The 52,964-nt window shown below is 65.5% G+C and carries 55 protein-coding genes (1 of these 55 running past the window's edge); 17 read left to right on the top strand and 38 right to left on the bottom strand.

What is annotated here, in order from left to right; all coding sequences use genetic code 11:
- Nucleotides 1-7 precede the first annotated feature (7 nt).
- The gene (locus tag CH302_RS24515; RefSeq protein WP_037195065.1) at nucleotides 8-1,114 is read right to left on the bottom strand and encodes a LacI family DNA-binding transcriptional regulator; all 1,107 of its coding nucleotides are present in this window, start codon (nucleotides 1,112-1,114) and stop codon (nucleotides 8-10) included.
- Between the two features lie 141 nt (nucleotides 1,115-1,255).
- Between CH302_RS24515 and CH302_RS24510 the strand changes: the two genes are divergently transcribed.
- Genes CH302_RS24510 through CH302_RS24485 form a run of 6 tightly spaced genes read left to right on the top strand, consistent with a single transcriptional unit; the run spans nucleotide 1,256 to nucleotide 6,251 of the window.
- Complete coding sequence (locus CH302_RS24510) at nucleotides 1,256-2,275, top strand: metal ABC transporter solute-binding protein, Zn/Mn family (protein ID WP_052048053.1); 1,020 nt, start codon at nucleotides 1,256-1,258, stop codon at nucleotides 2,273-2,275.
- Nucleotides 2,276-2,323: 48 nt separating this feature from the next.
- Nucleotides 2,324-3,157 carry a metal ABC transporter ATP-binding protein gene (locus tag CH302_RS24505; RefSeq protein ID WP_037195064.1) on the top strand — a complete coding sequence of 278 codons (834 nt, stop codon included), beginning with the start codon at nucleotides 2,324-2,326 and terminating at the stop codon, nucleotides 3,155-3,157.
- Nucleotides 3,154-4,032 carry a metal ABC transporter permease gene (locus CH302_RS24500; protein WP_037195063.1) on the top strand — a complete coding sequence of 293 codons (879 nt, stop codon included), beginning with the start codon at nucleotides 3,154-3,156 and terminating at the stop codon, nucleotides 4,030-4,032. Before CH302_RS24505 ends, CH302_RS24500 begins: the two co-directional genes overlap by 4 nt.
- 10 nt (nucleotides 4,033-4,042) lie before the next feature.
- Nucleotides 4,043-4,798 carry a LamB/YcsF family protein gene (locus CH302_RS24495; RefSeq protein ID WP_371828459.1) on the top strand — a complete coding sequence of 252 codons (756 nt, stop codon included), beginning with the start codon at nucleotides 4,043-4,045 and terminating at the stop codon, nucleotides 4,796-4,798.
- A complete protein-coding gene (pxpB, locus tag CH302_RS24490; protein ID WP_037195061.1) occupies nucleotides 4,798-5,400 on the top strand; it encodes a 5-oxoprolinase subunit PxpB in 603 nt (200 codons plus the stop codon). The genes CH302_RS24495 and pxpB overlap by 1 nt, the downstream gene beginning before the upstream one ends.
- Complete coding sequence (locus tag CH302_RS24485; protein WP_037195060.1) at nucleotides 5,397-6,251, top strand: biotin-dependent carboxyltransferase family protein; 855 nt, start codon at nucleotides 5,397-5,399, stop codon at nucleotides 6,249-6,251. The genes pxpB and CH302_RS24485 overlap by 4 nt, the downstream gene beginning before the upstream one ends.
- Here the strand turns inward: CH302_RS24485 and CH302_RS24480 are convergent.
- Both CH302_RS24480 and shiA read right to left on the bottom strand, forming a co-directional pair.
- The gene (locus CH302_RS24480; RefSeq protein WP_052048052.1) at nucleotides 6,241-7,077 is read right to left on the bottom strand and encodes a shikimate dehydrogenase family protein; all 837 of its coding nucleotides are present in this window, start codon (nucleotides 7,075-7,077) and stop codon (nucleotides 6,241-6,243) included. The genes CH302_RS24485 and CH302_RS24480 overlap by 11 nt on opposite strands.
- A complete protein-coding gene (gene shiA, locus CH302_RS24475; protein WP_037195059.1) occupies nucleotides 7,074-8,441 on the bottom strand; it encodes a shikimate transporter in 1,368 nt (455 codons plus the stop codon). Before shiA ends, CH302_RS24480 begins: the two co-directional genes overlap by 4 nt.
- Before the next feature lie 144 nt (nucleotides 8,442-8,585).
- Here shiA and CH302_RS24470 point away from each other — a divergent pair, with 144 nt between their 5' ends.
- On the top strand, nucleotides 8,586-9,359 hold the full coding sequence (locus tag CH302_RS24470) for an IclR family transcriptional regulator domain-containing protein (RefSeq protein WP_052048051.1): 774 nt from the start codon (nucleotides 8,586-8,588) through the stop codon (nucleotides 9,357-9,359).
- Between the two features lie 3 nt (nucleotides 9,360-9,362).
- Here the strand turns inward: CH302_RS24470 and rlmB are convergent, their stop codons facing one another.
- The 5 genes from rlmB to CH302_RS24445 are packed head-to-tail and all read right to left on the bottom strand — an operon-like array spanning nucleotide 9,363 to nucleotide 13,413.
- Nucleotides 9,363-10,346, bottom strand: coding sequence for a 23S rRNA (guanosine(2251)-2'-O)-methyltransferase RlmB (gene rlmB / locus CH302_RS24465; RefSeq protein ID WP_037195058.1), 984 nt, complete (start codon nucleotides 10,344-10,346; stop codon nucleotides 9,363-9,365).
- Nucleotides 10,346-11,761, bottom strand: coding sequence for a cysteine--tRNA ligase (gene cysS, locus CH302_RS24460; protein ID WP_037195057.1), 1,416 nt, complete (start codon nucleotides 11,759-11,761; stop codon nucleotides 10,346-10,348). The genes rlmB and cysS overlap by 1 nt, the downstream gene beginning before the upstream one ends.
- A gap of 23 nt (nucleotides 11,762-11,784) precedes the next feature.
- Nucleotides 11,785-12,249 (bottom strand): 2-C-methyl-D-erythritol 2,4-cyclodiphosphate synthase, encoded by a 465-nt coding sequence (gene ispF / locus CH302_RS24455; protein ID WP_037195056.1) that lies wholly within the window; start codon nucleotides 12,247-12,249, stop codon nucleotides 11,785-11,787.
- Complete coding sequence (gene ispD / locus CH302_RS24450; protein WP_052048050.1) at nucleotides 12,246-12,923, bottom strand: 2-C-methyl-D-erythritol 4-phosphate cytidylyltransferase; 678 nt, start codon at nucleotides 12,921-12,923, stop codon at nucleotides 12,246-12,248. Before ispD ends, ispF begins: the two co-directional genes overlap by 4 nt.
- A 1-nt stretch (nucleotide 12,924) precedes the next feature.
- On the bottom strand, nucleotides 12,925-13,413 hold the full coding sequence (locus tag CH302_RS24445) for a CarD family transcriptional regulator (RefSeq protein WP_027494344.1): 489 nt from the start codon (nucleotides 13,411-13,413) through the stop codon (nucleotides 12,925-12,927).
- A gap of 288 nt (nucleotides 13,414-13,701) precedes the next feature.
- Here CH302_RS24445 and CH302_RS24440 point away from each other — a divergent pair, with 288 nt between their 5' ends.
- From CH302_RS24440 to disA, 3 genes are all read left to right on the top strand, one after another.
- Entirely contained in the window at nucleotides 13,702-14,310 is a 609-nt protein-coding gene (locus CH302_RS24440; protein WP_037195054.1) for a hypothetical protein, read from the top strand.
- A gap of 43 nt (nucleotides 14,311-14,353) precedes the next feature.
- A complete protein-coding gene (gene radA / locus CH302_RS24435; protein WP_037195051.1) occupies nucleotides 14,354-15,751 on the top strand; it encodes a DNA repair protein RadA in 1,398 nt (465 codons plus the stop codon).
- A 124-nt stretch (nucleotides 15,752-15,875) separates the two neighbouring features.
- A complete protein-coding gene (gene disA / locus CH302_RS24430) occupies nucleotides 15,876-16,961 on the top strand; it encodes a DNA integrity scanning diadenylate cyclase DisA (RefSeq protein ID WP_037195049.1) in 1,086 nt (361 codons plus the stop codon).
- A 40-nt stretch (nucleotides 16,962-17,001) separates the two neighbouring features.
- On the opposite strand, the gene CH302_RS24425 is transcribed toward disA, so the two are convergent.
- The 4 genes from CH302_RS24425 to CH302_RS24410 all read right to left on the bottom strand — a co-directional run bounded on the left by CH302_RS24425 (nucleotide 17,002) and on the right by CH302_RS24410 (nucleotide 21,658).
- Complete coding sequence (locus CH302_RS24425; RefSeq protein ID WP_037195047.1) at nucleotides 17,002-18,513, bottom strand: sugar ABC transporter ATP-binding protein; 1,512 nt, start codon at nucleotides 18,511-18,513, stop codon at nucleotides 17,002-17,004.
- Nucleotides 18,510-19,502: an ABC transporter permease gene (locus CH302_RS24420; RefSeq protein ID WP_052048049.1), complete on the bottom strand. Its 993-nt coding sequence runs from the start codon at nucleotides 19,500-19,502 to the stop codon at nucleotides 18,510-18,512. The genes CH302_RS24425 and CH302_RS24420 overlap by 4 nt, the downstream gene beginning before the upstream one ends.
- 157 nt (nucleotides 19,503-19,659) lie before the next feature.
- Nucleotides 19,660-20,622 carry a sugar ABC transporter substrate-binding protein gene (locus CH302_RS24415; protein WP_176460771.1) on the bottom strand — a complete coding sequence of 321 codons (963 nt, stop codon included), beginning with the start codon at nucleotides 20,620-20,622 and terminating at the stop codon, nucleotides 19,660-19,662.
- A gap of 334 nt (nucleotides 20,623-20,956) precedes the next feature.
- Entirely contained in the window at nucleotides 20,957-21,658 is a 702-nt protein-coding gene (locus CH302_RS24410) for a GntR family transcriptional regulator (protein WP_230596473.1), read from the bottom strand.
- 144 nt (nucleotides 21,659-21,802) lie between these two features.
- On the opposite strand from CH302_RS24410, the gene CH302_RS24405 reads away from it, so the two are divergent.
- On the top strand, nucleotides 21,803-22,444 hold the full coding sequence (locus CH302_RS24405) for a TetR/AcrR family transcriptional regulator (RefSeq protein ID WP_052048048.1): 642 nt from the start codon (nucleotides 21,803-21,805) through the stop codon (nucleotides 22,442-22,444).
- Nucleotides 22,445-22,475: 31 nt separating this feature from the next.
- Here CH302_RS24405 and CH302_RS24400 read toward each other — a convergent pair whose 3' ends face one another.
- Nucleotides 22,476-22,967, bottom strand: coding sequence for a VOC family protein (locus CH302_RS24400; RefSeq protein ID WP_052048047.1), 492 nt, complete (start codon nucleotides 22,965-22,967; stop codon nucleotides 22,476-22,478).
- A 145-nt stretch (nucleotides 22,968-23,112) separates the two neighbouring features.
- Here CH302_RS24400 and CH302_RS24395 point away from each other — a divergent pair, with 145 nt between their 5' ends.
- Nucleotides 23,113-23,706 (top strand): nitroreductase family protein, encoded by a 594-nt coding sequence (locus CH302_RS24395; protein WP_037195043.1) that lies wholly within the window; start codon nucleotides 23,113-23,115, stop codon nucleotides 23,704-23,706.
- A 3-nt stretch (nucleotides 23,707-23,709) separates the two neighbouring features.
- Here the strand turns inward: CH302_RS24395 and CH302_RS24390 are convergent, their stop codons facing one another.
- From CH302_RS24390 to CH302_RS24380, 3 genes are all read right to left on the bottom strand, one after another.
- Nucleotides 23,710-24,594, bottom strand: a complete 885-nt coding sequence (locus CH302_RS24390) for an SCO6745 family protein (RefSeq protein WP_037195042.1) — start codon at nucleotides 24,592-24,594, stop codon at nucleotides 23,710-23,712.
- 15 nt (nucleotides 24,595-24,609) lie between these two features.
- Nucleotides 24,610-25,347, bottom strand: coding sequence for a hypothetical protein (locus tag CH302_RS24385; RefSeq protein WP_037195040.1), 738 nt, complete (start codon nucleotides 25,345-25,347; stop codon nucleotides 24,610-24,612).
- A 91-nt stretch (nucleotides 25,348-25,438) separates the two neighbouring features.
- Nucleotides 25,439-26,065, bottom strand: a complete 627-nt coding sequence (locus CH302_RS24380; RefSeq protein ID WP_037195038.1) for a carbonic anhydrase — start codon at nucleotides 26,063-26,065, stop codon at nucleotides 25,439-25,441.
- Between the two features lie 121 nt (nucleotides 26,066-26,186).
- Here CH302_RS24380 and CH302_RS24375 point away from each other — a divergent pair, with 121 nt between their 5' ends.
- Nucleotides 26,187-27,071: an A/G-specific adenine glycosylase gene (locus CH302_RS24375; RefSeq protein ID WP_037195578.1), complete on the top strand. Its 885-nt coding sequence runs from the start codon at nucleotides 26,187-26,189 to the stop codon at nucleotides 27,069-27,071.
- A 13-nt stretch (nucleotides 27,072-27,084) separates the two neighbouring features.
- On the opposite strand, the gene CH302_RS24370 is transcribed toward CH302_RS24375, so the two are convergent.
- Complete coding sequence (locus CH302_RS24370; protein ID WP_037195036.1) at nucleotides 27,085-27,645, bottom strand: RBBP9/YdeN family alpha/beta hydrolase; 561 nt, start codon at nucleotides 27,643-27,645, stop codon at nucleotides 27,085-27,087.
- Nucleotides 27,646-27,701: 56 nt separating this feature from the next.
- Between CH302_RS24370 and CH302_RS24365 the strand changes: the two genes are divergently transcribed.
- Complete coding sequence (locus CH302_RS24365; protein WP_037195034.1) at nucleotides 27,702-28,046, top strand: MerR family transcriptional regulator; 345 nt, start codon at nucleotides 27,702-27,704, stop codon at nucleotides 28,044-28,046.
- Between the two features lie 22 nt (nucleotides 28,047-28,068).
- On the opposite strand, the gene CH302_RS24360 is transcribed toward CH302_RS24365, so the two are convergent.
- A complete protein-coding gene (locus CH302_RS24360) occupies nucleotides 28,069-28,878 on the bottom strand; it encodes an alpha/beta fold hydrolase (protein ID WP_037195576.1) in 810 nt (269 codons plus the stop codon).
- A 5-nt stretch (nucleotides 28,879-28,883) separates the two neighbouring features.
- On the bottom strand, nucleotides 28,884-29,621 hold the full coding sequence (locus CH302_RS24355) for an alpha/beta fold hydrolase (RefSeq protein WP_037195032.1): 738 nt from the start codon (nucleotides 29,619-29,621) through the stop codon (nucleotides 28,884-28,886).
- Nucleotides 29,622-29,657: 36 nt separating this feature from the next.
- On the opposite strand from CH302_RS24355, the gene CH302_RS24350 reads away from it, so the two are divergent.
- Nucleotides 29,658-29,969 carry an antibiotic biosynthesis monooxygenase family protein gene (locus tag CH302_RS24350; protein WP_037195030.1) on the top strand — a complete coding sequence of 104 codons (312 nt, stop codon included), beginning with the start codon at nucleotides 29,658-29,660 and terminating at the stop codon, nucleotides 29,967-29,969.
- Nucleotides 29,970-29,985: 16 nt separating this feature from the next.
- Here CH302_RS24350 and CH302_RS24345 read toward each other — a convergent pair whose 3' ends face one another.
- Together CH302_RS24345 and CH302_RS24340 are read right to left on the bottom strand one after the other, a co-directional pair.
- Nucleotides 29,986-32,268, bottom strand: coding sequence for a putative bifunctional diguanylate cyclase/phosphodiesterase (locus CH302_RS24345; RefSeq protein WP_052048046.1), 2,283 nt, complete (start codon nucleotides 32,266-32,268; stop codon nucleotides 29,986-29,988).
- Nucleotides 32,269-32,443: 175 nt separating this feature from the next.
- Nucleotides 32,444-32,881 carry an OsmC family protein gene (locus CH302_RS24340; protein WP_037195028.1) on the bottom strand — a complete coding sequence of 146 codons (438 nt, stop codon included), beginning with the start codon at nucleotides 32,879-32,881 and terminating at the stop codon, nucleotides 32,444-32,446.
- A gap of 86 nt (nucleotides 32,882-32,967) precedes the next feature.
- Here CH302_RS24340 and CH302_RS24335 point away from each other — a divergent pair, with 86 nt between their 5' ends.
- Both CH302_RS24335 and CH302_RS24330 read left to right on the top strand, forming a co-directional pair.
- Nucleotides 32,968-34,203, top strand: a complete 1,236-nt coding sequence (locus CH302_RS24335) for a lipase family protein (protein ID WP_082323838.1) — start codon at nucleotides 32,968-32,970, stop codon at nucleotides 34,201-34,203.
- A 174-nt stretch (nucleotides 34,204-34,377) separates the two neighbouring features.
- On the top strand, nucleotides 34,378-35,703 hold the full coding sequence (locus CH302_RS24330) for a serine hydrolase domain-containing protein (RefSeq protein ID WP_052048045.1): 1,326 nt from the start codon (nucleotides 34,378-34,380) through the stop codon (nucleotides 35,701-35,703).
- Between the two features lie 164 nt (nucleotides 35,704-35,867).
- On the opposite strand, the gene CH302_RS24325 is transcribed toward CH302_RS24330, so the two are convergent.
- The 17 genes from CH302_RS24325 to tilS all read right to left on the bottom strand — a co-directional run.
- Nucleotides 35,868-38,408: an ATP-dependent Clp protease ATP-binding subunit gene (locus tag CH302_RS24325; protein WP_037195026.1), complete on the bottom strand. Its 2,541-nt coding sequence runs from the start codon at nucleotides 38,406-38,408 to the stop codon at nucleotides 35,868-35,870.
- A gap of 274 nt (nucleotides 38,409-38,682) precedes the next feature.
- Nucleotides 38,683-40,206: a lysine--tRNA ligase gene (gene lysS, locus CH302_RS24320; RefSeq protein ID WP_037195025.1), complete on the bottom strand. Its 1,524-nt coding sequence runs from the start codon at nucleotides 40,204-40,206 to the stop codon at nucleotides 38,683-38,685.
- A gap of 36 nt (nucleotides 40,207-40,242) precedes the next feature.
- Complete coding sequence (locus CH302_RS24315; RefSeq protein WP_037195570.1) at nucleotides 40,243-40,665, bottom strand: rhodanese-like domain-containing protein; 423 nt, start codon at nucleotides 40,663-40,665, stop codon at nucleotides 40,243-40,245.
- A gap of 11 nt (nucleotides 40,666-40,676) precedes the next feature.
- Nucleotides 40,677-41,246, bottom strand: coding sequence for a cysteine dioxygenase (locus tag CH302_RS24310; RefSeq protein WP_082323837.1), 570 nt, complete (start codon nucleotides 41,244-41,246; stop codon nucleotides 40,677-40,679).
- A 135-nt stretch (nucleotides 41,247-41,381) separates the two neighbouring features.
- The gene (locus CH302_RS24305; RefSeq protein WP_037195023.1) at nucleotides 41,382-42,182 is read right to left on the bottom strand and encodes a type III pantothenate kinase; all 801 of its coding nucleotides are present in this window, start codon (nucleotides 42,180-42,182) and stop codon (nucleotides 41,382-41,384) included.
- Nucleotides 42,183-42,186: 4 nt separating this feature from the next.
- Nucleotides 42,187-42,618, bottom strand: a complete 432-nt coding sequence (gene panD, locus CH302_RS24300) for an aspartate 1-decarboxylase (protein ID WP_032380718.1) — start codon at nucleotides 42,616-42,618, stop codon at nucleotides 42,187-42,189.
- 4 nt (nucleotides 42,619-42,622) lie between these two features.
- The gene (gene panC / locus CH302_RS24295) at nucleotides 42,623-43,531 is read right to left on the bottom strand and encodes a pantoate--beta-alanine ligase (RefSeq protein ID WP_037195017.1); all 909 of its coding nucleotides are present in this window, start codon (nucleotides 43,529-43,531) and stop codon (nucleotides 42,623-42,625) included.
- Nucleotides 43,528-44,439 carry a Rossmann-like and DUF2520 domain-containing protein gene (locus tag CH302_RS24290; protein ID WP_037195016.1) on the bottom strand — a complete coding sequence of 304 codons (912 nt, stop codon included), beginning with the start codon at nucleotides 44,437-44,439 and terminating at the stop codon, nucleotides 43,528-43,530. Before CH302_RS24290 ends, panC begins: the two co-directional genes overlap by 4 nt.
- Nucleotides 44,440-44,553: 114 nt before the next feature.
- Entirely contained in the window at nucleotides 44,554-45,909 is a 1,356-nt protein-coding gene (locus CH302_RS24285; RefSeq protein ID WP_176460770.1) for a DUF6779 domain-containing protein, read from the bottom strand.
- 90 nt (nucleotides 45,910-45,999) lie between these two features.
- Nucleotides 46,000-46,470 carry a DUF3180 domain-containing protein gene (locus tag CH302_RS24280; protein WP_037195566.1) on the bottom strand — a complete coding sequence of 157 codons (471 nt, stop codon included), beginning with the start codon at nucleotides 46,468-46,470 and terminating at the stop codon, nucleotides 46,000-46,002.
- Nucleotides 46,467-46,976 carry a 2-amino-4-hydroxy-6-hydroxymethyldihydropteridine diphosphokinase gene (folK, locus tag CH302_RS24275; RefSeq protein ID WP_037195015.1) on the bottom strand — a complete coding sequence of 170 codons (510 nt, stop codon included), beginning with the start codon at nucleotides 46,974-46,976 and terminating at the stop codon, nucleotides 46,467-46,469. The genes CH302_RS24280 and folK overlap by 4 nt, the downstream gene beginning before the upstream one ends.
- Entirely contained in the window at nucleotides 46,973-47,377 is a 405-nt protein-coding gene (gene folB, locus CH302_RS24270) for a dihydroneopterin aldolase (protein WP_052048042.1), read from the bottom strand. The genes folK and folB overlap by 4 nt, the downstream gene beginning before the upstream one ends.
- Nucleotides 47,374-48,222, bottom strand: a complete 849-nt coding sequence (gene folP, locus CH302_RS24265; protein ID WP_037195013.1) for a dihydropteroate synthase — start codon at nucleotides 48,220-48,222, stop codon at nucleotides 47,374-47,376. Before folP ends, folB begins: the two co-directional genes overlap by 4 nt.
- Before the next feature lie 19 nt (nucleotides 48,223-48,241).
- Nucleotides 48,242-48,841, bottom strand: a complete 600-nt coding sequence (folE, locus tag CH302_RS24260; RefSeq protein ID WP_037195562.1) for a GTP cyclohydrolase I FolE — start codon at nucleotides 48,839-48,841, stop codon at nucleotides 48,242-48,244.
- A 219-nt stretch (nucleotides 48,842-49,060) separates the two neighbouring features.
- On the bottom strand, nucleotides 49,061-51,988 hold the full coding sequence (ftsH, locus tag CH302_RS24255; protein WP_037195012.1) for an ATP-dependent zinc metalloprotease FtsH: 2,928 nt from the start codon (nucleotides 51,986-51,988) through the stop codon (nucleotides 49,061-49,063).
- Between the two features lie 289 nt (nucleotides 51,989-52,277).
- Nucleotides 52,278-52,829, bottom strand: a complete 552-nt coding sequence (hpt, locus tag CH302_RS24250) for a hypoxanthine phosphoribosyltransferase (protein ID WP_032395535.1) — start codon at nucleotides 52,827-52,829, stop codon at nucleotides 52,278-52,280.
- A gap of 11 nt (nucleotides 52,830-52,840) precedes the next feature.
- Nucleotides 52,841-52,964: the 3' end of a tRNA lysidine(34) synthetase TilS gene (gene tilS / locus CH302_RS24245; RefSeq protein ID WP_037195011.1), read on the bottom strand. The gene runs 827 nt beyond the window's last position; only the last 124 of its 951 coding nucleotides appear in the window; the start codon falls outside the window, past its right edge; its stop codon occupies nucleotides 52,841-52,843.

The following is a 52,964-nucleotide window of genomic DNA, read 5'->3' as shown; positions in this document are numbered from 1 at the left end:
TCTCAGCTCAGGCGATAGCGGGCGGCTGTTTCGGCGGCGGTCCTGCGGTTCGCCCGCGGAAGAGTTCGGTCGGCAGGGTTTCGGCGGCGACGATGCCCGAGTGCGAGGACGAGAGCACCAGTTTGCCTGCTCGACGGCCTTTTTCTTCGGCGTCCTGGCGCACGGTGGTGAGGTTCTCGCGGATGGCGTCGGAGATGCCGTCGAATCCGGTGACCGAGAGTTGGCCCGGCACATCGATTCCGGAGACCCTCGCGAAGTTGAGTGCGCCGAGGGCGATGACGTCGGTGGTGCAGAGCAGGGCGGTGGTTTCGCGGTTCGCCTGAAGTGCTTGGGCTGCAGCGGAATGGCCGGAGCGGACGGTGTGGTCGAAGCGTTCGACGACGGTGAGGATGTCGGGGTCGAGTCCGGCGTCGATCATGGCTGCTTGGACGCCGGCGATGCGTTCGCGTTGGACGTGGAAGTGGCTGTCCGCCAACCGTCCCGGGGGTACGACGCCATCGCGGCGGTCGCGTCCGAGCCTCATACACAGGACGGCGAGGTGCTCGTGCCCCTGCGAGATCAGATGCGCGGCAAGCATTTTCATTGCGCCTCGGTCGTCGATGGCGACGAGGGCCGCTTCGGGGATGTTACGGGGTTGGTCGCAGACGACGATCGGTAGGTGGCGTTCGCGAACGGCCGCGAGATAGGGGTCGTCGTCGGCGACGGAGTAGACGACGAAGCCGTCGACTCCTGCTTGTTGGACGACGGCTGCGGCTTGCACGTCGTCGCGTTCGGCTCCGGCGGGGATGAGCAGTAGGCCCTGTCCGGCGGCTTCGCAGGATTCGGCGAGTCCGGCGAGGAAGCTCATCGCGGCCGGGTCGCGGAAGGAGTAGCTCAGAGCTTCGGTGAGGAGCAGTCCGATGGCCCCGGCTTTGCGGGTGCGCAGCGATCGCGCGACGGGGTCGGGGCCTGCGTATCCGCGACGCTTGGCGGCCTGGAGGACGCGTTCGCGGAGTTCAGGGGAGAGCTGATCGGGTCGGTTGTAGGCGTTCGAGACGGTGGTGCGCGAAACCTTCAGTTCGGCAGCGATCGACGCCAACGTCGCCTGACGTCGCGGTTCGCTTGACCTGACCATAACCGGGACGTTAGTCCCACTACGCACCGCGAAGAAACTCGAGGTCGCCTTCGTCCGATTCGAACAAAGGCCCGTCGAACGCTAGAGTACAACGGTAACGGTTTCCATTAGCGTCAAGCCTTGCCCTTCAGGAGTACATCGATGTCGTCCATCCGTCGCGCGTCCCGGACCAAACTCACGGCCGCACTCGGCCTGACCTGCGCCGCAGCCCTCACGCTCAGCGCATGCAGCTCCACCGACTCCGCGAGCATCGAGTCCGCCCCGGCCACCCCTGTCGACGGACCGATCACGATCGTCGCGTCCACCAACGTCTGGGGAAGCGTCGCCGAAGCGGTGGCAGGCGATCTGGCGACAGTGACCTCGCTCATCTCCGATCCCTCCGCGGACCCGCACTCCTACGAGGCGAGCCCCGCCGACGCAGCCGCCGTCGCCGAGGCGTCGCTCGTGGTCTACAACGGCGGTGGCTACGACCAGTTCATCGAGGACATCCTCGGTTCCGAGGGCAAGGACGTGCCGTCGGTCGATGCCTTCACGCTGCTGGACGAGAGCCACGATCACGACTCCGAGCCCGCCTCCGGCGAAGCGACGCCGGAAGCAGAGGCAACGGACGGTGACGGCCATTCACACGGCGAGGTCAACGAACACGTCTGGTACAACGCCGAGGTGGCAGCGCACACCGCCGAGGAGATCGCCGACAAGCTCGGCCAGCTCGATCCCGACAACGCTGCGCAGTACACCGCCAACGCCGAGACCTTCCACGAGCAGGTGCACGGCATCACCGACGTGACGGCGAAGATCGCCGCCGACCACCCGAACGCACCGGTTGCGCAGACCGAGCCGATCGCGCACTACCTCATCGAGGAGTCCGAGCTCGACGATCGCACCCCCGAGGATTTCAAGAACTCCATCGAGGAGGGCAACGACCCGTCTCCGGCATCGATCGCTGCAACACGTGATCTGTTCACCTCGAAGTCCGTCCGCGCGCTGGTCTACAACATCCAGACCGAAGATGCCGTGACGCAGGACATTCGCTCCACCAGCGAGGCCGCGGGCATCCCCGTCGTCGAGGTCACCGAAACTCTGCCCGCCGGGATGACGTACATCGAGTGGCAGACCAAGGCGGCAACGGATCTGCAGGCCGCGCTCGCAACCGCCCCTTGAGCCGATCCGACTCCTGATCTCGGACCTGCTGATGGAAAGCTGTAGTACATGCCTGCTGTAGAACTGCGCGATGCCGGACTGGCGTTCGGCGAGCGCACGCTGTGGCAGAACCTGGATCTGGCGGTCGAGAAGGGCGAGTTCGTCGCCGTTCTCGGCCCCAACGGGTCGGGCAAGACGTCTCTGCTCAAGGTGCTGCTCGGCCAGAATCACCTCACGTCCGGCACAGCCGCGATCGACGGCCATCCCGTCCGTCGCGGCCAGTCGGGCGTCGGCTACGTGCCCCAGCAACGCAACATCGACGACGATCTCCCCCTGCGCGGACGCGATCTCGTCGGCCTCGGCTGGGACGGCCACAAATGGGGCATGGGCCTGCGCGGCATGCGGCAGCGCAAGGAGACGGTGCAGCGCGCGATCGATCAGGTCGACGCCAACTCCTTCGCGGGCGCACCCGTCGGCTCGATGTCCGGCGGTGAGCAGCAGCGGCTGCGCATCGCCCAGGCACTCGTCGGCGATCCGTCGGTGTTGCTGTGCGACGAGCCTCTGCTCAGCCTCGACCTCGCCAACCAATCACTCGTCTCGAGCCTCATCGATCGCCGACGGCGTGAGCACGACACGGCAGTGCTGTTCGTGACGCACGAGATCAACCCGATCCTGCCGCTCGTCGACCGCATCGTCTACATCGTCGACGGCCGGTTCCGCATCGGAACTCCCGAGGAGGTCATGACCACCGAGGTGCTCTCCGAGCTGTACGGCACCGAGGTCGAGGTCCTGAAGGTTCGCGGCCGGCTCGTCGTGGTCGGAACCGGCGACTCGATCGATGCGCTCGGCTCGGCAGGCGCACACCACCCACCCGTGCCGCACGACAGAGAAGACAAGGCATGAACGAGAAAGTTCTCGACGCATTCTCGAAGATGCTCGACTTCGACACCACAGCCAATCTGCTGACCTACGACTTCGTCCAGCAGGCGCTGCTCGCCGCCGCGATCCTCGGATTGCTCGCCGGTGCACTCGGTCCGCTGATCGTCAGCCGCCAGTGGGCGTTCGCGGTGCACGGATCGAGTGAACTCTCGCTCACCGGTGCGTCCGCCGCGCTGCTCGTCGGCATCACCGTCGGCCTCGGAGCCATCGTGGGGTCCGTGGTCGCGGCGGTGATGTTCGCCCTGCTCGGAAGTAAGGCCCGCGACCGCGACTCGGTCATCGGCGTCATCATGTCCTTCGGCCTCGGCCTGTCGGTGTTGTTCATCTGGCTCTACCCCGGCCGAACCGGAACCAGCTTCTCACTGCTCATCGGCCAGATCGTCGGCGTCGGGCAGAGCGGCATCCAGTTGCTGCTGGTGTGCGCGGTTCTGGTGTTGATCGTCCTCACCGTGGTCTATCGGCCGCTGCTGTTCGCCAGCACCGACCCCGAGGTCGCGCTGGCCCGCGGCGTCCCCGTCCGCGCACTCTCGGTGGTCTTCGCCGTGCTCGTCGGCGTCGCGTGTGCGCTCGGCGTTCAGATCGTCGGAGCCCTGCTGGTGCTCTCGCTGCTCATCACCCCGGCCGCGGCCGCCGCGCGGGTGACGGCCAGCCCGCTCAAGGCGACACTGCTGTCCATCCTGTTCGCCGAGATCGCCGCCGTCGGAGGCATCCTGCTCTCCCTCGCCCCCGGTCTGCCGGTCTCGACGTTCGTCACCACCATCTCCTTCGTCATCTATCTCGTCTGCCGCGGCATCGGGGCAACCCGCAAGGCGAACTCCGGACGGCTCGTCGCCGCCTAGGATGTCGAGGGTGTCCATCGATCTCAATGCCGATCTCGGCGAAAGCTACGGCGCATGGACTCTCGGCGACGACCACGCCATGCTGACCGTGGTCTCGAGCGCCAACGTCGCGTGCGGCTTTCACGCCGGAGATCCCACCACCCTGTTGCGGACGTGCCGCGCGGCTGCGGAAAGAGCCGTGCGAATCGGAGCGCAGGTGGGCTATCACGACCTCGCCGGGTTCGGCCGACGCTTTCTCGACGTCTCCCCCGCCGACCTCACCGCCGACGTGATCTATCAGATGGGCGCACTCGACGGCCTCGCTCGAGCCTCCGGTTCGAACGTCGCCTACGTCAAACCGCACGGCGCGCTGTACAACGCGATCGTGCACCACCGCGGCCAGGCCAAGGCCGTGGTCGACGCCGTTCTCGCCTACGACCCCACGCTGCCGGTGCTCGGCCTGCCCGGTTCGGTGTTCCTCGAGGAAGCCGAACGAGCCGGACTACGGACTGTCGCAGAGGCTTTCGCCGACCGCGCGTACACCCCGCAGGGAACGCTGGTGTCCCGCTCGGAACCCGGTGCCGTGCTGTCCGATCCCGACGCCGTCGCCCGGCGTGTGTTGACCATGATCACCGACGGCACGACCCTGGCTGTCGACGGCTCGCGCATCGATGTCGCGGCCGAGTCGATCTGCCTGCACGGCGACTCCCCCGGGGCGGTCGCGATGGCAACGGCCGTATCGGAACTGCTGCGCAGCAACGGCATCGCCGTGACAGCCTTCGTCTGATGCGCATTGTGCCTGCGGGCGAGAACGCAGCACTCGTCGAGTTCGACGGGCTGGACGAGACGATGGCGTATTACCGCGCGCTTTCGCTGAACACACCGGCAGGCGTCGTCGATCTGGTTCCCGCCGCTCGCACCGTACTGGTGATGTTCGACGGGCCGAAGCAGCCGGTACTGGATTGGATCTCGGCCACCGAACCCGCAGTCACCGCGGTCGACGACCGGTCCGACACCGTGACCATCTCGGTGGTCTACGACGGCGAAGACCTCGACGAGGTTGCGCGCCTGACCGGCCTGTCCACCACCGAAGTCGTTGCCGCACATACCGGCCGAGTGTGGACCGTTGCGTTCGGCGGCTTCGCACCCGGCTTCGGCTATCTCGTCGGCACCGACACGCGGCTGCACGTTCCGCGGCGCACGTCACCGCGCACCAGCGTTCCGGCCGGTTCGGTGGGTCTGGCAGGTGAGTTCTCGGGCATCTATCCGCGCTCCTCCCCTGGCGGCTGGCAGCTGATAGGACGCACCGACGCGCCCCTGTGGAACCTCGACCGCGATCCCCCCGCGCTGCTGCGACCCGGCACTGCCGTCCGATTCGAGCAGGCATGAGAGCCGTGACCGTTCTGCAGACGGGACCACTGTGCACCGTGCAGGATCGCGGTCGCCCGGGCTATGCGTCGATCGGAGTCGGCTGCTCGGGTGCCGCGGACCGGCATTCACACGATGCCGCGAACCGATTGGTGGGCAACAACTCCGACGCCGCGACCCTGGAGGTGACCTTCGGTGGCCTGAAACTACGCGCCGAGTTCGACGCCGTCGTGGCCGTCACCGGGGCACACGTGATCTGCCGCGTGGACGGCACAGAGCAGGGACTGCATTCGACGCTCGTGGTCCGAGCCGGACAGACACTGGAATTGTCCACGCCGACATGGGGTCTGCGTAGCTACGTCGCCGTGCGGGGCGGGATCGACGTTCCCACCGTCCTCGGCAGTCGGTCGACGGACACGATGTCCGGCCTCGGGCCCGCAGCACTGTCCCCCGGCACCGTATTGGCCGTCGGCGACGACAGCGGCCGTTGGCCCGCAGCGGAGTTCGTACCGCCGCCATCGATCCGAGCCACACTGCATGTCACGTTCGGGCCGCGCGAGAACTGGTTCACCGAGCGCGCCCGATCGCTTCTGCTCGAACAGTCGTGGACCGTCACGCAGGATTCGGATCGCGTCGGCATCAGGCTGGACGGTGCCGAACCCCTGGACCGAGCCGTCGACAGCGAATTGGCCAGCGAAGGAATGGTTCTCGGCGCTCTGCAGGTTCCGCCGTCGGGGCAGCCGGTGCTGTTTCTCGCCGACCACCCCGTCACGGGCGGCTATCCGGTGATCGCCGTCGTCACTGCAGTGGACGTGTCCGCCGCTGCGCAGCTCACCCCCGGAACACCGATACGGTTTCGCGCTATCGGTTGATTCCGGCCGCAGCCGGGCAGATCTCCCGAATGCTGCGCCGCAGTGCATCGGACATGCGGTCGGGTAGTCCGAGCGGGCGAACCATGGCGTCGGCCTGATGGAACAGGTGCGTCCATCCGTCGATGAGTTCGATTCCGCGGTCCGCTGCATAGGACTCGACGGCATTGAGTGTGTCGGCATAGACGAAGTCGTACACCGTGGCCCCCGCCGCCAGTTCGCCTGCTCCCCAGGCGAGCTGATCCTCCGAGCCGTCGCGGCCGATCGGCGTCGCGTTGATCACCAGGTCGTAGGAGTCCAGATCCGCTGCCCGATCCGACCAGTCGACAACCGAGGCCGATCCGTCGTACCCGTCGAGCTCGGCGACGAGTCCTGCCGCCGAGCGCCTGTCGACGTCCGAGACCACCAGTCTGTCGATGCGGCCCTGCAACCCGAAGGCGGCGGCATGCGCGGCTCCACCGGCTCCGAGCAGAAGTGCCGAGCCGAACGTGCGTCCCGAGGTGGCCGCTCGAACCGCCGCGATGTCGGTGTTCATGGCGAACAGGGCTCCCGCACGCAGGAACAGCAGATTGGCCACCCCCGAGATAGATACATCCGGGTCGACCTCGTCGGCAACCGTTGCAGCCCAGTGCTTCCAGGGCATCGTCACGTTCGCAGCATCGGTACGGCCGCCCCGCAGGGCATTCTCGACATCGGGGAGGTCGGCGACGTCGGCGACCTCCCAGGCGTCGTAGCGGGAAGGCACGTCGGCGATCTCGAACGCACGCGTCCACAGCGCGGGTGACATCGCGGTGGACGCGTGCGAACCGACCAGGGTCAGTGAGGTCATACCGACTTCGAGACACGCTCTGCAACAACGGCTTCTGCTGCAGGGGCGGCCTGATCGGAGATGGAGGTGACATCGGAGGAGCCCATGTTCTTCATCAGTGCCGCGACCACGGCCGAGATGATGCACCCCAGGGCCAGGTACGCCGCGACGTAATGCCAGGAGCCGTCGTTCCAGCTGACCAGCGCTGCTGCGATGAACGGGGTGAAGCCACCGGCGATCGCGCTGGCGACCTGATAGCCCACACCTGCTCCGCTGTAGCGCAGTTCGGGGCCGAACATCTCGGTGAACAGGGGCTGCTGCACCGAGACCACCATGTCGTGCGAGACGTTGACCAGGATGACGGCGAGGATCACGATGGCGACCACCGAGGCTGCCTGCAGGGAGAGGAAGAACGGTACGGCTGCCAGTGCGCCGACGACGGCACCGGTGACGAAGATCGGCTTGCGGCCGAAGCGGTCCGCGATCGCGGCGTAGGTCGGGATGCTCAGGATGCCGATGGCACCGACCAGCAGCGCGACGTTGAGCATGAACTGACGCTCGTAGCCCAGTTCGTTGACGGTGTAGCTCAGGGCGAACGTGGTGACGATGTACATGGTGAACAGCTCTGCCATGCGCAGCGCGATGATCTTGAGGAACGAGCCGGGGTGCTCGGTGATCGCCTGGATGACCGGCAGCTTCTTCTTCTCGCCGCTCTCCTCGACTGCCTGCTCGAACACGGGTGATTCCTCGACACCGGATCGGATCCACAGGCCGAACAGCACGAGCACCGCGCTGGCCAGGAACGGGACGCGCCAGCCCCAGCTGGTGAATGCGTCGTCGCTGAGCAGGTTGCTCATGATGGTGACCGCGCCGGTGGCGAGGATGAGTCCGACGGAGTAGCCGACCTGGACGCCACTGCTGTAGAACGCCTTCTTCTTCGCCGGCGCGCTCTCGACGGCCATCAGAGATGCTCCGCCCCATTCGCCGCCGACGGCGAAGCCCTGGATCGCACGCAGCAGCACCAGGAGCAGCGGCGCGAACCAGCCGATCGACTCGAAGTTGGGAACCAGGCCGATCAACGCGGTTGCGACGCCCATCAACAGCATCGTCCAGATCAGCATGCGCTTGCGTCCGAGACGGTCGCCGTAGTGCCCGAAGAAGATGCCGCCCAGAGGACGGAAGAGGAAGCCGACGCCGAAGGTGGCGAACGCCGCCATCACGCCGACTGCGGGCGAGACGCTGGGAAAGAACTGGGAGTTGAACACCAGCGCGGCGATGATGCCGTACAGCAGGAAGTCGTACCACTCGACCACGGCACCGACGAAGCTGCCGATGGCAGCCTTCCGTGCTCTGGATCCGTCCGCGACTGCGACGTCAACGTTCACTTGTCGGCCCTTCGATTTTGTGCGGATAGCGCACAGTTGTTTGTTATTCGCACAACTGTAGCCAGATGCGGCCGTTGTGGTCAACACCACAAGCGGTGGACGGTGTGATGCAGCGCGAACAGGACGATGAGGCAGACTCGAACCATGACGGCCGAGATCGCACCCGACGACCAACGCCCCACCTGGTTCGTGCAGTCACTCGAACGCGGCCTGAGCGTGCTCCAGTGCTTCGACGACGCGCATCCGGCCCGCACTCTCACCGAGGTCGCCGAGGCCGTCGGCGTCACCAGAGCCACGGCCCGCCGACTGTTGCTGACCCTGGCGGAGCTGGGATTCGTCCGCCAGGACGGCCGTCAGTTCACCCTCACCCCACGAGTGATGAATCTGGGCTTCTCGTTCCTGTCCGGAATGGACCTGCCGCGCTTGGCCGAACCCCACATCGAAGCGCTGGCACGACAATTGGGCGAAACGACCTCGGTGGCCATCCTCGACGGGTTCGACATCGTCTATGTCGCGCGCGTTCCGTCGTCGCGGATGTTGCGGGTCGTCATCACGCTGGGCACTCGATTCCCCGCGCACGCAACATCATCGGGTCGAGTACTGCTCGCAGCCCTCCCCGAGAGCGAACTCGAACGCTATTTCGCCGACGCCCCCATCGAAGCCCTGACCCCGCGCACGCTCGTCGATCGAGACGCGCTGCGCGCGGAGATCACTCGGGTGCGCAGCGCAGGATGGTCCGAGGTCGTCGATAAACTCGACGTCGGAATGCGTGCTGCGGCAGTGCCTTTGCGAAACAGCAACGGCACCGTCGTGGCAGCACTGAACACGTCACTGCACGCGAGGAACTACACCCCGACCGACATGATCGATACCGTCGTCCCGGCGATGCACGACACCGCCGCCCGCATCAGAACCTAGGGTCTACCCGCGGCGTTGCCGCGCGATGTCGGCCAACACGACGCCCGCAGCCACGGAGGCATTGAGCGACTCGACCGGCCCGGCCATCGGGATCGACAGGATGTGATCGCAGGTCTCGCTGACCAGACGCGAGAGGCCCTTGCCCTCGGATCCGACGACGATGACGACCGGACCCTTACCGTCGAAGGTGTCGAGTTCGGTGTCGCCACCGGCATCGAGGCCGACGACGGTGACTCCCTTGGACTGCCAATCCTTGAGCGTACGAGTGAGATTCACTGCTCGCGCGATGGGCAGGCGAGCTGCGGCACCGGCACTGGTTCGCCACGCCACTGCGGACACGCTCGCACTGCGCCGCTGCGGGATCACGACGCCATGGCCGCCGAAGGCAGCGACCGATCGCACGACGGCACCGAGGTTGCGTGGGTCGGTGATGTTGTCGAGCGCGACGAGCAACGCGGGTTCCTGATGCGTGCGCGCGTTCGAGATCAGATCGTCGGGGTGCGCGTAGCGGTACGGCGGCACCTGCAGGGCCAGGCCCTGGTGCAGTCCGTTGGCGCTGAGCTTGTCCAGATCCGACCGGGGAACTTCGAGGATGGAGATCCGTGCATCGCCTGCGCGCTGCACGGCTTCCTTGAGCCGATCGTCACTGTCGGTACCGACGGCGACCCACAGTGCGGTGGCGGGCACGCCTGCACGCAGGCACTCGACGACCGGGTTGCGACCGAGCACCACCTCGGGACCGTCTTCGGCCTTGCGTCCTGCCGGTCGTCCGCCCGCGCGGCCGCCGGTGGTGGCACCGCGATTCTGCGCGGACTTCTCGGCGAGCTTGGCCCGACGCGCGGCGGGGTGCTTGGTGCGCTCGGAGGCGGGAGGCGTCGCGCCGCGGCCCTCGAGGCCCTTACGACGTTTGCCTCCGGAACCGGCGACCTGCCCCTTCTTGGTGCCGTCCTTGCGGATCGCGCCGCGCCTACTCGAATTGCCTGCCATCACAAACCTGCTTCGTCGGTCTTGCTCGTACCCAGCGACCATTCCGGCCCGTTGGGTGTATCTGTCACGTCGACTCCGGCCTTGGCCAGTCGTGTCCGTATGTCGTCTGCGGCGGCCCAGTCCTTGGTCGCCTTCGCCGTTGCTCGACGCTCCAGCTCGGCCTCGACCAGAACGCCGAGAGCGCCGAGAGCTGCTGCGTCGGAACCACTGTCACTGATCCAGTGCGGATCGAGCGGGTCGACACCGAGGATGTCCAGCATCGCCCGCACGCTGCCTGCGTACTCCACCGCAGCCGGTAGGTCACCGGACTCGAGCGCGGTGTTGCCGAGGGTGACGGTGGCGTGAATCTCGGCCAACGCCTTGGGAACTCCGAGGTCGTCGTCGAGAGCCGCGGCGAATCCTGTGGTCCACTTGCCCATCGGTACGTCGCCGGCACGTTCGACGGCTCGTCGGACGAACCCTTCGATGCCCCGGTACGTCACGGCTGCGGTCTCGAGCGCGGTGTCGGAGTACTCCAGCATCGAGCGATAGTGCGCGCCACCGAGGTAGAACCGAAGCTCCTGCGGCCGAACCTTTTTGAGCACATTCGGTACCGACAGGACGTTGCCGAGCGACTTCGACATCTTCTCGCCGCCCATCGTCACCCAGCCGTTGTGCAGCCAGTACCGCGAGAAGCCGTCACCGGCCGCCATCGACTGGGCTCGCTCGTTCTCGTGATGCGGAAACACCAGATCGAGCCCACCGCAATGGATGTCGAAATCCGAACCGAGGTAGTTCTCCGCCATCGCCGAGCATTCGAGGTGCCAACCGGGCCGACCGGGGCCCCACGGCGTCGGCCACGACGGCTCGCCGGGCTTGGCACCCTTCCACAGCGTGAAATCGCGGGGATCGCGCTTGCCCTCGGCGACGCTCTCGCCCTGGTGCACGTCGTCGAGCTTGTGACCGGACAGCGCGCCGTAGCTCGGGAAGCTCTGCACGTCGAAGTAGACGTCGCCGCACTCGTCGGCGTAGGCGTGGCCGCGTTCGATCAGGCGCTCGATCATCTGGACCATCTGCGTGATGTGCCCGGTGGCGCGTGGCTCGGCCGATGGCGGAAGTACCCCGAGTCGGTCGTACGCCCAGGTGAAGGATCGCTCGTAGGTAGCAGCCCACTCCCACCACGGACGGCCCGCCTCGCGCGCCTTGTTGAGGATCTTGTCGTCGATGTCGGTGACGTTGCGGACGAAGGCGACGTCGTAATCGTGCGCCAGCAACCAGCGGCGCAGTACGTCGAATGCGACGCCGCTGCGCACGTGGCCGATGTGTGGTTCGCCCTGCACCGTCGCCCCACACAGGTACACCGATACATGGCCAGGGACCAAGGGGGTGAATTCCCGCAGGGCCCTCGTCTCGGTGTCGTGTAGGTGAAGGGTCACGACCCGCAATGCTACCGGTGGTTTTACCTCGCCATGACAAGTGCGGTCGCGATGGCCGCGATTCCTTCACCACGACCGGTCAGCCCGAGGCCGTCCGTGGTGGTCGCAGACACCGACACCGGCGCACCGAGCACCCGCGAGAGAACTTCCTGGGCCTCGACGCGGCGCGGTCCGATCTTGGGCCTGTTGCCGATGATCTGCACCGCGGCGTTACCGATCGAGAATCCATCCGCGTCGAGCAGCCGCTTGACCTCGGTCAACATGGCGGCTCCGCTGACCCCGTCCCATTCCGGACGCCCCGTCCCGAACACCGATCCGAGATCGCCGAGACCTGCCGCGGACAGCAACGCGTCGCACAGGGCGTGGGACGCGACGTCACCGTCGGAGTGTCCCTCGAGCCCGTCCGCGTCCTCGAAGAGCAATCCGGCCAGCCAGCAGGGCCGACCGGGGGCGATGGGATGCACGTCGGTACCGATGCCGACTCTCATGACTCGCCTCTCGTCAGGGCCTCGGCCAGTAGCAGGTCGTGTGGCGTGGTGATCTTGAACGCGAGTGCATCGCCGACGATGGAGTGCACCGTCTCGCCGATGCGCTCGACGAGGCCCGCGTCGTCGGTGGAGATATCGGAGGTCGCGTCGTAGGCGCGTCGCAGGACGTCGGCGTCGAAGCCCTGCGGGGTCTGTACCGAGCGCAGACTCGCGCGGTCGGGGGTACCGACAACCGCACCCATGATGTCGACTTCCTTGATGGTGTCGACGACCGGGAGAACCGGGATGACGGCCGAGCGTCCGGCTCGTACCTCGGCCACGACGCGGGCGATCAGCGTCGGCGGGGTGAGGGCGCGGGCGGCGTCGTGGACGAGTACGACGGCTGCGTCGCCGACCGCAGCGAGACCGGCACGCACCGAATCGGTGCGCTCGAGCCCTCCGGCCACGACCGTGACGTCGTTGTCGACATGACGGCGGGCCGCGTCGAGCAACTCGGCCGGCACAATGACGACGATGCGATCGACGGCACCCGAGGCCCGGAGACCGTCGACGGACCGTTTCAGAAGAGAGTCGGTACCCAGACAGACGAATGCCTTCGGCTCGTCGTGTCCGAGCCGAAGGCCTTTGCCTGCAGCGGGTACCAGGGCGACCACGTCGCCGGCGGTACCGTCCACTCTAGGAAGCGGTAGCGAGAACTTCGTCGAGCATGGTGTCGGCCTTGGCCTGATCGGTTCCCTCGGCGAGTGCGAGCTCGCCGACCAGAATCTGCCGTGCCTTGGCGAGCATGCGCTTCTCGCCTGCCGACAGTCCGCGGTCCTGCTCACGTCGCCAGAGATCGCGGACGACCTCGGCAACCTTGTTCACGTCACCGGAAGCAAGCTTCTCCAGGTTGGCCTTGTACCGACGCGACCAGTTGGTGGGCTCTTCGGTGTGCGGCGCACGAAGCACCTGAAAGACTTTGTCGAGACCTTCTTGCCCGACGACGTCGCGAACGCCTACGTACTCTGCATTGTCCGCGGGAACTCGAACGGTGAGGTCGCCTTGCGCGACCTTGAGAACCAAGTACTCTCTCGGTTCACCCTTGATGGTGCGTGTCTCTATCGCTTCGATCAGCGCCGCTCCGTGATGGGGGTAAACGACGGTGTCTCCGACCTTGAAAATCATGTGACAAGTGCCCCTTTCGATTTACCCAGAATACCACGGCTCATATCAACGGTGCAGGTCAGGGGCATAGTGGTGCCGAATCAGGGGTTGACACAAGGGGATCGACGTGTATCCGGGGCCACATTTTCACCTGCGTCGTTCCGCGGCCGTCGCTCCTGACAGGCACCCTCACCTGGCGTCATCGGGCCGCCGGCAGACCCCACGAGCGGCCGGTGGACGAGAACTACTACTCTGCCTAGTGGACGAGATGGACCGAGCCGGCCCGGCACCACATGGAGGACGACCGAAGTGACTGCAATCGACGCTGCGACACCGCTTGGCCGCCATCGCAGGACGGCCGCCGCCCTCGCTCTTCTCGCCGGTGGCGCGTTCGCCCTCACCGCGTGCGGCGCAGGTCAGATCTCCCAGACGGCCACTCAGGTCGCTGCGGTCAACGGCAACTCCGCCGACGTCGGGGACATCCAGCTGCGCAACGTGCACGTGGTGTACCCCACTTCCGAGGAATACAGCATCACCTCCGGCGGCACCGTCGAGCTGGGCTTCACGGCCATCAACTCCAACACGAGCGTGGCCGACGAGCTGACCGGCATCTCCTCCCCCGAGGCTCGGGTCACCATCGTCGACGAAGCGGAAGCGGGCAGCAACGAGATCGCTCCGCTGACCGCGCTCGGCGCAGGTTCGCCCGCGGACGTTCAGCTCGATGACCCGCTGCTGCCGATCCAGCTGATCAAGGTCGAGATGGCCGACATCTCCGAGAACGTTCGACCGGGCCTGACGCTGCCGGTCACCTTCGAGTTCGCGAACGCGGGCGAGGTCGTCGTCAACGTTCCCGTCGATGCCGGTATCGAGCTCGAGCGCGACCCGTCCGCGGTGACCGAGCACAGCGAAGGCGAATAACCGCCGCCCCGATCCTGTCGGTGCCGATCGTTAGGCTGCCGGCGTGGTCAAACTGAAGTCGAGCTACCGCTGCTCCGCGTGCCGTCACTCGGTCTCGAAATGGGTCGGTCGCTGTCCCGAATGCGGTGACTGGGGCTCGATGGACGAGGTCCAGGCCACTGCCGCTCCCCTTGCGACCCGCGCAGGCGCATCGGCTCTGCGTTCGGGCGGCGGGGCCATGATTCCCACCACGCCGGCCGCAGCTCTGACGACCATCAGCAGTGCCACTTCGCAGGCCAACACCACCGGGATCGACGAGTTCGATCGCGTTCTCGGTGGCGGCCTCGTCCCCGGTTCGGTCGTGCTCCTGGCCGGCGAGCCCGGAGTCGGCAAGTCGACGCTGCTGCTCGAGGTGGTGCATCGGTGGGCCCGCTCGGCACCCGATCGCCGTGCGCTCTACGTCACGGGTGAGGAATCGGCGGGTCAGGTGCGGTTGCGCGCCGATCGCACCGGCGCGGTACACGAGCGTGTCTTCCTCGCCGCGGAGTCAGACCTCGCCACCGTCTTCGGCCACGTGGAGCAGGTCAAGCCGAGCCTACTGATCGTCGATTCCGTGCAGACGATGCTCGCCGCGGACGTCGACGGCGTCATCGGCGGCGTCACCCAGGTTCGCGCCATCACGAGCGCGCTGACCACTCTGGCCAAGACCACCGGGGTTGCGGTGCTGCTCGTCGGGCACGTCACCAAGGAGGGCGCGGTGGCCGGTCCGCGATCGCTCGAGCACCTCGTCGACGTGGTGCTCAACTTCGAGGGCGACAAGCACTCGACCCTGCGGATGATCCGCGGCGTCAAGAACCGGTTCGGCGCATCCGACGAGGTCGGCTGCTTCGAGCTACGCGAAACCGGAATCGTCGGCATCAGCGATCCGTCCGGGTTGTTCCTGCACCATCGGGGCGACGCCGTGCCGGGAACAGCCGTCACCGTCACGATGGACGGCAAACGGCCCCTGTTGGCCGAGCTGCAGGCACTGATCGTCGACACCGCGATGCCGTCGCCCCGGCGCGCGGTCAGCGGTCTCGATCACGCCCGCGTGGCGATGATCCTGGCCGTGCTGGAACGCCGCTGCGGAGTCAAGGTGTCCAAGGCGGAGGTCTACGCCGCGACGGTCGGCGGGATGCGCACCAGCGAACCGTCCGCCGATCTCGCGCTCGCTGCGGCGGTGGCATCGGCGGTCCGCGATCAACCACTCCCCCCGGGCATGGTCATTCTGGGCGAAGTGGGTCTGGCCGGCGAGGTACGCCGAGTGGCCGGGCTCGGTCGCCGTCTCGCCGAGGCCGCCCGATTGGGGTTCAACTACGCCATCGTCCCGGAGGACGCCGGACCCATTCCGGACGGCATCAAGGTCAAGACCGTCACCAACGTCGGCGAGGCATTGACCTACACGCGTATGCGACCCGTATGACACCGGGCAGTATTCTTTGTCGGGCCGCCCGCATGCGGCAGCGCAGTACTCTTTATTCGCACGGGACATACCCACCGCACGAGCAGACACTCGGCCGCGCTTGAACGACACGAGGGGGTTGGCCATGGAGGGCACCACACCGTCCCCAGCGTTGCGCGAGACCATTGCCCGGCTCGCACCGGGAACCGCCCTGCGGGACGGCCTCGAACGAATTCTGCGCGGCCGAACCGGCGGGTTGATCGTCCTGGGCTACGACGAGGAAGTCGAAGCGATCTGCGACGGCGGTTTCGAGCTCGATGTCGAATTCGCGCCCACCAGGCTTCGAGAATTGTCGAAAATGGATGGCGCAGTGGTGCTTTCGACCGACGGCAAGCGCATCGTCCGATCCAACGTCCAGCTGGTCCCCGACCACAAGATTCCCACCGTCGAGTCCGGTACCCGGCACCGCGCCGCCGAACGAACCGCAATGCAGACCGGCTATCCCGTTGTCTCCGTGAGCCAATCGATGAGCATCGTCAGCGTGTACATCGGCGGCATCAGACACGTCGTGGAGGGCTCGGCCACCATCCTCTCGCGCGCCAATCAGGCCGTCGCGACCCTCGAGCGCTACAAGGCCCGTCTCGACGACAACACGAGGCAGCTCTCGGTGGTCGAGATCGAGGACTTCGTGACCCTGCGCGACGCCCTGACCGTCGCGCAGCGGCTCGAGATGGTGCGGCGGGTGTCGGTGGAGATCGAGCAGAACGTCCTCGAACTCGGCACCGACGGCCGTCAGCTCGCTCTTCAGCTCGAAGAGTTGTTGGGCGACAACGACGTCGATCGCCAACTGATCGTGCGCGACTACCTCGCCGGCAACGAACCGTCGAGCACCACCGGGGTCGAGAAGGCGCTCGCCGCACTGGACAAGCTGACCGATGTCGATCTGCTGGACTTGACGACGCTGGCCCGCGCGTTCGGCTATCCCGCGACCATCGAAGCCCTCGACACACCGATGAGCCCTCGCGGGTACCGAGTACTCACCCGAGTTCCGAGGTTGCAGTTCAGCCAGATTCACCGACTGGTCGGCGCGTTCGGCACCCTGCAGGGGCTGCTCGCGGCCACCGCAGCCGACCTGCAGTCCGTCGACGGTATCGGTGGCCTGTGGGCTCGCCACATCCGCGAGGGCCTCTCCAGACTGGCCGAGGCCTCGATCTCGGGCCCGTACGACTAGACGCCCTGCCGAACCGTCTTCGTGCCAGGAGCTCGCGGTATCACGCTCGAACCATGGTCATGTATCGGATCAGCGTGGCCTCGTCCGGTGCGTCGGCCGTCGCTGCCGACGCGACGATCCGGCCCTGAGCCATCACCAGGATCCGATCACACAGTCCGAGAAGCTCGGGCAGTTCACTGGAGCTGACCAACAGCGCTGCACCCTCGGCGGCGATGTCGCGGAGCAAACCGTGAACCTCGGCCTTCGCGGCGACGTCGACGCCTCGTGTCGGTTCGTCCAGCATGATCACGCGAGGCGACCGAGTCAGCCACTTGCCGATGGCGATCTTCTGCTGATTTCCGCCGCTGAGCGTGCTGACCGGATCCTCGACTCCGTGCATCCGGATGCTCATGCGCTCGACGAGGTCGGCAATGATTCCGTCCTCGGTCTTGATGCTCGGCATCCCGAGGCGGGCTCGGTCGGCCATGGCCACCGACATCAGGTTCGATCGGATGGAACCCGACAACACCAATCCTTGGCCCTTGCGGTCGGGCGGGACGAAGGCCAGCCCTGCCCTGATCGCCGCAGCCGAGTTCGACGGCACGTGTGGCGTACCGCCGACTGCGAGATCGCCGGACGACACGAACCGGGTACCGAAGATGCATTCGAGAAGCTCGCTCCGCCCTGAGCCGACCTGACCCGCAAGCCCGACGATCTCCCCCGGCTGCACGGACAACGACACCTCGTTCAGGGCGCGCGGCGAACTCAGCTGCTCGACCACCAGGGCCGGCGGCTGGTCTGCCCGGGGAGTACCACCGATGCGAGTCACGGCCTGCGCTCGATGTCGACCGATCATCGCGTCGATCACCGCGTCCGGCGTGAAGTCGTCGAGTGGCCCTTCTGCGACGGTCACCCCGTCTCGCAGTACCGTGAGACTGTCACACATGTCGAAGAGCTCATCGAGTCGGTGTGACACCAGAACCACCGATACCCCTTGACTTTTCAGGCTCCGAACGACTTCGAACAGTGCCTGGGCTTCGTGACCGTCCAGAGAGCTCGTCGGCTCGTCGAGAACCAGAATGCGTGCGTTCATCGATATCGCCCTGGCGATTTCGACCATCTGACGCTGATCGGGACGCAGATCCCGAACCAACCTGTCGATGTCGAGTTCCAGCTCGAGATCCTTCAGGATTCGGGCTGCCTTCTCGTTGCTTGCGCGCCAGTCGATTCCGAACATCGACCGCTCCAGCCGACGGCCCATCAGAACGTTCTCGGCCACGGTGAGATCTGGTGCGTACGCGGTTTCTTGCGACACCATGGCGATGCCGAGGCTCAACGCTTTGGTCGGCGACGACAGCGTGACGGTACGGCCGTCGATGGAGATCTCGCCCTCGTCGGGGGAAGTCTGACCGGAAAGTATCCCCAGCAGGGTCGACTTCCCTGAGCCGTTCGCCCCGATGAGACCGTGCACCATTCCTGCGGCCGAAATGCTCATGCTGGCGTCACGCAGGGCGTGGACTCCGCCGAAGCGCTTGGCGAGGTTCTTCAGCGACAGCAGACTGTGATCGGTCATTTCGCGGGTCCTCTCGCGAGACTTCCGTGATATCGGCGTATCGGCCGGCGGGTCATCGCGCCGCCGGACAGTCTGTTGAGAAGAACGGCTCCCACCAGGATGACGCCGGTGACGACACCTTGCCAGTAGCTCGATATGCCGGACAGGCTCAGCCCGTTCCCCAACGTCGCCAGGAAAAGGACGCCGAGCACCGTTCCGCCGACCCCGCCCGATCCGCCGGTCATCGCAGTACCCCCGAGCAGAACGCAGGCGATGGCCTGCAACGGCAAGAGGTTGTCCACCGTCGGACTGGCCGCGGCGGACCGACCGATCCCGACCACGGCGGCGATCGCGGCTGTCATGCCGACTATCGCGAAGACCGCGATGGTGGTGCGTGTGGCGTTGATTCCGGCCAACCGGGCTGCAACAGGGTTGCCACCCACGGCGTACACGTCGCGTCCGAAGAAGGTGCGCGACTGTACGAACAAAGCAACGGCGAACGTGACGATCATGATGAAGATCGACGCATTGATTCCCATGATGTCGCCGAAGGCGATGACGTCGGTGACCGTCGAGGTCACCGGGATCGACCTGGTGTCCGACCAGATATTGACGAATCCGGTGAACGCCGTCAGTGTCGCCATGGTCACCAGGAGGAACGAAAGTTGTAGTCGTCCGATGAGGACTCCGTTGACCAAGCCACCGATGAGTGCACCTGCGATGACTGTCACGACGAACGCAAGCACACTGGGCAACCCCATGTTGATCAGCGTTGCGAACATGATCGCGAGAAGGGCTATCAGTGCACCGATGGACAGGTCGACAGCGCCGCTGATCATCGCGAAGGTCATCCCGAGCGCGATCACCCAGAGCGCGGTACTGCTCGTCATGAGGATCTTCATGTTCGCCGCGGTCAGAAAGTACTCGTTCGTGAACGAGAAAACGATGAAGATCAAGGCCAGAAGCGAGACTACGGGGAGTAGATGACGGCTCGACTTCCACAGCCTCACGAGCGCAGGCGGCCGATCGACCAGCGATACGCCGGAAGCTTCTGCTCGCAATTTTTCGGGTCTTGTTACTTGTTCCGGGGTCGAGGTCATGCTGGCGACTTCACCTTCGTGTCAGTGATCGTTCGTGCGAGAGGAAACGGTTTTTGCATGAACCCGGTCAGGCTTGGGGCTCGTAGCTGGAGACGTTGTTCTTGTCGATGACCGCACCGGGAGAAAGCACCTTTTCCGGAATCTCGACCCCGTTGGCTGCATTGATTGCCGCTCGACCTTCCTGCTCGCCCATAGATGTGTTGTCGAAGGCCCAAGTAGCCAGAATCCTGCCGTCCGCGATAAGGCCTGTCGTTCCCGAGTCGCCGTTGACTCCGGTGACCACAATGTCCGTACGCCCCAATGTGCGTACGACTGCAGCTGCTGCCGACGCCGCAGAGTCGTTGTAGGCCATGACCGCGGTGATCTGCGGATTCTGTTGCAGCAGAGCGCTTGTCGCCGTCGAGACCGACTCCGGAGAATGAGCGGCGACTTCCTCCTGAGCGACGAATTCGAGGCCGAGTTCCTCGCCCCAGTACTGGAACCGTTCCACCTGGTACTGAAGGTTCTTCGATTGGAATGCCGGATATATCATCCCGACCTTGCCGTCGGGTTGGGCTTCGGCGACCGCGGCGGCCATCTCGAATGCGGCCATGTCGCGAGACTGAAGAACCGTGCTCGTGACACCTGCGAGGTTCTCGTCACCGGGCCCCGGAGGCGCGTCGACGGTGATCACCGGCACGTTCGCCCCGTTTGCCTGCTCGATCGGTGCGGCGAGCGCGGCCGGATCGACCGGGTTGACGATGATCGCGCGGACACCTTCGGCCAGTAGGGACTGAACGGCGGTGACCTGGGTTTGCGGACTGAGCTGACCGTCCTTGACGACCATGCTGCAGCCGAATTCCGTTGCGACGCCGGTAGCCCCGTCGATCTCCTTCTGGATGCCGGGAATGGCGTTGGTCGGCGTGATGTAACCGATCTTGCAGTTCTCTCCCGGACTTCCGGTCGGCTCCGGGTACGAGCTGGGCAGCTCGACACCGCCGGCCTCCAGGTAACCCGCTGGGGCGGCGGTCCACACGACCTCAGTGCTCACGGCAGCGTCATCGCCCGCCGCAGCGGTCTCACCTCCGGCCGATTCGGCAGAGGTGCCGCTGCTGCAAGCCACAACACCCACGATCACGCAGCTGGTCATGGCCAGCCAGACGGGCGTTCGGTGGATCCTGGACGATGTCGTCGACGACTTCATGGTCATCCAATCGGGTCGGGGAGATCACGCTGAGAACGGATCACAAGATGTGAGCGGGCTAACACCTGGCCCGGCCTGTGAGGACAGTAACAGCAAAATTGCATGCACTGCAATAAGATCTCGAAACATTTGATAACAGCAAACCGGGCAAGAAACGCACCGAACGATCGGCAGAACGAGATCAGTGAATGCGGGGCGCTGCCGTCATGGGTGCATCCGCGAGGGCGCGGAGGACGATCTCCTCGGTGTTCCTCAAATGCGCTTCGATTGCCGAGTACGACCCCTCGGGATCACCGGTACGCAACACCGCCAGAAGCTCACCGTGCGCGTGGTCTCGACGTTCCGGTTCGCGCGATTCCGCTTCCAGCCGGCCGAAGGCATACCGAACGTACCGCTCCGACGCGTGCCACAGGGTTTCGAGAACACGCATGTCCCAGGTCGTTGCCGCCGGCCGAATGATCTCGCTGTGCAGGGCCACGTGCGCTTCCCACCGCTCATCGCTGTCACGCGCGGCCGCGTGCGCGCGCTGCATGACATCCAATCGCTCGAAGTCGGCGGGCGTCAGCAACACGCACGCGCGTTCGACGAGCTCCGGCTCGATGCGCAGCCGCAACCGGTAGATGTCGCGAAATTCCTGAGGGTCGAGCGGCGCGACGAAGGCGCTCTTGGCCCGACGGGTGACGATCAGTCCCTGGAATTCGAGCCGCCGAAGGGACTCACGGACCGGAATTAGACTCACCCCGAGCTGCTCGGCGATCTGACGCAGCGAGAACTCCTGGCCCGGGTGCAGGTCTCCCGAGTAGATCGATCGCCTGATCTCCGCGGTGACTTGATCGACCACGGACACCACATCGATCGAACGGACCGAATTCGACTTACTCAACCGTGTCCTCCCGGCCGACAACGAGCACACAACTGGGCTCGAGACTACCTCGACGGCCTTTCGCGACCTGGGCGGCAGGACTGGCTTCACATTCCGCGGGTACGTCCCTTGCCCTTCATTGCATTGAGTGCAACACTGCATTTCATGCAACTCGACGCTCCCAGCCAGGGCCTTCGCTCCCTCAAGAAGGAACGAACTCGGGAAGCGATCGAGGAAGCCGCCATCCGCATCGCCACCGAACACGGATATGCGGGCACGACGGCACAGGCGATTGCCGACGCGGCCAATGTGTCCTTGCGGACGATGTTCAACTACTTCCCTCAGCGCGACGAGGCGATTTCGGGCCCCACCATCGCACTGGGAGATCTCGACGAGATCCGACGGCAACTGGCCGAGGCACCGACCGTACTGCAGGGCACAATAGACGTGTTCGACGCCTGCGCACCCGCACTCGACGGTTCTTCCGAACTCCAGCGCAGGCGTAAAGCTCTCATCCAGTCCACCCCCGAGCTTCTCCACGTGCATCGCTCGGCCATCGACCGGTTCGAGAACGAGCTGATCATCGTCGTCGAGGAGGAGTTCGCAGCACGTCCAGGACGGCGACGCTTGGGACGGGGGGTAACTCCGAGAGAAGAAGCGCGACTGCTGGTGACGATCGTCGGCGGTGCAATCCGGTTCGGCGTCGACGACTGGCTGTCGGACGGGCAGAACGACACCCTGTCGCGACGAGACGCGATGGCAGGCGTCATCCACCAATTCGCCCTGTTGCTGACGGACGAGCAGTAACTTCGGCCCGCAGCGGCGGCGAAACGATCGATCAGCAGGACGCCATCGTTCGGGGCAACAGCAGGCCCGCCGATGCCTCCATCTCGTCGAGCACATCGAGTATCCGATCCTCGGACAGCGTCAGGTCGATGGTGTCGTTGCACGGCTGCGGGCAGTCGATGTCGGTGTGCCAGTACACCTCGACCCGATTGAACTCGGGATCACGGAAGTAGCATCCGATCGCGTTGCCGTGGTTGCTGACCCGATCGATCTGGTAACCGCGCTCGAGTATCTGCGCATAGAACTCTCGGAGATCGGACAGAGTGTCGAGGACGAACGACAACCGTTGCGGTTCGTTGCACCGTTCCCGATCTTCGGCGAGCAACAGGTCATGATGATCGTCGTCGGGACACGAGGCGAGAAAGACACGTCGATCGTCTCTGTCGATGACCGTCATGCCGAGAAACCGCGAGTAGAACTCGAGCATGATCTCCTGATCGTTCACGAACAGGCCGACGTGACCGAGCCTGGCTACCTTCGGCATGAGCCTTCTCCTCTGCGCGCTCGCGGACCCGAAATGGGCTAAACTTGCACTCAATGCAGTGTTGCACTGACTGCAAGTATTGGCAACGGTCTAACGCTGACCAGGGCGGAACACCGCCGATGACGACAACGCGAAAGGTACGTCGGTGAAAACGCTCGGAAAGTCCTACAAGGAGTCCGCCCAGACAGAGGCACCCATAGCCCGAATTCTGGCGGATCGGTCGAGCCCTCGATCGTTCGATCCCGACCACGTCATCGACGCAGAATCGGTCTCCTCCATGCTCGAGGCGGCCCGGTGGGCACCGTCGGGATCGAACAGTCAACCCCGACGCTTCGTCGTCGGCGTCCGCGGAACCGAGACTTTCGATCTGTTGGCGTCGGTGCTCGGTGCCGGCAATCGCCTCTGGGCACCACGCGCGTCGATGCTCGTGCTCGCCATCCGGGTCGACACCGCTCCGGATGGAAAGCCCTACAAGACCGCCGATTACGACACCGGCCAGGCCGTCGCATGTTTGGTGATCCAAGCGCACCACCTCGGTCTGGTAGCGAGGCAGATGGCCGGATTCGACGCCGCACGGGCCGCTGAATTGCTGGGACTCTCGGCCCACCTCGTGCCGCGCACCATCACCGCCGTCGGAGCCGCCGGTTCGCTCGATGCCCTCGATGCCGGTACCGCCGAGAAGGAGAACGAGCCTCGAGAACGAATCCCCCTCGAGACTCTCGTGCTCCGACGGGACTGACACCTAGGACGGCGGTGCCGAAGCCTTCTTCGTCCCCGGCAGGAAGCCTGCGTCGATCACGGCCTTGACGTACGGCCGGGCGCTGGTGATCAACTGCTCGGCGTCCTCGACGTTCTTCCATACGGCCGAGGCCATGATGTCGGTGCGATCCTCGATGTGCTGATCGAGTGCGGCACCGTCATCGGTCAACATCTCACCCTCGGCAGAGATGGTGATCAGCCCGCGGGCAGCGAGTCGCTCTGCAGCAGAACCCCATTCGCTCTCGGACCACTGCCTGGTCAGCTGCGTGATGCGCTTGCCGAGCGCCCGACGGCCGGGCTGCGGGGTCGTGCGGTCGGCCTCGTGGAAGACGGCGGCTTCCGTCGGGTCGAGTTCTGCGTCGATCAAAGCGGCGAGGTGTCCGTCGCCGCGCCATTCGCGAAGGACGGTGATCGAGTGCCAGAGGGCGAGATGCGGCGTCTCGGGTCGAGCGGCGGAGTGCCATGCGGCCGCGAGCGGTCGGCCCGCGAACGAGGCGGTGTCGCCGATGTCGCCCAGACGGCCTGCCAACGTGGCCAAAGCAGGGTCGGCCGCCAAGGAGCCGAGAGCCGTTCCGAGAACGGAGTCGAGCAGGGCCCATCGACGATCGGACACCGTCTCCAGGCCGACGGCCACGGCAGCAGGCCACGCACGCTCGATCAGTACCGGATTGAAGTTGTAGAACGCAGCGGCGACGACACTCGGCGCGCACGGTCCCATCGGGGCCGCCCGAGCTCCGACGTACCAGGCGTGACCGTCGAGGCCGGTGTCCTCGTATGCCGCACCCAGTTCGGGGTTGAAGTACGCGGTGACGTGAAAGGGTTCGAGCGTCTTGTAGGCGGAGCGAGCGAGAGCCGTCGAAGTGGTCATGACATTCGACCGTACTCAGCCGGTGATGTTGAACGGCTCCGGCGCGCTCTTGAGTTCACCGAGCTGGGCGATCGCCTGGTAGGCACCGACACCGACCGGGATGCGCTCTTCGCCGCATCCGGGAACCGAATTGGTGCCGGACCACTTGACGGTGAAGCCGGCCTGTTCGCCGGGCTTGAAGGTACGCAGATCCGATGCGGCGTTGGGGAAGCAGTCGATGTTGGACCAGATGCGCTGATTGTCGAGGGTGTAGACGAGTGCCTGCTGCAACCCGGCACCGACGTCACGCTGGCATTCGGTGGAGCCGATGTTGGTGATGACCACGGTGAACACGGGCTCTTCGCCCAGACGGTAGGTGGCCTGCTCCGGCGTCACCTTGATCGCGAGCGATTGATCCGGGCACTGATTGGAGATCACGGGAGCCGGCGCACCGCTGGTCGTGGCAGCTGCGCCACCACCGGCAGCGGAGTCCGTTCCGCCACCCGAGCCGCCGGAACCACCCGAGCCGCCGCCCGAACCACCGGAACCGCCCGAATCACTGTCGGTGGCAGAAGAGCTGGGTGAGGGCAGGGACGAGGACGTCGCCGGAGCCGCAACGACACCTGCGGGAGCGGCCTCGGTGTCGTCGGAACCGCCACTGAGCGAGGCGATGAACCACACGATCAATCCGAGGACGACAACGGCCGCACCGATGGCGAGCGCACGGCGTCGCCAATAGATTTCGGGAGGCAAAGGCCCGGTCGGTTCCAACACGAATCAACCGTATGCGGCCGAAGCCACGCTATCCCTGAGCCCACACGGCGTGTCGCGCCGGCGAACTCACCGAGATGGGATCCGAGTCGACTCAGGCAGGCATTTCGCCGATGTCGCCGATGACCTCACGCAGCTGCGCATGCCCCTTCGACAGCTGGTAGGTGAGGCCGACGATCGCGAGTTCCCCGGCTTCGACCTTCTCGGCGACGATCCGCGAACGCTGCATCAGCAGATTGCCGGTTTCCTCGACGTGGCGGGCCTCGAACTCGTCGACGGCCTGGTAGCCGTCGCGACGGGCCGAGAGCACCGACGGGGTGACGCGTTCGACGACGTCGCGGATGTAGCCACCGGGTACGTCACCACTCTCGAGGGCGTCGACCGTCGCCTTGACTGCACCGCAGTGATCGTGGCCGAGCACCACGATCAGCGGGGCCGCGAGCACGGCGACGCCGTACTCGATGGAGCCCAGGACAGCGGAATCGACCACGTGACCGGCGGTGCGCACGACGAACATGTCACCCAGGCCCTGGTCGAAGATGATCTCGGCAGCAACACGAGAGTCGGCGCAACCGAACAGGATGGCGCTGGGGTGCTGAGCACTTTCGAGGCGGGCACGATCCTCGATGCCCTGCGACGGGTGCAGGACCTCCCCGGAGACAAACCGTTGGTTGCCTTCCTTGAGGGACTTCCAGGCAGCGATCGGATTCGAAGCAGGCATGGGTTTCATTGTGCACGCGCGGCGGGCGCACGGCGAGTTGGGTCCACGTGGATCGAGCTACCGGCGAGTCGGGTTGGCTACTGTTGAGACCGATCACAGACCTGACGAGAAGGGCGACCACTTGCCGATCGATGCCGACGCTCTGGTCGGGTGGTTCGACACCGACGGACGCGATCTGCCGTGGCGGAAGCCCGGCGTCAGCGCGTGGCAGATCCTGATGAGCGAGATCATGCTGCAGCAGACGCCGGTGGTGCGGGTCGCGCCCATCTGGGAGCAGTGGGTGCAGCGTTGGCCGGTGCCGTCTGCGATGGCCTCGTCCTCGCAGGCCGAGGTGCTTCGCGCGTGGGGCAAGTTGGGCTATCCGCGTCGAGCACTGCGGTTGCACGAGTGCTCCCGCGTTCTCGCCGACGAGTACGGCGACGAGGTGCCCGCCGACGTCGAGACGCTGTTGGGCCTGCCGGGTATCGGTGCATACACCGCGCGCGCGGTGGCGTGTTTCGCTTACGGTCAGCGAGTTCCGGTGGTCGACACCAATGTTCGACGCGTCGTCGCGCGTGCGTTGCACGGTAACGCCGAGCCTGGAAATCCATCCACGACAAGGGATCTCGCCGACGTCGAACAGTTGCTCCCGCAGAGCGTCCCGCGTGCCGCCCGCTACTCCGCGGCGTTGATGGAACTGGGCGCACTGATCTGTACGGCCAAGAATCCGGCATGCCTGCTGTGCCCACTCCCGGCGTGCGCCTGGATCGAGGCAGGCAGACCCGCGCACACCGGCCCTGCGAAGAAGGTCCAGAAGTTCGCGGGCACGGATCGTCAGGTTCGAGGCAAACTCATGTCCGTACTGCGTGAGAGCACCGGCCCGGTCGAGCGCGCCGAACTCGACATCGTCTGGCCCACCGACCCGACACAACGCGACCGAGCTCTCGATTCACTGCTGACCGACGGATTGATCGAACAGACGGAGTCGGGACTGTTCGCACTCGCAGGTGAGGGTTCGGACGGCTGACAGCGCAGCCACGTCAGGTGACGGCGTCCAGGACGGCAGGCAGGGAGGTGACTCCGTCGGCGGCGAGGAAGTGGCCCGCGCCGGGGACGATCTGCACCGGCGCGTCGAGCAGACGAGCCAGACGATCGGTGTGAGCGGGGGGAACGATCGGGTCGTCGTCCGAGCGCAGGATCGAGATCGACCCGATGTGGTCCTGCATCCCGGACAGCATCACGCCGTCGGCAACGAAGCCGTCGAGAACGGGTAGCGCAGGTAGCGGGTCGACGAACCCCGACACCAGTACGAGCGCCCCCATCCGCCACGGCTCCACGAGGGTGGCGAGGTGCCGTAGGACGGCAAGACAACCCAAGCTGTGCGCAACCACGATCGTGTCGGGCCCTGGCGTTCCGAGTACCGCTGCTACCTCTGCCTGCCAGCGATCGCGATCCGGCGCCGCAGGATCCGGTAGCGGAGGGATGTGCGTCGAGATTCCAGTGCTGTCCAATTGTTCGGCGAGCCAACCGAACCAATGATCCTCGGGCGTCGCCCGGTAGCCGTGGAAGATCACGGCCCGTCTGCTGGTTGTGAGTGCCATAGTGCCGGACGATAAGGGTTGACGCCGGCGAGAAGGTCAAGTCCGGGAGGCAACAGATGTTGATCAGCGAGCTCGCTGCGCGAACCGGGGTGTCGGCGCGCGCCCTACGCCACTACGACAGTCACGGGGTACTCGTTCCGCACCGCGACGCCAACGGCTACCGGGCATATGCCGAGGCGGACGTACCGCGCGTGCTGCAGATCAGGTCGATGATCGCCGCGGGGCTCACGACGGCCACCATCGGTCGGTACCTCGACTGCGCACGAACGGGCGACCACGGCGTCACCCTGGACATGTGTCCTCGACTTCGCGCCGAGGTGGACGCGATCTCGGCCCGCCTCGAGCGACGACAAGCCGAACTCGAGCAGACACGGGAGCGACTCGGCGCACTCACCTCATAGCCCGCCGCCGCGCAGAATGACACTACCGAGAGAGAAATTCCACGAGTGCGGCGTTGACCGCGTCGGGGCGTTCGAGGTAGCCGAAATGGCCGGTGTCGGCGATCTCGACGTACTGCGCACCCGGTATCGCGTCGGCGACGTCGCGGCACTGCTGCACCGGGATCATGCGGTCATCGGCAAATCCGATCACCAGAGATTTCGCCCTGATTGCGCGGTACGCAGCCAATCGGTCTGTCCCGATGCGCATTTCGAGCCCGATCTGCGCCCGCATACCCGCCGTCTTCTTGCCGCCGGAGTATTCGAGGATCGCCAGCCAGTCACCGATCGCAGTATCGTCGGCCAGCGTCTTCGGCGAGAAGTTCTGCATCGCAGTCATCGCAGCCCGGTACGACGCGGGTAGTTCGATCCCGGAGTCGTGAAGGTCCTTCTCCCCCTTCGACATCTGCGCACGAAAGGTGGTGGTCTTGCCGAAGGTGGCCATCATCACTGCATGCGAGACCAGATCCGGCCTGGCCAAAGCCAATTCCTGGGTGACGCGGGCACCCATCGAGGTGCCGATGACGCGTGCTGCACCGCCGCCGAGGTGTTCGATGAGGGCAGCGGTGTCGGCAACCAGGTCGTCCAGCGTCATCCCGCTCGCGCACTCGGAAGACGGTGCGATACCTCGATTGTCGAAGGTGACGACCCGGTACCCCTGCTTCACCAGCACCGGAACCTGATGGGTTCGCCAGACTCGTCCGGGGCTACCGGTGCCCATCACCAACACCACGAGCGGACCGTCGCCGGTGACGTCGTAGTTGAGGTCGATTCCGTTGAGCTTCGCGAGCGGCATTCGGATCATCCTAGTGCGCGCAGGAACTCCTCGACCGCCGTGCGATACCGCTCGGGTGCCTCGTCGTGAATCAGATGCGCTGCCTTCTCGACCCGCACGTACACCGATCCGGGCTTGCGCGCGTGCATCCGCTGCATCTGACCGGCCGGGGTGATCGTGTGTTCACCCTCGATCAGCAACACCGGAGCGTCGACGGCATCCCACTCGTCCCAGAAGTGCCGGGTGCCCCACTCCTGCGAGATCGCTTCGAAGAAGTCCACCTCACCGTGCAGCCGCCAGCCGTCGTCGCTTCGCACGAAGGAATCCAGAAAGTATTGTCCCGCAACATCTCCGAAGAACGCCCGCACCGCATCGGCGTCGGGAAAGGGTTGCGGCCACGCCCGGATCATCGCGGCCCAGTCATCTGCGGTCCGGCCCCTGAAGTCCGGGGCTATGTCCTCGACCACCATGGCGGTGACCATGTCGGGTCGCTCGGCGGCCGCACACCAACCGTGCAGTGCGCCCATCGAATGACCGATCAGCACACTGGGACCCAACCGGTCGAGATGCTCGAGCAGGTCGGCCACGAAGAACTCGGTCGTGAGCTCGGCAGGAGGGGGGCGACGGTGCCCCGGCGCATCGTAGGTGTGCACGTGACCGAATTCTCGCAGCCACGGAACCTGCCGCCGCCAGGTGGCGGCGCTGCCCATCAGCCCGTGCAGCAGCAGAATCGAACGGCCGGATCCACCCTCGTCGTAGAGCATCACCGCCGAGCATAACGGCGGAGTAATCTCGCGGGCATGGCCATTGTGAAGATCAATGCGATCGACGTACCCGAGGGCGCAGGCCCCGAACTCGAGAAGCGCTTCGCCGCGCGCGCCGGGTCGGTCGACGGCTCCCCGGGCTTCCTCGGATTCCAACTGCTGCGGCCGGTGAAGGGCGAATCGCGCTACTTCGTCGTCACCCAGTGGGAAGACGAGGAGTCGTTCCAGGCGTGGTCGGCAGGACCGTCGCGGGAGGCTCACGCCGGACCCAGCGCCGCCAAGCCGGTCTCGTCCGGAGCATCACTGCTCGAATTCGAGGTCGTACTGGACGTGCCTGCCACGTCGTGAGAGCGCACGCGTCCGCTCAGATGCGTTCGCGGGCGAGCTCCCATTCGAGTTTCGTCGGCATCTCCGAGTCCAGTTTCGCCACAGCGTCGACGAGGAACTCAGCGGACATCGGCTTCCCGAGGAAGTAACCCTGGGCACCGTCGCAGCCCAACTCTCGGAGCGCATCCAACGTGCCCGCGTCCTCGACCCCCTCTGCCATCACCCGCACCCCGAGGCTTCGAGCGAGGTCGATGGTCGAGCGCACGATCGACGCGTCGGTTTCGTCGGTGTTCATCTTCGACACGAACGAGCGGTCGATCTTGAGCGTCTGTACCGGCAGTGTCTGCAGGTAGGCCAACGAGCTGTAGCCGGTGCCGTAGTCGTCGATCGCGATGGTGACGCCGAGGCCACGCAGCGACGTCAACGCGTTCACCGAACGCACCGGATCTGTCATCGCAGTCGTCTCGGTCACCTCGAATTCCAAGGCATGCGCGGGAACCGAATATTTCGCCAGCGCGGCCACGACCTGTTCGGTGAGCGTCTCGTCGAGCAGATTTCGGACCGAAAGATTCACCGAGACAGACAGATTGACGCCGCGGCGGCGCAGCGCACTGCACTGTGCCAACGCCTCGTCCAGCACGAGCGCGGTGATGGCGGGCAACATGCCGGTGCGCTCTGCGTCGGGCAGGAACATCGACGGTCCGATCAGACCTTCACGTGGATGCTGCCACCGCAGCAACGCCTCGACGCGATCGACGCTGCCGGATTCCAGGTCCAGGCACGGCTGGAAGAACACTCGAAGCTGGTGGTCACGAATCGCCGTGTCGAGTTCCCCCAGCAACCGCATCTGATCGTGGCGGTCGCGATCCATGTCGGGTTCGTAACGACCGACGCGGGTGTGGCCGGCCTTCGCGGCCGTCAACGCCACGTGGGCACGCTGAAGCATCGCCTCACCGTCCACCTGACTCGCCGTCGGAACCTCGGTCGACGCGATTCCGACGGCCGCGTCGAGCGCCACGTTGATGTCGTGCACGAACATCGTTCTGCTGACCGCGAACTGGAGCCGCTCGGCGGTGTCCGATACGTCGATCCGAGCCGGCCGCCTGCGCATGGCCACGACGAACTGGTCCCCACCGAGCCGACCGACGAGGTCGTCGGATCGTACCGATGCGACGAGGCGATGACCGATCTCGCGCAGCACACTGTCTCCGACGCTGTACCCGAAGGTCTCGTTGATCTGGGCGAAGCGATCGATATCCACCACGAGCGTGAAGACGTCCGAATCACCGCGGGTGGCGAGCATCGTGTCCAGCCGCTCTCGGAGCAGTCGGCGGCTGGCCAGTCCGGTGACAGCGTCCGTCCGAGCCACGTCCTCTAGTACCGCGGTCTGCAGCCGCAGCGTGTTCAGGAAGCACGCCATGCGGCACCCGACGAGGGCGATGACCAGTGCCGAGGACACCACGATCACCCAACCCCACTGTTGGACGGGTATTCCGCGGGCCAGCTGAACGGCCATCGCGAGGGGTGTCACGGCGACCGCGAGCGTGAGTCCGAGGAATCTCGCGCGCCCGAATCTGAAAGGGCTGGACCGGTCGATCCGCGACACGGCCTGCTCGGGAACGTGCAGCGCTATCACTCCGAAACACACATAGGCTGCCAGCCACAGCGTGTTCAGGAGAGTCGAACGGTAGAGCTCGGAGGCGTTGACCGCGGCATAGGACGCGAAGTCGGCCGAGACGAGGAACACGACGCCGGCCGCGGCCGCCAGGAACGGCACCGTGGTCGACCGGGTCAGCAGGTACAGACTGCCGACGAGCGTCAGCAGAAATGCATCGATGGTGAGATAGACCGTCGCAGGCCACAGTTCGATGGCCGACGAGAACGACCACGCCGCACCGTCGGAGATCACGAACACCCATGTGGCGAGGCCGAAACCGACGGCAACCACCAGGCACTCGAGTAGCTCTTCGACCCCGAACACGAGCCCGTTCTCGTCCGCGGCTCGGGCGAAACCCACGGCGATCACCAGATAGCCGAGCAGATAGAAGATGTCGGACGAGGAGAACGTCGACACTTGTCCACCGCCGGCCTGCACCGTCGCGATCAGCGCGTCGCCGATGCCCCAGGAGCCGACGCCGACGGCCATGTACTTCCATGTCCGCTTGTCCGGCCCGGGTTCCCGAAAGTAGCGATACCCGAACGCAGCAACTGTGGCCAGAAGCACGATTGCGTATATCGCACCTTGGGGTACTCCGGGCGGGGCGATTGCGTACGCCACGACGGCGAGTGCACCGAGACCCAGGAAGCGCGTCCACAACATAGTGGGGCTGATCCTTCCTAGGCCGGTCGGTGCATACCCCGAACGTACGCATCAGCCGATCGAACCCGACGTTTGACCTCGATTCGTTACCGAATCACCCTGCAGATGGGTCAAGTAACGAACTATTTCAAACCTGGCGATTGTTCGCCAGTCTCACATCGGGTGATTTGTCCGTTCAACCTTCGAGGGCCGCGTCCAACGTGATGTCGACTCCGGTGAGTGCCTTGCTGACGGGACATGTCTCTTTTGCTGCCTGGGCAGCTTTCGCGAAGCCGTCTGCGTCGAGACCCTCGACCTCGCCTCGCACCGTGAGTTTGATGCCGGTGAGCTTGAAGCCGGGCTCGTCGGGACCGAGCGAAACATCGGCAGTGACTTCGAGGCTCTGCGGGGTACCGCCTGCCTCGGCGATCAACGCCGACAGCTGCATCGCGTAGCAACTCGAATGAGCCGCGGCGATCAATTCCTCGGGACTGGTGGTGCCGTCGGCTTTCTCGGCGGCGCGCTTGGGAAACGACACATCGAAAGTCGCTGCGCCTGAACTGGACAGCTCTACCTGGCCGGAACCTTGTTCCAGAGTTCCATTCCAAGCTGTGCGTGAAGTACGAGTTGGCATCGAACCGAATCCTTTCGTAGTCGACCCCGTGCAGGCCCAATTCTCAGGCTAACGTCAGCAGCGTGAGCGGGCTACCGAGTGCGACGATGTCGACACGAAGGGTGCAACAAACGAGAAGCGTCGCGCGCGCAGCAACGATCGCGGCAATCGCGATCCTGTCGATCGTGGGATGTTCGACGCCGATCGCCGGGGCCGGTCCCCTGACGGATTTCTACGACGAGCCGGTGGCGACGCTCGGCACTGCGCCGCTCGGCGAGGTGGTCCGAAGTCTGCCCGTCAACTCGCCCAAGGGGTTCGGACTCGGATTCGACATCGAACGCATTCTCTACCGGTCCACCGACACGCACGATCGACCCATGGTCGTGTCCGGCTACACCATGACCCCCACGGCTCCGTGGACCGGACCCGGCCCCCGGCCGGTGATCGCCTACGCGCCCGGCACTTCCGGCATGGCGGACCGATGCGCCGGATCGGCCGTTCTCGGCACGGTCGGCTCGTCCCCGGCCATCCTGCCGCTGCTGCTGGCCGGGTATCGCGTCGTCGCAACCGATTACCAGGGTCTGGGCACCCCCGGCGGGCACACGTACCTGAACCGGATCGCCTCGGGCCGAGCCCTGCTCGACGCCGCCAGAACCGCAGACGTCGAACCCACCACGCCGGTGGTGCTGTTCGGCTACTCCGAAGGCGGGTTCGCGTCCGCATCCGCCGCCGAACTCGCCGCCACCTACGCCCCGGAGCTGAACATTCGAGGAGCGTATGTCGGTGCGCCACCGGCAGATCCGACGCTCAACATCGACACACTCGACAACACCGGTCTCGGCAGCGCCGTGCTCTTCGCCGTCGACGGGATGATCAACGCCTACCCGGAACGAGCAGCGAGTATCCGCGACCTCTTCGACTCCGACGGCGTCGCCGCGCTCGACGCCGCTCAGAACTGGTGCACCACCGACTCCGCGGCCACCGCGACAGTGCGAACGGCCGAACTGACCCGCGACGGCCGACCACTCACCGAGCAATTGAGCAACCCGGTTCTGTCCGGCATCACCGAGACGAACACCGTGGGGCACATCTCCCCCGCCATGCCGGTGTACCTGTCGCACGCAGTCGAGGACGACACCGTACCCATCGAGCAGAGCCGCACCCTGCTCGAGCGCTGGCGCGATCTGGGCGCAGACATCACCTACCGCGAATACGACCTCCCGGCCATCCCGGTCGAGGGCGCGAACCACCTACCCGGGGCTCTGGCGGCATATCAAGATGTCCTGCCCTGGATCGCGGGGCTGGTTGACGCAGGAGTGGAGCCTGCAGGAACGACCCGGTAGGCAGGAGTGGAGCCTGCAGGAACGACCCGATAGGCAGGAGTGGAGCCTGCAGGAACGACCCGATAGGCAGGAGTGGAGCCTGCAGGAACGACCCGATAGGCGCAGCTGATCTCAGGTGTGAAATCAGGGTGTTCACCGAGGCGTCGCCCCCGATGAGGTTGGTTCACTCCATCCATGCGCATCGCCCACGCTCTGCTCACCGTCGTAGCAGTGCTGACCGCAGGTTCCCCCACCTCACCGGACCCCGGCATGGCGTCGGACATCGGGGTTGTCGCCGAAGAACTGGGACTGCCGGGGGTCGCGTTCCGTGTCGTGTCCGAGCACGAGGTGTTGGAGAACGTCGAGTACGGGCTGGACGGAGACGGTGCGGCGGTCGACGAGAGTACGCCGTTCGTATGGGGTTCGGTATCGAAATCGGTGACGGCGGCGACGGTGTACTCACTCGTCGAACATGAAAATCTCACTCTGAACCGGACCGTCAATTCGATTCTGCCGGAGAGTGATTCGATCGTTCCCGACAATGTCACGATCGAGAACCTGATCCACCACACCAGCGGTCTCCCCCACGACGTCACCGAACTGGATGTGTGGGGGCGCACGGCGCGAGCGCTCGACGTCGTCCCCACCCTGGACTTCGCCGTCACCGACCGCGGCACCTTTCGCTACTCGAGCCTGAATTATCTAGTGCTGCAGGCGATCGTCGAGAAGGTCACCGCCGAGCCCTTCGCCGACGTCGTGGCCCGCGAGACCGGAGTGCACACCGCAGGCAACGTCGCGCCCGGCCACGTGCCGTTCTTCACCTTTCCCCGCAGCATCGATACCGGAATCGACTCCGCAGGAATGGGTTACGGCTATCTGAGCGGCTCCATCGAAGAACTCTCACGCTATGCATCCAGGCAACTGACCGCTCCGGCGTCGAACAGTCCCGATACGGTGCCGACGGGTTCGGGCGCGGCGTACGGCTACGGCTGGTACGTCGAAACGCTGCCCGACGGTACCGAGATGCGCTGGCATTCCGGGGCGGTCCCGGGCTACTTCACTCACGTTGCACTCGTTCCGGAACGACACCTGGCCGTGGTCTTCGCGACCAACAGATACGGCGAACTCGAAGCCGACAAGCTCGCCTCCGCGGCCCGCTCCCTCGTGCTCGCCCGACTCGGCATCGACGAACCTCGCACCACCGGCCTCGGCATGTACGAGATCGCGCTGATCGCGTCGAGCGCACTTGTGGTGTTGCTGGCGATCTGTGCGGCAAGAACCCTGCTGGGATTCGGAACTGCCCCGGGTCGATGGGCACCCGCGCGCGCCCTCGCTGCCCTCAGCGCGGGCGGACTGCTGTACTTCTCGCTACCCGCGCTCGCCGGTGCGCCGATCTCGACCCTGGCCCGCTGGGCTCCTGACATGGCGCTGCTGTTCTGGATTCTGCTCGCTGAACTTGCCCTCATCGCCGTTGCCCTCGGTGCTCGGGCCCTGCGTCAATGGACCACTACACACGTCTGACCGTTGCAACGGTCCATTCACGCCCGACTGCTACCCGCGTGAATGGACCCTTGCATACGTCTGGGCGGTGCAAGGGTCCATTGACGCGAACGGGAGGGGCGGGCGGAGATACGACAACGGGCGACCCTCCGAAGAGGATCGCCCGTTGTGTGGAGCTGTGAAACTTACTCGCTGTCGCTGTCTCCGGTGGCCTTGGCCAGATCGACCGGGACCTCGTCGGGGACGATGATGGCCTTCTTCTCGCCGCGGAAGGTGAACTTCGCGTCCTCGCCTGCGCCTTCGCCGTCCCAGTTCTCGACGTCGACCAGGATGATCTGGCCGGCTTCGATCTCGCCGAAGAGGATCTTCTCCGACAACTGGTCCTCGATCTCGCGCTGGATGGTGCGACGCAGTGGCCGCGCACCCAGGACGGGGTCGAATCCGCGCTTGGCGAGCAACGACTTCGCCTTCTCGGTGACCTCGATCGCCATGTCCTTGTTCTTGAGCGCACCTTCGACTCGGTTGAGCATGAGATCGACCATCTGGATGATCTCGTCCTTGGTGAGCTGGTGAAACACGACGATGTCGTCGATACGGTTCAAGAACTCGGGGCGGAAGTGCTTCTTCAGCTCGTCGTTGACCTTGAGCTTCATCCGCTCGTAGTTCGAGCCGGTGCCTTCACCCGAGGAGAAGCCGAGGCCGACTGCCTTCGAGATGTCCGAGGTACCGAGGTTCGAGGTGAAGATCAGCACGGTGTTCTTGAAGTCGACCGTGCGTCCCTGGCCGTCGGTGAGACGGCCGTCTTCGAGCACCTGCAGGAGCGTGTTGTAGATCTCCTGGTGGGCCTTCTCGATCTCGTCGAACAGCACCACGGAGAACGGCTTGCGGCGGACCTTCTCGGTGAGCTGGCCGCCCTCTTCGTAGCCGACGTATCCGGGAGGAGCACCGAACAGGCGCGACGCGGTGAAGCGGTCGTGGAACTCGCCCATGTCGATCTGGATCAGTGCGTCGTCCTCGCCGAAGAGGAAGTTCGCGAGAGCCTTCGACAGCTCGGTCTTACCGACACCGGACGGGCCGGCGAAGATGAACGAGCCCGACGGACGCTTCGGGTCCTTCAGCCCTGCACGGGTACGACGGATCGCCTTCGAGACGGCCTTGACTGCCTCGACCTGACCGATGATCCGCTTGTGCAGCTCGTCCTCCATACGGAGCAGACGAGTGGTCTCTTCCTCGGTGAGCTTGAAGACGGGGATGCCGGTCCAGTTGCCCAGAACCTCGGCGATCTGCTCGTCGTCCACCTCGGCGATGACGTCGAGATCGCCGGAGCGCCACTGCTTCTCACGCTCGGCACGCTGACCGACGAGGGTCTTCTCCTTGTCGCGCAGGTTCGCAGCCTTCTCGAAGTCCTGTGCGTCGATGGCCGATTCCTTCTCCCGGCGCGCGTCGGCGATCTTGTCGTCGAACTCGCGCAGGTCCGGCGGCGCGGTCATCCGGCGGATGCGCATCCGCGCGCCCGCCTCGTCGATGAGGTCGATTGCCTTGTCGGGCAGGAACCGATCGTTGATGTACCGGTCGGCCAGGGTGGCAGCCGCGACGAGGGCACCGTCGGTGATCGAGACGCGGTGGTGTGCCTCGTAGCGATCGCGCAGACCCTTGAGGATCTCGATGGTGTGCTCGACGGTCGGCTCGCCGACCTGGACGGGCTGGAAACGACGCTCGAGGGCCGCGTCCTTCTCGATGTACTTGCGGTACTCGTCGAGGGTGGTGGCACCGATGGTCTGCAGTTCGCCGCGAGCCAGCTTCGGCTTGAGGATCGATGCTGCGTCGATGGCACCTTCGGCGGCACCTGCGCCGACGAGCGTGTGCAGCTCGTCGATGAACAGGATGATGTCGCCGCGGGTGTTGATCTCCTTGAGCACCTTCTTCAGGCGCTCCTCGAAGTCACCGCGGTAACGGCTGCCGGCCACGAGCGAGCCGAGGTCGAGGGTGTAGAGCTGCTTGTCCTTGAGGGTCTCGGGGACCTCGCCGTTGACGATGGCCTGAGCCAGGCCTTCGACGACTGCGGTCTTACCGACACCGGGCTCGCCGATCAGAACCGGGTTGTTCTTGGTGCGACGCGAGAGCACCTGCATGACGCGCTCGATTTCCTTCGCGCGACCGATGACCGGGTCGAGCTTGCCTTCGAGTGCGGCCTGGGTGAGGTTGCGTCCGAACTGGTCGAGAACCAGTGACGTCGACGGAGTGCCCGCTTCACCGCGGCTGCTGCCGCTCTCGGACGGTTCCTTGCCCTGGTAGCCCGACAGCAGCTGGATGACCTGCTGGCGCACGCGATTGAGATCGGCTCCGAGCTTGACCAGAACCTGAGCTGCGACGCCTTCGCCTTCGCGGATCAGTCCCAGCAGAATGTGCTCGGTGCCGATGTAGTTGTGGCCGAGCTGCAGTGCTTCACGCAGGCTGAGCTCGAGTACTTTCTTGGCGCGCGGGGTGAACGGGATGTGACCGGACGGAGCCTGCTGGCCCTGGCCGATGATCTCCTCGACCTGGCTGCGTACTCCTTCGAGGGAGATGCCCAGCGACTCGAGAGACTTGGCTGCGACGCCTTCGCCCTCGTGGATGAGGCCGAGCAGAATGTGCTCCGTGCCGATGTAGTTGTGGTTGAGCATCCGGGCTTCTTCTTGAGCCAGGACGACAACACGCCGCGCGCGATCGGTGAACCTCTCGAACATCGCTCTCCCTCACTTCTTGGTGGGTGGTAGCTCGCCCACCAGTTCTTCTAGCGCCGCAGTGTCCATACGCTGAGGTCGCTTGTGCATTTGAAGGTAAGACTGGTTCTCACTGTAGTTGGCCGACGTTACGAACGCCGACCCTCCACCCCTGAAATGCTGCGCAACCGCCCGCACATACGGACTGCCTCGCCTGCTTACTGTTCATAACGCAGGCACTATGCAAAACGTTTCCCGTTCACTGTCCGCTGCTGGCGAACAGCCGTTCACCGTCCGATCAGGCCTGGGACGGCTTGACGATGGGAAACAGGATCGTTTCGCGGATGCCCAACCCGGTCAGCGCCATCAACAAACGGTCGATGCCCATGCCGGTTCCGGTGGTCGGCGGCATGCCCTGTTCCATCGCGGCGAGGAAGTCCTCGTCGAGCACCATCGCCTCGTCGTCGCCGGCAGCGGCTTGGCGCGCCTGGTCCTCGAATCGCTCGCGCTGAATGATCGGGTCGACCAGCTCGGAGTAACCGGTGGCCAGCTCGAACCCACGGACGTACAGATCCCACTTCTCGGTGACGCCCGGCTTGCTTCGGTGCTGACGCGTCAACGGAGACGTCTCGACCGGGAAGTCCCGGACGAACGTGGGTTCCGTCAACGCGTCGCCCACCTGGTGTTCCCACAGCTCTTCGACGAGCTTGCCGTGACCGTAGATCGGGACGCCGTCCTTGCGCGGAACCTCGACGCCCACCTTGTCGGCGATCGCCAGGAGCTCGTCGACGGTGGTGTCGGGCGTGACGTCGAACCCGAGCGATTCCGACAGCGACGGGTACATCTCGAGGGTCGTCCACTCGCCGCCGAGGTCGTAGGTGGTGCCGTCGGGCAGCGTCACGACCGTGGATCCGAGAGCGGCCATTGCCACTTCCTGGACCAGCTCACGCGTCATCTTCGCCGAATCGTCGTACGTGCCGTACGCCTCGTACGTCTCGAGCATCGCGAATTCCGGCGAGTGCGAGGAGTCGGCACCCTCGTTGCGGAAGTTGCGGTTGATCTCGAAGACCTTCTCGATGCCGCCGACGACGCAACGCTTGAGGAACAGCTCCGGCGCGATGCGGAGGTACAGATCGGTGTCCATCGCGTTCGAGTGGGTGACGAACGGGCGAGCCGCCGCGCCGCCGTGCAGCGTCTGCAGCATCGGCGTCTCGACCTCGAGAAATCCTCGACGCTCGAGTGCGTTACGCAGTTCCCGGACGACGGCGATGCGCTTGCGGGCGGTCTCACGCGAGGTCGGGTTGGTGATCAGATCCAGGTAGCGCTGCCGGATTCGCGTCTCTTCGTTCAGTTCCTTGTGCGCGACGGGCAGCGGCCGCAACGACTTCGACGCGATCTGCCAGGCGTCGGCCATGACGGACAGCTCGCCGCGTCGGGAGCTGATGACCTCGCCGTGCACGAACACGAAGTCGCCGAGATCGACGTCGGACTTCCATTCCGCGAGAGCGTCCTCGCCGACACCCGCCAGGCTGATCATCGCCTGCAGCTGGGTGCCGTCACCCTCTTGCAAGGTGGCGAAGCACAGCTTGCCGGTGTTGCGGACGAAGATGATGCGGCCGACCACTCCGACGATCAGGCCGGTGGTCGTATCGGGTTCGAGTTCGGGGAACTCGGTGCGGATCTCGAGCAGCGAATGGGTCCGCGGGACGGACACCGGATATGCCTCGACCCCGCGCTCGAGCAGCGCGGCGCGCTTGGCACGACGAATCCGTAGTTGCTCCGGGGTGTCGTCGGCCTGCTGGGGAGAAGCTGTGTCAGTCACGCGCACACACTTTACAGTCCGAGCGAGTGAGGACGATCAGTGCGCAGCGACGGCCTCGGCCTCACGGACGCAGTGCTTGGCCTGCGTGAGTACCCCGAGCAGTCCAGCCGACTTCAGCGCCTGGTAGCCGCCGACCAGGTCGGTGGACTTGTGCAAACCGAGCTGTTGCAGCGACGCGGCGGCTAGCGAGGAGGTGTAGCCCTCGGAGCAGATGACGATCCACTCCACGTCGTGGTCGACGGCGATCGCCAGGCGCGCATCGCTCGTGGGGTCCAGACGCCATTCGAGGACGTTGCGTTCGATGGCGAGTGCGCCGGGCAGCGTTCCCTCCACTGCTCGCTGCGCCTGGGGGCGGATGTCGATGACGACGGCACCTCGCTCGACGGCGTCTCGCAGTTCGAAGACGGTCATGCGATCGATGGTCTCGCGCGCGGATTCGAGCATGTCGACAATGGTCATGGTCTGGATGGTCACAGTGTGGCCTTCTCGGGTTCGTCGGTGAGCTCGCTACGGGTACGACGCAGCGTGGACCGTTCGGTCACTTCGTAGTAGGACATCGCCGTCAGCGGCGGCGAGTAGGCGTGCACGCTGAGAGTGGGACCCGTCGTGTCCGACGCCGGATCGTGCATCACGTCGTGCACCCACCCGAGCGGGAACGACGCCTGATCACCGGCGTCGAGGTGACGCTGCCTCAGTCCTGTTCCAGCCCAACGATATTCGAGGAGCGAGCCACTGAGCACGGTCAGCGCACCGAGCGACCCCGCGTGATCGTGAAGTTCGGTGGACCGATCGGGAACCCAGCTGATCAACCAGACGTCGAGGTCGTCGTCGGAATGCAGACGGACGGCCCAACGCTCGTCCGTCGGCCAGCGGCCACCGTCGGGAAGCAGGTGATCGAAGCGGCCCTCGAGGACGTCGGATGCGCCCTGGTCGGTGATGCGCAGCAGGTCCGGTGGACGCAACCGAGTCGGCAGCGTCGAGACCGAACGCGACGACAACCGGGTACGGGAGGGTGCAGAAAATACAGGTGTGGAAAGCATGAAGCTCTACTCCAGGGGTGTGTTACGAACGAGGCAGGGTTCAGCCTCGACAACACTCCTGGGTGGCCATGCACGTCATCACGCCGACGATTCTGACACACGAACGCCGGATCCGCCAGCGCTGGACCGAAACATTCAGCGCGGCCGCCGTTTTGCCATGTTGCGTTCGTAGACCAGACGGAGACCCTCGAGCGTCAGATCCGGTTCGTGGTGCTCGATGGTCGTCGATTCCGGCAGGATCAGCGCGGCGATGTCGCCGGTCCCGATGATGGCGACATCCGTTCCGGTAACCTCGGGAACCTCCCGTCGAATTCGCCCGACCAGGCCGTCCACCAGACCGGCGAAACCGAAGATGGTGCCCGACTGGATGCATTCGACAGTGTTCTTGCCCAACACCGAACGAGGCCGGATCATCTCCACCTCGCGCAGCGTGGCAGTGCGGGTCGACATGGCCGACGCCGACATCTCTAGTCCTGGGGCGATGGCGCCGCCGAGGAATTCGCCCTTGGCCGAGACGACGTCGACGCAGGTGGTGGTTCCGAAGTCGACCACGATGCACGCCGAGCCGTACAGGTCGTGTGCGGCAAGGGTATTGACGATACGGTCGGCTCCGACCTCTTTGGGATTGTCGACCAGCAACGGCACTCCGGTGCGCACACCGGGTTCGACCATCACGTGCACCACGTGATCCCAGTAGCGCGCGAGCATCGTCCGCATCTCCCGCAGCACGGACGGCACGGTCGACAGCGCAGTGACTCCGGTGATCCGTTCGGCGTCCTCACCCAGCAGACCACGCAACATCAGAGCCAGCTCGTCGGCCGTCACATGCGGGTCCGTCCGAATTCGCCAATCGCGCAGCAGTTTCGAGTGATCACCGGTGCCGGTGAACAGACCGACCACGGTGCTGGTGTTGCGCACATCGATCGCGAGGAGCATCGAATCAGACCAGCACGGAATCGGCTCGCAGATCGCGCGGCGTGATCAGACCCGAGCCCGCAGGCGCATGAGCCGGGTCGCTGCCCAACTCGACCGGACGGTTCTTCTCGTCGACGAACACCACTCGCGGCGCGTAGTCGGCAACCTCCTGCTCGTTCATCACCCCGTAGGCGATCAGGATGACCAGGTCGCCCGGGTTCACCAGATGCGCTGCAGCTCCGTTGATTCCGATGACACCGCTGCCGCGCTCACCGGTGATCACGTACGTTTCGAGCCGAGCGCCGTTGTCGATGTCGACGATGGTGACCTGCTCGCCTTCGAGCAGATCGGCCGCCTCCATCAGATCCTGATCGACAGTCACCGAGCCCACGTAGTGCAGGTCTGCATGCGTCACGGTGGCGCGATGGATCTTGGACTTCATCATGGTACGAAACATCGTGTCACTCTCCACTTTTCGGATCGTCCGGGTACTCCAAGAAACCGGTGCCGACGGCGACACCGACGTTGTCGATCAATCTCGTGGTGCCCACCTTGGCTGCCACGAGCAGTCTGCCGTCGCCACGTTCGGGAGCGGGTCCGAGATGCGGGTCGCGTACCTCCAGGTAGTCGACCTGCACCAGCGGTGCCTCGTCCAGCACGGCACGCGCAGTGGCGATGATGGCCTCGCTGCCGCCTGCCGCGGCGTGCGCTCCGGCGACCAGTGCGGCCGACAACGCCATGGCGGCGTCGCGCTGCTCGGCATCGAGATACCGGTTACGCGAGGACAAGGCGAGTCCGTCCTGCTCGCGAACCGTCGGAACCCCGATGACGGCGACGTCGAAGTTCAGATCGCGCACCATCTGCCGGATCAACGTCAGTTGCTGGTAGTCCTTCTCGCCGAAGTAGGCGCGATGCGGTGCAGCGATCTGCAGCAGTTTGGCCACGACGGTGAGCATTCCTGCGAAATGTGTAGTCCTGCTTGCACCTTCGAGTTCTGCGCCGAGCGGACCGGGATTGACGGTGGTGCGCGGACCCGACGGATACATGTCCGACGCCGACGGCGCGAAGACCAGCTCGACGCCCTCCTCACGCAGCAGTGCCACATCGGCGTCGAGAGTCCGCGGGTAGGCATCGAGGTCCTCGCCCACACCGAACTGCAGGGGGTTGACGAAAATCGACACGATCACCACTGCCCCGGTGAGCTTGGCCTGCCGCACCAGCTGCAGGTGCCCGGCGTGCAGGGCACCCATGGTCGGTACGAGAGCGACCTGCTTCCCGACGCCCCGCAGTGCTTTCGACACCGACGTGATCACCGCAGGATCGTGGTGAACCGTCAACTGCCCCTTGGTGTAGCTGCCCGCGAGGGTCATCGATTCCCTTCCAGAAGTTCGATCAGGTCTGCCTTGGCACCGATGCGCTGTGCCGATCGCAACGACAGCGCGCGGTATCCGGCTGCGATCCGCGAATCCACGGACTCGAGCACGTCGAGATGCTTGCCGACTGCAGCGGTGTCGCCGCGGGCCACCGGCCCGGTGAGGGCCGACTGGCCGTTGCGCAGCGCATTGTCCAGCGCAGCTTCGAGCAGCGGGGCCAGAACACGCTCGGGCACACCGCGTTCGGAATCCGAACCGGGAAAACCCGGTCCGGCCAACGCAACTCGGAGCGCTTCGACGGCGTCGACCACCAGCGTGACGAGGTGATTGCTGCCGTGCGCGAGCGCGGCGTGGTAGAGCGCCCGGTTGTTCTCGGGGACGTGCACCGGCTCGCCGCCGATCTCGAGAACGAGAGCCTGCGCCACTGCGTAGCCGATCTCGTCGCCTGCAGTGATGCCGAAGCACGCGGCCGTCATCCGGTCGGTGTCCTCGGCTCCGCCGGTGAACGTCATGGCCGGGTGGATGGCCAAGGGCACGGCACCGAGAGCAGCCAGAGGCTCGAGCACCGAGATCCCGTTCGCTCCGGAGGTGTGCACCACCAACTTTCCCGGTGCAACCGCCCCTGTGGACGCCAGGCCCGCGACGATCGACGCCAACTCGCTGTCCGGTACGGCCAGAACGAGCAGTTCCGCGCGACGAGCAACCTCGTCCACGGGCAGAACTTGGGACTCGGGAAGCCGCTCACGCACCCGCGCGAGAGACGCATCGGACACCGCGGCGGCACCGACGACAACATGCCCGACGCGTTCGAGCGCCTCACCGAATGCGGTACCGACCCGTCCCGCCGAGACGACACCAACCGTCAAGCGAGCCGGAGACAGACCACCGGTGCCAGAAAAGGTCACCGAAAATTTCCTCTCGTTCGTTCCAGTCCCGCGTGGCGGGTACCAGACGTCCTGCAGGGAACAATAGCGACAGTGAGCCCTCGCGGGCCATGGAAGAGCAGTGTGATCTGGTTCTCAGTCTGCGCGACGGCGGCGGCGACGCGTCCCCGGATCCGTTGTGGTCACGTCGGACGAGTCACCACCCTGCAGACCGGCCATGATCTCTGCGACGGATCGGCCGTTGGAGTGCGCTCCCGTGGCATCCTCGTCACTCGACTCCGCGCGCCTGCGACCTCGCCGGGGCGAGACGGACGTGTCCTCGGCCGATGTCTCGTAGTCGTGATCGGCCGCGAAGAACGCGTCGGCCGAGTCACGCAACGAGGCGCGAGACTCCGAGAGGGCGTCGCCGTTCGGGACCGCGTCCGATCCGTGTTCGGGCTCGGTTGCGTACTGCTCGGCCGGCTCCGATGCAGACTCCGCCGAGAACGACTCGGCCGAAAACGACTCCGTGGGATACGAACCGACCGAATCGGCCTCCGCATGCCCGGTCTCGTAGGTCTCGGTGGTGGCCTGCGGCTCGAACTCCGCCGCAGGTTCCGGTTCTGCAGCAGGTCGACGTGTCTGCTCGAAGTCGTATGCGGTGAAAGGCGAGCTGGGCGGCGTGACGCGTCCCGCCGGTCTCGGAGCGCCGTAGGGACGTGCCTGCGCTGCAGGCCGCTCGAACGGTTCCTCGGCTGCGTCGGAGGCGTCCGTGTCGTAACTCGTCTGCTCGAACGAATCCTCGTCGTACGGATCCTGAGCCGACTCGGCAGCCACCGGCGGCGCTACCGAAGCCGTGGCCTGCGGCATCTCGTCCGGATCCTCGGGGTACACCACCGACGTCTCCGCCGTGACCGGCTCGTCGTACGGAGTTCCGACGCCGTTGAGGCCGGTTCCCGGTGCCATCGAACCGTTGCCGTTCCCGCGACCGGGGACGTACAGGCCGGACGGCGCAGGTTGGTAGCTGTCGTATCCGCGTCCGCCGAGTTCTTGCATCCTCATCGCCTCGGCCCGCAGTGCGACGCGTTCGGTGGGCAGATTGCCGTCGAAGAGCACCTGCAGGTTCTGGCGGAGGGCGGCGAGTTCGTTGCGTAGCGCTGCGACCTCGTCGATCTCGAGCTGCGATTCGCCGCGAACCCGAGCTTCGACGCTCATCTCGTACTCACGTCGGGCGGAGATCTCCCGAGCCAACTGCAGCTCGTAGACCGTCTGCAGGTCCTTGGCCTTGGTCTGATCGGCGGCCGCCTCACGCCGGTACTTGGTCATCGCGAATGCACCGATCACCGCAGCCCACAGCGCCGAGAGAACACCGACCCTCATCCACTGCACGCTCTCGGTGAAGAGCAACAACACACTGGCGATGATGCCGAACACGACGAGCGCCGCGAGGAACAGCTGGCTCGCACTACGCCTCTTACGGCGCCCCTTCTTTGCGCGAGTCTGATCTGTCATGTTCACAAGGGTAACCGGCAAATCGTTCGCAAATAGTCATCCTCGACCGATCACTTACACAACCGAGGTAACAATCAAATGTTTCGGGCGTTACCGAGAACGCTCGTCGTCATTGTCTTTCGGGGTCCGGCAGCACTGCTCGAGCCACACCGCCGCAGCGACGACGGCCAGTCCGGCCACGAGCGCAACGACGGCTCCGACCCGATCCGACGACGCTGCCCGCACCGTCGCCGCACGCGGCATCACGTACACCAGAAATCCGACGCACACCCCGACGACAGCGGTTCCCACCAGCATCGATGCCTTCGCCAGCACCAGCGCCCTGAACACCGTCAACGGATGCAGATCGTGCAGACCGCCGCCCACCCGATGCTCGGCGATGCGATTGCGAACGATCACCGCAGTGACCACCTGCACCACCGCGACCAGATACAACGACGCGCCGGCGTACACCGGAATCGGTGGCAACGAGCCGTAGAAGACCCGAACCAGCAGCCACGTGCCTATCGAGGCGACCAGGAAAAGACCCAGGACATCCCAGACCTTGGTGGGATTGGTCACCACAGGCGATCACCGCTGCCGTCGAGACGTACGACTCCGGCCCGCTCCTCCGCACTCGATCGCGTGAGCAACTCGGACACCGGCACGTCGTCGTCGCCGACGCGCAGGGTGGCGTCCGGTTCGACGTCCAGCCAGGGCAGCAGGACGAACGCTCGTTCGTGTGCGCGCGGGTGCGGAAGGATCAAACGAGGGTCGTCGCTGATCACGTCTTCGCACACGATCACGTCGACGTCGAGGCTCCGCGGCCCCCACCGCTGCACTCGGACGCGATCGGCCGCCTCTTCGAGGCGCTGACCGAAGCTCAACCAATCCCAGGCGTCGAAACCGTCGTCCTCGGCCACCACCACGGCATTGAGGAAGTCCTGCTGCTCGACGCCACCCCAGGGTGCGGAGCGGTACACCGGCGAGCAGACAACCAGCCGCGAACCCAATTCGGCTGTGACAGAGCGTAAGTGGGCGAGCGAATCACCGATGTTGCTGCCGATGGACAGCACCGCACGGGTCACGGCCGCTCCCGGTACGCCACCACGGCAACGTCCCCGAACGTCAGCGGAATGGGGGCCGACGGCTTGTGCAGCACCACTTCCACCGCCTCGACACGCGAGTCGTACGCCAACACGACCTCGGCGATCTCGGCCGAGACCGTCTCGATCAGATCCCTGGACGGGCCCGCGACGACGGCGGCAGCGTGCTCGGCCAGTTCTCCGTAGTGCAGCGTTCGGGTCAGGTCGTCGGTCTCGGCCGCGGGACGCAGGTCCATCCACACGGTGATGTCGACGACGAAGTCCTGCCCGTCTCGCTTCTCGAAGTCGAAAACCCCGTGATTGCCGCGCACCGTCAGGCCACGCAGCTCGATGCGGTCGCCGCGACGCGTCCCTGCGCTGGCGCGGCTGCTGATCTCGCTCATGCTCGATCACCCTGCCATGCCCGTACGACGGCAACCGCGTCGAGTGATGCGCGGGCGTCGTGCACACGCACACCCCACGCTCCCCCGGCAACGGCGAGGGCCGACACCACCGCCGTGGCGACCTCGCGTCCGTCCGGTGGCCGCGGAGAACCGTCGGCGTCCGCCAACAGCGACCCGAGGAAGCGCTTACGGGAAGCACCGACGAGAACGGGGAACCCGGCCGACACCAGGTCGGGAAGGCCACGCAGCAGTTGCCAGTTGTGATCGGCGTTCTTGGCGAATCCGAGGCCGGGGTCGAGCACGAGCATCGCCGGGTCCACTCCCGCCGCCACTGCGTGATCGACCTGTTCGAGCAGCTCGCTGCGAACGTCGGCGACCACGTCGTCGTATCGATCGGCCGGACCTGCGTGCCGGTATTCGGATCCGGCGGCTCGCCAATGCATCAGGATCCACGGCAATCCACCGTCCGCGACCACCCCGGCCATGTTCGGATCCGCCCGACCGCCCGAGACGTCGTTGACGATCGAGACCCCGGCGTCGATCGCGGCCTCGGCGACCGAGGCACGCATCGTGTCGACGCTGGTGGCCACCCCTGCTGCGGCCAGCGCGGCGATGACCGGCACGACGCGCTGCGCTTCGAGGGTCGGATCGATCCGGTCGGCTCCGGGACGCGTCGACTCACCACCGACATCGACGATGTCGACTCCGCGACGATGCATCGCCAGGCCGTGTTCGACGGCGGCCTCGACATCGAGGTATCGACCGCCGTCGGAGAACGAATCGGCAGTGACGTTGAGGACACCCATGACGACGGGTGCCGGGGGGATACTCCGCGCCGGGCTCATCGGGAATCGACCGGCCGCGTCATTTCCGCAGAATCAGGTCCAGAGCTTCCGAACGCGATGCCGCGCTGGACTGCAGCAGACCCCGCACCGCCGAGGTGGTGGTGCTGGCACCGGGCTTGCGAATCCCGCGCATGGCCATGCACAGGTGCTCGGCCTCGATCACGACGATTGCACCGCGCGGGTCGAGCTTGCGCATCAACGCGTCGGCGATCTGGCTGGTCAGACGCTCCTGCACCTGCGGACGCTTGGCGTACATGTCCACCACGCGCGCGAGCTTCGACAGGCCGGTGACCTTGCCACTCTTGCCCGGGATGTAGCCGACGTGTGCGACGCCGTGGAACGAGACCAGGTGATGCTCGCACGTGGAGAACATGGGGATGTCGCGGACGAGGACCAGTTCCTGGTGTCCCTCGTCGAACGTCGTGTTCAGCGCCGTGTCCGGGTCGGTGTAGAGCCCGGCGAAGATTTCGCGGTAGGAGCGCGCGACGCGGGCCGGGGTGTCGAGCAGACCTGGACGGTCGGGATCCTCGCCGACGGCGATCAGCAGCTCACGTACGGCGGCCTCGGCGCGAGGCTGGTCGAAGACCGCACCGGTGGCGTAGGCCACTGTCTGTTCCACTGCCCGTTGCTGCGCTGCTGGGACTTCTGCCGAGTCGTTCGACGACTCGTCGGTCCGGTTGACTGACACGAGAACGTACCTCCGGTTGGGCTCCGCGAATGTGACAGCTGGGCCGAACTGCACCTGTTCTTCACAGAGCAGCTGCGCCGACCTACAGCACGGTTCGAACGACGGACTGGGCCGACCGAATTGGTCGACCCAGTCAGCCTAATGACCGACCTAGCGGTACGAGCCGCCCGGTCCTTCCCAGCGTTGCGTGCGCGGACCTTCGTCGCCGTCGTCCTCGGCTCGCTCGTCTCGACGCGAGTCCTCGGGCGCGCTGTTCGAGGGACGATCGTCTCCGGGCAGCGGGTAGCTCTGCGATGGAGTCGGAACCTCCCAGGTGGGAGGCGACGCCTCGGCCGGTGCAGCGTCGTCCCGGTTCTGGCCGTACGGCGGCTCGTGCCGAGAGGTACGACCCTGGTCCCGAGCGTCCGGCCGGAACGGATCCGGCTGATTCTGCGGCGACTGATATTCCGGCGGTTGGTTCGACGGCGGTTGGTTCGACGGCGGTTGGTTCGACGGCGCAGCGGTCGGCGGCTGATATGCCTGCGGCTGCTGATAGGTGGGGTGCTGTCGGTACGTCGGCGGCTGTCCCTGCGGCGGCTCGTACCGGCTCTGATCCGGTCGATCCGATTCCGGCTGCTCGCGATTCGGTTGATTCGCAGCCGGCGGCGTGGTCGGTCCCTGGTAACGGGGAACCGAGGACTGGTCACGCGGAGGCCATCCCGGAGCCGACCATCCTGCCGGGGCACCGTAATCGGGACGCGAGCCCTGGCTGGGGCCGCTCGGGCGAGGTTCCTGCCTGCGGTAGCCCTCGGAGTACCCGCCCCCGTTGGGAGCACCTCCGTTGGCCGGGCCGCCGTAACCTCCGTTCGGTCCGCCGTTGTAGCCACCGCCGTTGAAACCGCCGGTTGCGGGGGCGCTGCGTCGACCGTCACCGTTGTTCGGCGCATTGACGTCCCCGGTGCCCGGCGATCCGTTGACCTGGCCACCGTTCGACGGAGCGCCATTGGTGGGGGCACCGTTGGTGGGCGCGCCGTTGGTGGGGGCACCGTTGTATCCGTTGCTTCCGTTCGGGTAGCCCCCCTTGCTCAGCTGCGGCGAACCGGCGTAGCTGGGCTGCGGAAACTGTTGCGGCGGAAGCTGCTTCGGGGCCGGCGGCACCGGAGGCCACGGCTCGCCGCGCTCGGCGGCGAGTTCGCGGGGCGTCTTGACCGGCGGCTTGTCCGAGGGCTTGCGATCACCGAAGTCGTTGAACAGGGTGATGCGCGGCCGCTTGGTGACGCTGTGGAAGATCTTCTCGAGGTCCTTGCGGGTGAGCGTCTCGCGTTCGAGCAGCTCGGAGGCAAGGGTGTCGAGCAGGTCGCGGTACTCGTTGAGGATGGCCCACGCCTCGGTGTGCGCAGCCTCGATGAGCTTGCGCACCTCCTCGTCGATCTCACGGGCGACCTCGTGCGAGAAGTCGGACTGCTGGCCCATCGAACGGCCCAGGAACGGGTCGCCCTGTTCCTGCCCGTACCGAACCGCGCCGAGCTTGCTGCTCATGCCGTACTCGGTGACCATCGCGCGAGCGATCTTGGTGGCCTGGTCGATGTCCGAGGACGCACCGGTGGTCGGCTCGTGGAAAACGAGTTCCTCGGCCGCGCGGCCACCCATGGCCATCACGAGGCGAGCGATCATCTCCGACCGCGTCATCAGGCCCTTGTCGTCCTCGGGCACGGTCATCGCGTGGCCGCCGGTGCGACCGCGAGCGAGGATGGTGACCTTGTAGACGGGCTCGATGTCGGGCATCGCCCATGCCGCGAGAGTGTGGCCACCCTCGTGGTACGCGGTGATCTTGCGCTCGTGCTCACTGATGATGCGGCTCTTGCGGCGCGGGCCACCGACGACGCGGTCCACCGACTCCTCGAGGGACGCCTCGGTGATGACGGTGCCGTTCTCGCGAGCGGTGAGCAGTGCGGCCTCGTTGATGACGTTGGCCAGGTCGGCACCGGACATTCCGACGGTTCGCTTGGCGAGACCTTCGAGGTCGGCGTCCTGCGCGACGGGCTTGCCTGCCGAGTGCACCTTGAGGATCGCCCGACGGCCTGCCAGGTCTGGGGCACCGACCGGGATCTGCCGATCGAAGCGGCCCGGACGCAACAGCGCGGGGTCGAGGATGTCGGGGCGGTTGGTCGCGGCGATGAGGATCACGCCGGTGCGCTCACCGAAGCCGTCCATCTCGACGAGCAATTGGTTGAGCGTCTGTTCGCGCTCGTCGTGACCGCCGCCCATGCCTGCGCCGCGCTGGCGACCGACGGCGTCGATCTCGTCGACGAAGATGATGCAGGGGCTGTTCTGCTTGGCCTGCTCGAACAGGTCGCGCACTCGGGACGCGCCGACGCCGACGAACATCTCGACGAAGTCCGAGCCGGAGATGGTGAAGAACGGCACGCCTGCCTCGCCTGCGACGGCGCGCGCGAGCAGCGTCTTGCCGGTTCCGGGAGGGCCGTACAGCAGCACGCCGCGCGGAATCTTGGCACCGAGCGCCTGGTAGCGCGCCGGGTTCTGCAGGAAGTCCTTGATCTCGTAGAGCTCTTCGACTGCCTCGTCTGCGCCTGCGACATCGGCGAAGGTGGTCTTGGGCATGTCCTTCGTCAACTGCTTGGCCTTGGACTTACCGAAGCCCATGACGCCACCGCGTCCGCCACCCTGCATGCGGCTCATCACGAAGATGATCACGCCGAGGATCAGCACCATCGGCAGGATCAGCAGCAGGAACGAGCTGAACCAGCTCTCCTGGGTGACGGTGGTGTTGTAGCTCGTCAGACCCTGCGAGTCGACCTTGTCGAAGATCTGCTCGGACGCCGAGTCCGGATACTTCGCAATGATCTGAGTTTCGTTGCCCGAGGCCTCGTTGGCCTCTTTGAGCGTCAGCCGAATCTGTTGTTCGCGGTCGTCGATCTGCGCGGACTCGACGTTGCGGTCGTCGAGCTGGGCGATCGCCACCGAGGTGTCGACCGTCTTCCAGTCCCGCGTGTCGTTACCGAAGTAACTGAAGGCATAGATCACCAACAGAATGCCGAAAACGATGGCAAGATTTCGTATTACTGTCTTCCGATTCATACAGCTTCAGCCGAGTCGGCCGTGTCCTTTCAGTCCGCTCCCGCGCGCTGGCTGCTCCCTGCCCGCCGGATACTCCAGGCTAGCGCGAGACTCGGACATCTGACTCGCTCATACCTGGCGCTGTGCGTCCACGCACCTGTTTGCGTCGACGCTTCTACCCCTCCAACGACTGCACTCCCCCGGCAGTTCCCCACCTCTTGGGCACCCTATCCGCATCGATGGACCATTGCATACGTCTCGGCGCGGCAATGGTCCATTCACGCGAACGGGGCGGACCGAAGGAACGGACTCAGCTGTAGACCTTGGGATCGAGCAGGCCGATGTACGGCAGATCCCGGTAGCGCTCGTTGTAGTCGAGGCCGTAGCCGACGACGAATTCGTTGGGGATGTCGAAGCCCACGTTCGCGACCTCCACGTCGACCTTGATGGCGTCGGGCTTGCGCAACAACGTCACCACCGACAACGAGGCAGGCGAGCGCGTCGCGAGGTTGCGCTTGAGCCAGCTCAGGGTCAGTCCGGAGTCGATGATGTCCTCGACGATCAGCACGTGGCGTCCGGTGATGTCGCGGTCGAGGTCCTTGAGAATCCGGACGACGCCCGACGACGAGGTGGACGAACCGTAGGAGCTGACCGCCATGAACTCGAGCTGCGCCGGGATGGGCAATGCGCGCGCGAAGTCGGTCATGAACATGATCGCGCCCTTGAGGACGCCGACCAGGAGCAGGTCACCTTCCGGCGAGCCTTCGGGATACCGCTGGGCGATCTCTTCTGCGAGTTCCGCAGTGCGTGCTTTGATCTGTTCCTCGGAAATGAGAACCGATTCGATGTCGCCCTCGTACACGGGGTTTCCCTTCATTCGTTCTCCAGGCCGACGCTCAGCCTGCCATGTCGACGCGAGCACACCAACCTGGCGTCGGGCGTTCCGCCTGGCAGCGCAACCCCGCCCTGGCCGGTCCACCGTCCGACGAGGGCATCG

This window comes from Rhodococcus sp. 15-2388-1-1a, assembly GCF_002259145.1.
GTDB lineage: Bacteria > Actinomycetota > Actinomycetes > Mycobacteriales > Mycobacteriaceae > Rhodococcoides.
This window is presented reverse-complemented; position numbering and strand designations above follow the sequence as displayed.

Bases quoted from the DNA above. Each gene is read 5' to 3' on its own strand.
- CH302_RS24445 (WP_027494344.1), bottom strand. From the start codon at position 13,413: ATGATTTTCAAGGTCGGAGACACCGTCGTTTACCCCCATCACGGAGCG.
- ispF (WP_037195056.1), bottom strand. From the start codon at position 12,249: ATGAGAGTCGGCATCGGTACCGACGTGCATCCCATCGCCCCCGGTCGG.
- CH302_RS24370 (WP_037195036.1), bottom strand. From the start codon at position 27,645: ATGGCACTCACAACCAGCAGACGGGCCGTGATCTTCCACGGCTACCGG.
- CH302_RS24310 (WP_082323837.1), bottom strand. From the start codon at position 41,246: ATGCTTTCCACACCTGTATTTTCTGCACCCTCCCGTACCCGGTTGTCG.
- CH302_RS24515 (WP_037195065.1), bottom strand. From the start codon at position 1,114: ATGGTCAGGTCAAGCGAACCGCGACGTCAGGCGACGTTGGCGTCGATC.
- ftsH (WP_037195012.1), bottom strand. From the start codon at position 51,988: ATGAATCGGAAGACAGTAATACGAAATCTTGCCATCGTTTTCGGCATT.
- CH302_RS24485 (WP_037195060.1), top strand. From the start codon at position 5,397: ATGAGAGCCGTGACCGTTCTGCAGACGGGACCACTGTGCACCGTGCAG.
- panC (WP_037195017.1), bottom strand. From the start codon at position 43,531: ATGACCCTCGCGGGCAGCTACACCAAGGGGCAGTTGACGGTTCACCAC.
- CH302_RS24345 (WP_052048046.1), bottom strand. From the start codon at position 32,268: ATGTTGTGGACGCGCTTCCTGGGTCTCGGTGCACTCGCCGTCGTGGCG.
- CH302_RS24510 (WP_052048053.1), top strand. From the start codon at position 1,256: ATGTCGTCCATCCGTCGCGCGTCCCGGACCAAACTCACGGCCGCACTC.
- CH302_RS24355 (WP_037195032.1), bottom strand. From the start codon at position 29,621: ATGCTCTACGACGAGGGTGGATCCGGCCGTTCGATTCTGCTGCTGCAC.
- pxpB (WP_037195061.1), top strand. From the start codon at position 4,798: ATGCGCATTGTGCCTGCGGGCGAGAACGCAGCACTCGTCGAGTTCGAC.
- folP (WP_037195013.1), bottom strand. From the start codon at position 48,222: ATGAGCCCGGCGCGGAGTATCCCCCCGGCACCCGTCGTCATGGGTGTC.
- CH302_RS24330 (WP_052048045.1), top strand. From the start codon at position 34,378: ATGCGCATCGCCCACGCTCTGCTCACCGTCGTAGCAGTGCTGACCGCA.
- CH302_RS24315 (WP_037195570.1), bottom strand. From the start codon at position 40,665: ATGACCATTGTCGACATGCTCGAATCCGCGCGCGAGACCATCGATCGC.
- CH302_RS24405 (WP_052048048.1), top strand. From the start codon at position 21,803: ATGCAACTCGACGCTCCCAGCCAGGGCCTTCGCTCCCTCAAGAAGGAA.
- CH302_RS24380 (WP_037195038.1), bottom strand. From the start codon at position 26,065: ATGCCTGCTTCGAATCCGATCGCTGCCTGGAAGTCCCTCAAGGAAGGC.
- rlmB (WP_037195058.1), bottom strand. From the start codon at position 10,346: ATGGCAGGCAATTCGAGTAGGCGCGGCGCGATCCGCAAGGACGGCACC.
- CH302_RS24365 (WP_037195034.1), top strand. From the start codon at position 27,702: ATGTTGATCAGCGAGCTCGCTGCGCGAACCGGGGTGTCGGCGCGCGCC.
- CH302_RS24285 (WP_176460770.1), bottom strand. From the start codon at position 45,909: ATGACAGATCAGACTCGCGCAAAGAAGGGGCGCCGTAAGAGGCGTAGT.
- CH302_RS24470 (WP_052048051.1), top strand. From the start codon at position 8,586: ATGACGGCCGAGATCGCACCCGACGACCAACGCCCCACCTGGTTCGTG.
- CH302_RS24340 (WP_037195028.1), bottom strand. From the start codon at position 32,881: ATGCCAACTCGTACTTCACGCACAGCTTGGAATGGAACTCTGGAACAA.
- CH302_RS24400 (WP_052048047.1), bottom strand. From the start codon at position 22,967: ATGCCGAAGGTAGCCAGGCTCGGTCACGTCGGCCTGTTCGTGAACGAT.
- CH302_RS24350 (WP_037195030.1), top strand. From the start codon at position 29,658: ATGGCCATTGTGAAGATCAATGCGATCGACGTACCCGAGGGCGCAGGC.
- CH302_RS24480 (WP_052048052.1), bottom strand. From the start codon at position 7,077: ATGACCTCACTGACCCTGGTCGGTTCGCACGCGTCCACCGCGATGTCA.
- CH302_RS24305 (WP_037195023.1), bottom strand. From the start codon at position 42,182: ATGCTCCTCGCGATCGATGTGCGCAACACCAGCACCGTGGTCGGTCTG.
- CH302_RS24325 (WP_037195026.1), bottom strand. From the start codon at position 38,408: ATGTTCGAGAGGTTCACCGATCGCGCGCGGCGTGTTGTCGTCCTGGCT.
- disA (WP_037195049.1), top strand. From the start codon at position 15,876: ATGGAGGGCACCACACCGTCCCCAGCGTTGCGCGAGACCATTGCCCGG.
- CH302_RS24335 (WP_082323838.1), top strand. From the start codon at position 32,968: ATGTCGACACGAAGGGTGCAACAAACGAGAAGCGTCGCGCGCGCAGCA.
- CH302_RS24505 (WP_037195064.1), top strand. From the start codon at position 2,324: ATGCCTGCTGTAGAACTGCGCGATGCCGGACTGGCGTTCGGCGAGCGC.
- folB (WP_052048042.1), bottom strand. From the start codon at position 47,377: ATGAGCGAGATCAGCAGCCGCGCCAGCGCAGGGACGCGTCGCGGCGAC.
- CH302_RS24425 (WP_037195047.1), bottom strand. From the start codon at position 18,513: ATGACCGATCACAGTCTGCTGTCGCTGAAGAACCTCGCCAAGCGCTTC.
- CH302_RS24360 (WP_037195576.1), bottom strand. From the start codon at position 28,878: ATGCCGCTCGCGAAGCTCAACGGAATCGACCTCAACTACGACGTCACC.
- CH302_RS24500 (WP_037195063.1), top strand. From the start codon at position 3,154: ATGAACGAGAAAGTTCTCGACGCATTCTCGAAGATGCTCGACTTCGAC.
- panD (WP_032380718.1), bottom strand. From the start codon at position 42,618: ATGTTTCGTACCATGATGAAGTCCAAGATCCATCGCGCCACCGTGACG.
- CH302_RS24390 (WP_037195042.1), bottom strand. From the start codon at position 24,594: ATGACCACTTCGACGGCTCTCGCTCGCTCCGCCTACAAGACGCTCGAA.